At 73.0% G+C, this 50,703-nt stretch carries 44 protein-coding genes; 15 read left to right on the forward strand and 29 right to left on the reverse strand.

What is annotated here, in order from left to right:
* Window positions 1-90 precede the first annotated feature (90 nt).
* From ACZ7DL_RS37310 to ACZ7DL_RS37345, 8 genes are all read right to left on the reverse strand, one after another.
* Window positions 91-507, reverse strand: coding sequence for a VOC family protein (locus tag ACZ7DL_RS37310; protein ID WP_470781271.1), 417 nt, complete (start codon window positions 505-507; stop codon window positions 91-93).
* 171 nt (window positions 508-678) lie between these two features.
* Window positions 679-1,302 carry a DUF2238 domain-containing protein gene (locus tag ACZ7DL_RS37315; protein WP_470781344.1) on the reverse strand — a complete coding sequence of 208 codons (624 nt, stop codon included), beginning with the start codon at window positions 1,300-1,302 and terminating at the stop codon, window positions 679-681.
* 122 nt (window positions 1,303-1,424) lie between these two features.
* Window positions 1,425-1,850 carry an SsgA family sporulation/cell division regulator gene (locus ACZ7DL_RS37320; protein WP_470781273.1) on the reverse strand — a complete coding sequence of 142 codons (426 nt, stop codon included), beginning with the start codon at window positions 1,848-1,850 and terminating at the stop codon, window positions 1,425-1,427.
* Between the two features lie 115 nt (window positions 1,851-1,965).
* The gene (locus ACZ7DL_RS37325) at window positions 1,966-2,937 is read right to left on the reverse strand and encodes an LLM class F420-dependent oxidoreductase (RefSeq protein WP_470781275.1); all 972 of its coding nucleotides are present in this window, start codon (window positions 2,935-2,937) and stop codon (window positions 1,966-1,968) included.
* Window positions 2,938-2,986: 49 nt separating this feature from the next.
* Window positions 2,987-4,579 (reverse strand): serine/threonine-protein kinase, encoded by a 1,593-nt coding sequence (locus ACZ7DL_RS37330; protein ID WP_470781276.1) that lies wholly within the window; start codon window positions 4,577-4,579, stop codon window positions 2,987-2,989.
* Window positions 4,580-4,792: 213 nt separating this feature from the next.
* On the reverse strand, window positions 4,793-5,818 hold the full coding sequence (locus ACZ7DL_RS37335; RefSeq protein ID WP_470781278.1) for a polyprenyl synthetase family protein: 1,026 nt from the start codon (window positions 5,816-5,818) through the stop codon (window positions 4,793-4,795).
* Window positions 5,815-6,855: a tetratricopeptide repeat protein gene (locus ACZ7DL_RS37340; protein ID WP_470781280.1), complete on the reverse strand. Its 1,041-nt coding sequence runs from the start codon at window positions 6,853-6,855 to the stop codon at window positions 5,815-5,817. The genes ACZ7DL_RS37335 and ACZ7DL_RS37340 overlap by 4 nt, the downstream gene beginning before the upstream one ends.
* Window positions 6,856-7,007: 152 nt before the next feature.
* The gene (locus tag ACZ7DL_RS37345; RefSeq protein ID WP_470781282.1) at window positions 7,008-7,685 is read right to left on the reverse strand and encodes an AIM24 family protein; all 678 of its coding nucleotides are present in this window, start codon (window positions 7,683-7,685) and stop codon (window positions 7,008-7,010) included.
* Window positions 7,686-8,040: 355 nt separating this feature from the next.
* Between ACZ7DL_RS37345 and bdeA the strand changes: the two genes are divergently transcribed.
* From bdeA to ACZ7DL_RS37360, 3 genes are all read left to right on the forward strand, one after another.
* Complete coding sequence (bdeA, locus tag ACZ7DL_RS37350; protein ID WP_470781284.1) at window positions 8,041-8,979, forward strand: bis(hydroxyethyl) terephthalate hydrolase; 939 nt, start codon at window positions 8,041-8,043, stop codon at window positions 8,977-8,979.
* Between the two features lie 296 nt (window positions 8,980-9,275).
* On the forward strand, window positions 9,276-12,974 hold the full coding sequence (locus tag ACZ7DL_RS37355; RefSeq protein WP_470781345.1) for a helix-turn-helix transcriptional regulator: 3,699 nt from the start codon (window positions 9,276-9,278) through the stop codon (window positions 12,972-12,974).
* A 141-nt stretch (window positions 12,975-13,115) separates the two neighbouring features.
* A complete protein-coding gene (locus tag ACZ7DL_RS37360; RefSeq protein WP_470781286.1) occupies window positions 13,116-14,408 on the forward strand; it encodes an RsbRD N-terminal domain-containing protein in 1,293 nt (430 codons plus the stop codon).
* Between the two features lie 204 nt (window positions 14,409-14,612).
* Here the strand turns inward: ACZ7DL_RS37360 and ACZ7DL_RS37365 are convergent, their stop codons facing one another.
* The gene (locus ACZ7DL_RS37365) at window positions 14,613-15,782 is read right to left on the reverse strand and encodes a serine hydrolase domain-containing protein (protein ID WP_470781288.1); all 1,170 of its coding nucleotides are present in this window, start codon (window positions 15,780-15,782) and stop codon (window positions 14,613-14,615) included.
* A 311-nt stretch (window positions 15,783-16,093) separates the two neighbouring features.
* Here ACZ7DL_RS37365 and ACZ7DL_RS37370 point away from each other — a divergent pair, with 311 nt between their 5' ends.
* Together ACZ7DL_RS37370 and ACZ7DL_RS37375 are read left to right on the forward strand one after the other, a co-directional pair.
* Window positions 16,094-17,875 (forward strand): M4 family metallopeptidase, encoded by a 1,782-nt coding sequence (locus ACZ7DL_RS37370; RefSeq protein WP_470781289.1) that lies wholly within the window; start codon window positions 16,094-16,096, stop codon window positions 17,873-17,875.
* A 29-nt stretch (window positions 17,876-17,904) separates the two neighbouring features.
* Complete coding sequence (locus tag ACZ7DL_RS37375; RefSeq protein WP_470781291.1) at window positions 17,905-18,192, forward strand: hypothetical protein; 288 nt, start codon at window positions 17,905-17,907, stop codon at window positions 18,190-18,192.
* Window positions 18,193-18,251: 59 nt separating this feature from the next.
* Here the strand turns inward: ACZ7DL_RS37375 and ACZ7DL_RS37380 are convergent, their stop codons facing one another.
* From ACZ7DL_RS37380 to ACZ7DL_RS37390, 3 genes are read right to left on the reverse strand one after another with little or no spacing between them, the layout of a single operon-like run.
* Entirely contained in the window at window positions 18,252-18,602 is a 351-nt protein-coding gene (locus tag ACZ7DL_RS37380; protein WP_470781293.1) for a UBP-type zinc finger domain-containing protein, read from the reverse strand.
* A complete protein-coding gene (locus ACZ7DL_RS37385) occupies window positions 18,599-20,050 on the reverse strand; it encodes an ATP-binding protein (RefSeq protein WP_470781295.1) in 1,452 nt (483 codons plus the stop codon). The genes ACZ7DL_RS37380 and ACZ7DL_RS37385 overlap by 4 nt, the downstream gene beginning before the upstream one ends.
* Window positions 20,047-21,723: an NAD(P)/FAD-dependent oxidoreductase gene (locus ACZ7DL_RS37390; protein ID WP_470781297.1), complete on the reverse strand. Its 1,677-nt coding sequence runs from the start codon at window positions 21,721-21,723 to the stop codon at window positions 20,047-20,049. The genes ACZ7DL_RS37385 and ACZ7DL_RS37390 overlap by 4 nt, the downstream gene beginning before the upstream one ends.
* A gap of 215 nt (window positions 21,724-21,938) precedes the next feature.
* On the opposite strand from ACZ7DL_RS37390, the gene ACZ7DL_RS37395 reads away from it, so the two are divergent.
* Window positions 21,939-22,805 (forward strand): universal stress protein, encoded by an 867-nt coding sequence (locus tag ACZ7DL_RS37395; RefSeq protein WP_470781299.1) that lies wholly within the window; start codon window positions 21,939-21,941, stop codon window positions 22,803-22,805.
* A 1-nt stretch (window position 22,806) separates the two neighbouring features.
* Here ACZ7DL_RS37395 and ACZ7DL_RS37400 read toward each other — a convergent pair whose 3' ends face one another.
* From ACZ7DL_RS37400 to ACZ7DL_RS37410, 3 genes are all read right to left on the reverse strand, one after another.
* On the reverse strand, window positions 22,807-24,081 hold the full coding sequence (locus ACZ7DL_RS37400) for a DUF4032 domain-containing protein (RefSeq protein ID WP_470781301.1): 1,275 nt from the start codon (window positions 24,079-24,081) through the stop codon (window positions 22,807-22,809).
* A gap of 31 nt (window positions 24,082-24,112) precedes the next feature.
* Window positions 24,113-24,859, reverse strand: coding sequence for an MBL fold metallo-hydrolase (locus tag ACZ7DL_RS37405; RefSeq protein ID WP_470781303.1), 747 nt, complete (start codon window positions 24,857-24,859; stop codon window positions 24,113-24,115).
* 85 nt (window positions 24,860-24,944) lie between these two features.
* A complete protein-coding gene (locus ACZ7DL_RS37410; protein WP_470781305.1) occupies window positions 24,945-25,574 on the reverse strand; it encodes an alpha-ketoglutarate-dependent dioxygenase AlkB family protein in 630 nt (209 codons plus the stop codon).
* Window positions 25,575-25,693: 119 nt separating this feature from the next.
* Here ACZ7DL_RS37410 and ACZ7DL_RS37415 point away from each other — a divergent pair, with 119 nt between their 5' ends.
* Both ACZ7DL_RS37415 and ACZ7DL_RS37420 read left to right on the forward strand, forming a co-directional pair.
* Window positions 25,694-26,314, forward strand: a complete 621-nt coding sequence (locus ACZ7DL_RS37415) for a TetR/AcrR family transcriptional regulator (RefSeq protein ID WP_470781307.1) — start codon at window positions 25,694-25,696, stop codon at window positions 26,312-26,314.
* Between the two features lie 138 nt (window positions 26,315-26,452).
* On the forward strand, window positions 26,453-28,126 hold the full coding sequence (locus ACZ7DL_RS37420; RefSeq protein WP_470781347.1) for an FAD-binding dehydrogenase: 1,674 nt from the start codon (window positions 26,453-26,455) through the stop codon (window positions 28,124-28,126).
* A gap of 2 nt (window positions 28,127-28,128) precedes the next feature.
* Here ACZ7DL_RS37420 and ACZ7DL_RS37425 read toward each other — a convergent pair whose 3' ends face one another.
* Window positions 28,129-28,479, reverse strand: a complete 351-nt coding sequence (locus tag ACZ7DL_RS37425) for a DUF488 domain-containing protein (protein ID WP_470781309.1) — start codon at window positions 28,477-28,479, stop codon at window positions 28,129-28,131.
* Window positions 28,480-28,648: 169 nt separating this feature from the next.
* Between ACZ7DL_RS37425 and ACZ7DL_RS37430 the strand changes: the two genes are divergently transcribed.
* Complete coding sequence (locus ACZ7DL_RS37430; RefSeq protein ID WP_470781310.1) at window positions 28,649-30,058, forward strand: M1 family metallopeptidase; 1,410 nt, start codon at window positions 28,649-28,651, stop codon at window positions 30,056-30,058.
* Window positions 30,059-30,275: 217 nt separating this feature from the next.
* On the forward strand, window positions 30,276-30,725 hold the full coding sequence (locus tag ACZ7DL_RS37435) for a DUF6098 family protein (RefSeq protein ID WP_470781312.1): 450 nt from the start codon (window positions 30,276-30,278) through the stop codon (window positions 30,723-30,725).
* A gap of 13 nt (window positions 30,726-30,738) precedes the next feature.
* Here ACZ7DL_RS37435 and ACZ7DL_RS37440 read toward each other — a convergent pair whose 3' ends face one another.
* Window positions 30,739-30,990, reverse strand: coding sequence for a WhiB family transcriptional regulator (locus tag ACZ7DL_RS37440; RefSeq protein ID WP_470781314.1), 252 nt, complete (start codon window positions 30,988-30,990; stop codon window positions 30,739-30,741).
* A 312-nt stretch (window positions 30,991-31,302) separates the two neighbouring features.
* Window positions 31,303-32,190 (reverse strand): LysR family transcriptional regulator ArgP, encoded by an 888-nt coding sequence (locus tag ACZ7DL_RS37445; protein WP_470781316.1) that lies wholly within the window; start codon window positions 32,188-32,190, stop codon window positions 31,303-31,305.
* A gap of 66 nt (window positions 32,191-32,256) precedes the next feature.
* On the opposite strand from ACZ7DL_RS37445, the gene ACZ7DL_RS37450 reads away from it, so the two are divergent.
* On the forward strand, window positions 32,257-32,871 hold the full coding sequence (locus tag ACZ7DL_RS37450) for a LysE/ArgO family amino acid transporter (protein ID WP_470781318.1): 615 nt from the start codon (window positions 32,257-32,259) through the stop codon (window positions 32,869-32,871).
* Window positions 32,872-32,954: 83 nt separating this feature from the next.
* Window positions 32,955-34,253, forward strand: a complete 1,299-nt coding sequence (locus tag ACZ7DL_RS37455; RefSeq protein ID WP_470781320.1) for an MFS transporter — start codon at window positions 32,955-32,957, stop codon at window positions 34,251-34,253.
* Between the two features lie 4 nt (window positions 34,254-34,257).
* Here ACZ7DL_RS37455 and ACZ7DL_RS37460 read toward each other — a convergent pair whose 3' ends face one another.
* Both ACZ7DL_RS37460 and ACZ7DL_RS37465 read right to left on the reverse strand, forming a co-directional pair.
* Window positions 34,258-34,713 carry a cyclic nucleotide-binding domain-containing protein gene (locus ACZ7DL_RS37460; protein WP_470781322.1) on the reverse strand — a complete coding sequence of 152 codons (456 nt, stop codon included), beginning with the start codon at window positions 34,711-34,713 and terminating at the stop codon, window positions 34,258-34,260.
* Between the two features lie 279 nt (window positions 34,714-34,992).
* Window positions 34,993-35,235, reverse strand: a complete 243-nt coding sequence (locus ACZ7DL_RS37465) for a hypothetical protein (RefSeq protein WP_470781324.1) — start codon at window positions 35,233-35,235, stop codon at window positions 34,993-34,995.
* 127 nt (window positions 35,236-35,362) lie between these two features.
* Between ACZ7DL_RS37465 and ACZ7DL_RS37470 the strand changes: the two genes are divergently transcribed.
* Together ACZ7DL_RS37470 and ACZ7DL_RS37475 are read left to right on the forward strand one after the other, a co-directional pair.
* Window positions 35,363-35,797 (forward strand): ATP-binding protein, encoded by a 435-nt coding sequence (locus ACZ7DL_RS37470; protein WP_470781326.1) that lies wholly within the window; start codon window positions 35,363-35,365, stop codon window positions 35,795-35,797.
* Between the two features lie 233 nt (window positions 35,798-36,030).
* A complete protein-coding gene (locus tag ACZ7DL_RS37475; RefSeq protein WP_470781328.1) occupies window positions 36,031-36,903 on the forward strand; it encodes a SigB/SigF/SigG family RNA polymerase sigma factor in 873 nt (290 codons plus the stop codon).
* A 4-nt stretch (window positions 36,904-36,907) separates the two neighbouring features.
* On the opposite strand, the gene ACZ7DL_RS37480 is transcribed toward ACZ7DL_RS37475, so the two are convergent.
* The 4 genes from ACZ7DL_RS37480 to ACZ7DL_RS37495 form a co-directional block, all read right to left on the reverse strand.
* A complete protein-coding gene (locus ACZ7DL_RS37480; RefSeq protein ID WP_470781349.1) occupies window positions 36,908-39,130 on the reverse strand; it encodes an FUSC family protein in 2,223 nt (740 codons plus the stop codon).
* 177 nt (window positions 39,131-39,307) lie between these two features.
* Window positions 39,308-40,702 (reverse strand): NAD(P)/FAD-dependent oxidoreductase, encoded by a 1,395-nt coding sequence (locus tag ACZ7DL_RS37485; RefSeq protein ID WP_470781351.1) that lies wholly within the window; start codon window positions 40,700-40,702, stop codon window positions 39,308-39,310.
* Window positions 40,703-40,912: 210 nt separating this feature from the next.
* A complete protein-coding gene (locus tag ACZ7DL_RS37490; protein ID WP_470781329.1) occupies window positions 40,913-41,347 on the reverse strand; it encodes an ATP-binding protein in 435 nt (144 codons plus the stop codon).
* 145 nt (window positions 41,348-41,492) lie between these two features.
* Entirely contained in the window at window positions 41,493-43,388 is a 1,896-nt protein-coding gene (locus ACZ7DL_RS37495; RefSeq protein WP_470781331.1) for an AMP-dependent synthetase/ligase, read from the reverse strand.
* A 151-nt stretch (window positions 43,389-43,539) separates the two neighbouring features.
* Here ACZ7DL_RS37495 and ACZ7DL_RS37500 point away from each other — a divergent pair, with 151 nt between their 5' ends.
* Window positions 43,540-43,773 (forward strand): DUF6480 family protein, encoded by a 234-nt coding sequence (locus ACZ7DL_RS37500; RefSeq protein ID WP_470781332.1) that lies wholly within the window; start codon window positions 43,540-43,542, stop codon window positions 43,771-43,773.
* A gap of 8 nt (window positions 43,774-43,781) precedes the next feature.
* Here the strand turns inward: ACZ7DL_RS37500 and ACZ7DL_RS37505 are convergent, their stop codons facing one another.
* From ACZ7DL_RS37505 to ACZ7DL_RS37525, 5 genes are all read right to left on the reverse strand, one after another.
* Window positions 43,782-44,870, reverse strand: a complete 1,089-nt coding sequence (locus ACZ7DL_RS37505) for a glutamate--cysteine ligase 2 (protein ID WP_470781334.1) — start codon at window positions 44,868-44,870, stop codon at window positions 43,782-43,784.
* Between the two features lie 91 nt (window positions 44,871-44,961).
* On the reverse strand, window positions 44,962-47,163 hold the full coding sequence (gene glgB, locus ACZ7DL_RS37510; protein WP_470781336.1) for a 1,4-alpha-glucan branching enzyme: 2,202 nt from the start codon (window positions 47,161-47,163) through the stop codon (window positions 44,962-44,964).
* A 3-nt stretch (window positions 47,164-47,166) separates the two neighbouring features.
* Window positions 47,167-48,531 (reverse strand): maltokinase N-terminal cap-like domain-containing protein, encoded by a 1,365-nt coding sequence (locus tag ACZ7DL_RS37515; RefSeq protein ID WP_470781338.1) that lies wholly within the window; start codon window positions 48,529-48,531, stop codon window positions 47,167-47,169.
* A gap of 30 nt (window positions 48,532-48,561) precedes the next feature.
* Complete coding sequence (treS, locus tag ACZ7DL_RS37520) at window positions 48,562-50,280, reverse strand: maltose alpha-D-glucosyltransferase (protein ID WP_470781340.1); 1,719 nt, start codon at window positions 50,278-50,280, stop codon at window positions 48,562-48,564.
* The coding region (locus ACZ7DL_RS37525; protein WP_470781342.1) for an alpha-glucosidase C-terminal domain-containing protein at window positions 50,277-50,703 on the reverse strand (427 nt) is incomplete at its 5' end. The genes treS and ACZ7DL_RS37525, both read right to left, overlap by 4 nt.

A 50,703-nucleotide genomic window follows, 5' to 3' on the forward strand; every position in this document is an offset into this window, starting at 1 on the left:
CGAGATACGCGCCGATCTCCACCTCGGACTACTCCAACTCGCCTGCAGCATCATCTGCTTGAGACGAATCAGAACCTCATTTTGAAACGATCAGTAAGGGCGGGCGTAGGGGCGGGTCATGATCTCCATGTTGTGCCCGGACGGGTCGGTGAAGTAGGCGCCGCGGCCTCCGAAGAGACGGTTGATCCGGCCGGACTCGGTGTGGTGCGGGTCGGCGTAGTAGGTGACGTCGAGCGCCTCCAGCCGGGCGATCATGGTGTCGAAGTGTTCCTCGGGCACCAGGAACGCGTAGTGCTGCGACTGGATCGGTTCGTCGCGCTGTTCGTAGTAGTCGAGCGTCACGCCGTTGCCGAGGTCGACGGGCAGGAACGGCCCGAACGGGGCGCCGACCGTCAGGCCCAGGACGGCGGCGAGGAACTCCGCCGACAGCCGCCGGTCCCGGGCGAGGACGGCGGTGTGGTCGAGCCGGACGGCGGTCGTCGGGGCATGCTGCGGGATGGTCTGCATGAGAGGCTGTGTCTCCGTGTCGTGAGATCCGCTGGACGGGGCGCCTTCGCGGGCGCCGGGGCAGGAACTCGGGGACAGCGGCGGGCCTCTCGCCCGCCTCGGGCTCACGCCGAGGCCGGGAACCTCACTCGTGCGTGGCCCATGGCCGACCCGGCAGTCACCCGGGACAACTTACTGATCACGGTGCGCCGGGGCAACGCCGGCCGGCGTGCGCAGCTGACGGTCGTGCACCCGGCCGAGCAGCAGCAGCGCCAGCACGGCCCCGATCAGCGCGCAGAACATGTCCCACTGGGTGTCCCACACATCCCCCTGGGTGGCGAGGAACGCGTCCGCGTCGTGTCCGCCGATCTCGGCCGCCAGCCACTCCAGCAGCTCGAAGCAGGCGCTGAAGGCCAGGCAGGCGCACACGGTGACCGGAGCCAGCCAGCGGCTGCCGCGCAACGGCGAGGTGCGGCTGAGCAGTTCGCGGACCAGCACCGCCGGGACGAAGCCCTGCATCAGGTGCCCGAAGCGGTCGTACGGATTGCGGTCCAGGCCGAAGGTGTCGCGCACCCAGTCGCCCAGCGGAACCTGTGCGTAGGTGTAGTGACCGCCGACCGCGAGGACCAGCGCGTGCACGGTCAGCAGCCCGCACAGCAGCCCGGTCAGCGGGAAGCGCCGCCAGGCCAGCACCACCAGGGGAAGCCCGGCCAGCACCCACACGGTCTCCAGGAACCAGGTGGTCCGGTCGCGCGCGCCCCACGCCGACACGGCCAGGCCGACGGCCACCACGCCGGCGAAGAGGGCGGGCGGCACGCGGCGCGGCGCGCGGAGCGGGGCGGGGTGCACTGCGGTCACGGCGGGAAGCTCCTTACCTGAGGGCGTCGTCGAGCCCCATCGTGGCGCCGGACCGGGAGGCCGGGCATGAGTACGGCTACTCAGCCCGCCGAGAGGATGTCCGCCAGCAGCTCGTCCAGCGGGAGGCGTTCCCGGCCCGGCGGCACGATGCGGTGGGTCTCGCGCAGGAACGCGGCGATCGCGGGCGCCCAGGCGAACACCACCGCGTGGTGCCGGCTGCCGTCCGGCCGGGTGTCCCCGAGGAACTCCATCCGCAGCTCCTGCCAGACGCCCGTGTCGGCGGGCCGCATCCGCACGTCACCGACGCCGACCGGCCTCGCCAGACCGGCGGAGAGCATCTCCCGGTCCAGTCGCCAGCGGGCCAGGACACGGCCGTCGTGGGCGAAGACGGCGGTGACGGCGAACGGGTCGTCGGCGTCGTAGCTGAGGTGGGCAAGCACCGGACACCGGCCGGTGCCGTGCGAGAGGAGCTGCACCACCAGGGTCTTGTGCACGAAGGAGTTCACGCGGGGGCCTCCGGGAACAATGGGCGTAGGGCCCTCTAGTACCCCCGCAGCGCCCGGAATGCTCATCCGTGCGGCTGATTCCCGCAGACCCCGCGCACGGAGCGGGGACAGGGCGTCAGGCGAACGCCTCCCGGAGCGCCGGCAGCAGGGTCTTCGCCGACCAGTCCAGGTACTCCGGCTGTGTGTCACCGCCGATCTGCACGAGTGCGATCTCGTCGAAACCCGCCTCCGCGTAGGGCCGTACCGCCTCGACGAAGGCGTCCGGGTCGTCGCCGCACGGAATCGCGGAGGCGACGGCGTCCTCGTCCACGAACTGGGTCGCGGCCTCGAAGGAGTCGGGGTGCGGCAGCTCGGCGTTCACCTTCCAGCCCAGGCCGAACCAGCGGAACTGCGCGTGGGCGCGCTTGGTCGCCGTGTCCCGGTCGGTGTCGTAGCTCACCGGCAGCTGGCCGACCCGGGGCTTGCCGCTGCCGCCGTGCCGGTCGAAGGCGTCCAGCAGGCCCGCCTTCGGCTCGGTCGCGATGACCAGGTCGGCGAGGTGCCCGGCGAGCTTGCAGGACTGTTCGCCGGAGACGGCGATGCCGATCGGGGGCGCCTGTTCGGGCAGGTCCCACAGCCGGGCCGACTCCACGTCGTAGTGCTGCCCGTGATGCGTGACATGGCCGCCCCGGAAGAGCGCGCGGATGATCTCCACCGCCTCCTCCAGCATCTCGTGGCGTACGTCCACCGGGGGCCAGCCGCCGCCCACGACATGCTCGTTCAGGTTCTCGCCGGCGCCCAGTCCGAGCCGGAACCTGCCTTCGGACAGCAGCTGCACGGTGGCCGCCTTCTGCGCCACGATCGCCGGGTGATAGCGCAGGATCGGGCAGGTGACGTAGGTCATCAGCGGGATCCGCGAGGTGGCCTGGGCGGCGGCGCCCAGCACGCTCCACGCGTACGAGGAGTGGCCCTGCGAGCGCAGCCACGGAAAGTAGTGGTCGGAGATCACCGAGAAGTCGAAACCCGCCTCCTCGGCCCGCACCACGTGGTCCACCAGGTCCCGGGGACCGGTCTGCTCGGTCATCATCGTGTATCCGATTTGCACCATAAACGGAGAGTCCCCGGCTCGGCGGCCGGAAAACAGCCGAGGGGAGGGGTCAGTCCGCGGGCGCGCGAAACGTCCGCAGAAACGTGGTCAGCGCCAGCCGGCTGGCCGCGTCGTCCCAGGTTCCGGCCGGGGTGGTGAAGCGCAGCGAGAAGCCCCGCCGGTCCCCCAGCAGAAAGCCCCGCCCGAAGGTGTGCAGCCGCGCGTCGCCGGACCCCGTGAGCCATTCCAGGTCGGCGGCCTTGCGGCCCTGGTAGGTGGTGGCCCGGACGGCGCCGACGCGGTGGTAGCCGGGCAGCTTCGCGAGCTCCGGCTCGACGTCGTCGCGCCAGACGGCGACCGGGTCGGGGCCGACGCGTTCGCTGTAGGTGACGGCGAGGGTGGCGGAGGCGCCGTCCCGGCCGAAGGTGACGCGGTAGGCGAGGTCGCCCGCCCGGGATGTGGTCAGCCGCTTCCAGCCGTCGGGCAGCGCCACCGAGAAGCCCTCGGGTGCGCTGTACCGGCGGTATCCGGCCGGCAGGGCGGGCGCGGCCGAGGCGGTCGGCGTGGCGGTCGGCGTGGCGGTGGGCGTGGCGGTGGGCGTGGTGGCGCCGCCGGTGTGCCGGCCGGTGGGGGTGGCCGGGGCGGCTGCCCGGGGCGGGGCCCCGGCCGTGTCCGAGTCCTTCAGCGCGTCCGTCCCGGCCAGCACCGCGGCAACCGCGGCGGTCAGGGCGAGCGCGCCACCGGCGGCCAGGACCCCTCTGCTCCGCCCGGACCCGGCGTGGCGCACCCCCGTGTACGCGCCCCGCAACCGGGGCCGGGGTGCCGGCTCCCGGTCCGCGTCGGCGTCCTCGCTCAGCGCGCGGGTCAGGGACGCGCGGACCACCGGCCGGGTCAGCCGTTCCCGCGCGTCCTTGCGCAGCAGCCCCTGTACGGCCTGGGTGAGCGGGCCCGCGCGCAGCGGGGTGCGCAACGGCAGCCGGTCCACCGCCTGCAGTGTGGCGTCGGGCCGGCCGCGGTCCCGGAACGGCGGCCGGCCCTCGACCATCGTGTAGAGCAGCGCGCCCAGCGCCCACAGGTCGGCGGCCGGGCCGATGCGCTCGTCGCGGGCCTGCTCCGGTGAGGCGTACGACGGTGCCGTCAGCCGCGGGACGAGCGTCGCGCCCGCCAGCCCGAACCCGGTGACGACGGCCGGGCCGTCGTCCCGCACGAAGACCTGCCCGGGACTCAGCTCGCCGTGCGTGATGCCCTCGTCGTGCGCGGCCTGGAGCACGTCCAGCAGCTCCAGGCCGGTCCGCGCCGCCCGCACCGGGTGGAACGAGCCCTCCCGGGCGAGGAGTTCGCCGAGGGGCGTGCCGTCGATCCACTCGGTGACCGTCCACAGCGTGCCGGCTTCCACGACGGCGTCGACGACCGCGGCGACCTGTCCGGGGCGCAGCAGCCGCATGGTCTCCGAGGTGCGGATGACCCGGGCGGTGACGCGGCGCGCGGTGTCCTCGGCGGAGGGCTCCGGCAGGGCGGTCTGCGCCATCACGCGGGGCTGCCCGGCCGGCACGTCCTCGGCGTACCACCACACGCGGTTCGTCTCGCGGGCGAAGACCTCCAGGAGCCGGTACCGTCCGGCGACCAACTCGTGTGCGGAGACGTGCGCCTTGACCATGGTCATCCCTCGCTGAGAACCCCTGCCTCGTCTTTCCCAGAGGTACGCGGGAGACGCCCGGGTGTGTTCAAAGAATCCTCAACTCGGAGCCGCTCGCTACCTTTTATTCAATTGCTCGAAAGGGCTTGCGAGTTTGGGATGGCCGCACCGTCGGCTGTTCGACCTGTCGGTTACCGACGGTAATTCACGAGCCCGGCCCGGGCGCCGTCGCCGGCCCGGCTACAGCTCCCGGCCCACCAGGAAGTCCAGCAGCCGGTCCAGCTCCCCGGCGGTCCCCGCGGCCAGGGGCACGGAGGCGAGCAGCGCCCGGGCGGCGGCCGTGTGGGCGCGGGCCTCGGCCAGTGCCGCCGTACGGCCCCCCGCCGCCTCGATCAGCGAGGCGGCCTCCGGCGCTCGCTCCGGGGAGCCGAGCAGTGCGAGCAGCTGCCGGGCCGCCGGGGAGTCGAGTGCGGCCAGCACCGGGTACGTCTTCTTCCGCTCCCGCAGATCACCGCCCGCGGGCTTGCCGGTGACGGCCGGATCGCCCCAGATGCCGAGCACGTCGTCGACCAGCTGGAAGGCGACCCCGAGGTGCCGCCCGGCCCGGTCCAGCGCGTCGGCCGTGTCCCGGGACGCGCCGCCGAGCGTGGCGCCCAGCGCGGCGGCACAGCCCAGCAGCGCGCCGGTCTTGCCCTCCGCCATCGCCGTGTACTCCCGCGCCGTCACCCGTTCCGGCCCGGTCCAGGGCCGGGTGGCGAACAGCAGGTCGTCGGCCTGCCCGCGCACCAGATCGGCGAGGGCCGTGGAGAGCAGCCGTACCGCGCCGGGGCTCTCGGGCGCGGCGGCGAGGGTGTCCACCGCCAGCGCGAACAGGGCGTCCCCGGCCAGCACGGCCGGACCCGTGCCGTACGCCTGCCACACGGCGGGGCGGCGGCGCCGGGTCGCGTCGCCGTCCATGATGTCGTCGTGCAGCAGCGAGAAGGCGTGCACCAGCTCCACCGCGACCGCCGCGGGGACACCGTCCCGCCCGTCGGCACCGGCCGCCTCGGCACCGAGAACCGCCAGCGCCTGCCGCACGCCCTTGCCGCCCGGCGCGGCGGCGGGCGCCCCGCCGACCTCGCACCAGCCGAAGGAGTACGCGGCCATCTCCGCCACCCAGGGGTGCAGCCGCTCCACCGCTGCCCGCAGCGCGGGCCGCACCAGTTCCCGGCACCGGGCGAGGACGTGCGGTGCCGACTCCCGTACCGGCGAGGTGAGCGCGGTCACCGCACGGCCTCCGCGTCGAGGACGAACTCCCGCTGGGCACGGGCCACCATCTCCCGCGCATGCCGCAGCCCGCTGCGCTCCAGCGTCCGGGCCAGGTCGGCGAGTTCGGCGGCGGTCTCGGCGCGGTCGCGGCCGAGCCGGGCGAGGGACTTGGCGAGACCCAGCCGGGACAGCGCCTCACCGCGCGGTTCGCTCATCGTGCGGAACTCCGTCAGCGCCAGCTCGTACCGGTCCCGGGCCTCGGCGTAACGGCCCGCGCGGTACAGCACGTTGCCCTGCATCTTGTGGTTGTAGGCGAGCGCGCTGGAGAGGTTCATCTCCCGGCAGGCGGCCTCAGCCTCGGCCAGTAGCTCCAGTGCCCGCCCGGTGGCGCCGTCGCGTACGGACAGGATGTCCGCGAGTCCGCGCAGCGCCCAGGCGTGCCCGCGCCGGTCGTCGGCCCGGCCGGCTATCTCCGCCGCCTCCTCGAAGAGGGCGTAGGCCGTGTCGTAGTCACCGGTGTTGCGGTGCATCTGGGCGATGCCCTCCAGCGCCCACACCGTGTGCCGGGCCTCCCCGCGCCGGCGGGCCTCGGCCAGCAGCTGCTCGTGCAGCCGGCCGACCGCCGCGTAGTCGCCCTGGATCCGTCCGGTCTCCGCGAGGCCGGCCAGCGAGTAGCCGCGGACGACGATGTCCCCGCCACGTTCGCCCAGTTCGGCCGCGAGCCCCAGCAGTCGCCAGGCCAGCGGGAACGCCCCGCGCTGCCGGGCCAGGGTGCCGCCGCTCCACAGCGCCCAGGCCATCGCGGCGGTATCGCCGGCCTCCCGGGCGGCGCGGTAACTCGCCTTCCAGGCCCGGTCGGCGTCGCGCACATGGCCGAGGCGCCGGTGCGCCTCGGCAACGGCGAGCCCGCAGCGCGCCGCCTCGGCGGGATGCCCGGCCCGCTCGGCCTCGCGCAGCCGCTCGGTGGCCTCGGCCAGCACGTCGGCCAGCGAGGAGTTCACGGACAGGGTGGTCAGGGCGCCCTGGTACTCAGGGGCGAAAGCCTTGCCGTACATGCGTACCCTTCTATACACGGAGTGTATACATCTCGTGTATAGCATCTCGAAAACATGCCCCGGCCCGAGGGGCCGGGGCTCGGTCTGTTGCCGATCAAGACGCCGGTACGGCGACGGGGGTTGCCCGTGCGGCAGGGATCACGTGTGAAGGTTCAGTGCTCCTGCCCCTTCTGAGGCGTCAGCTCGCTCGGCCGCACCACGACGTGGCCCTCGCCCTGGAGCATCAGCTGCACCGCCTCGCCCGAACCGCCGCGCAGCATCGAGCCGATGGACTGCGAGCGGTGCAGCGAGGTCTGGAGATGCGCGGTCCAGCCCACCACCGCGTCCGTGTCGACGTACACCGGCGCCTGCGGGGAGACCGGTATGACCAGCGGGTTGCCCTCGCAGACCAGACCGAGCCGGCCCTGCCCGCTGAACACGCTGTTGAACAGGCCGCCGCCGGCGATGCCCGACCCCTTCACCGTCTTGATCTCGTACGACAGCGAGGCGTCGAAGCACAGGACGTTACGGCCGTTGACGGTGAACTGGTCACCGGGCTCGACGTCCACGATGAAGCAGTTCTGCGCCTCGTGCGCGAACCAGGCCTCGCCCTGCCCGCGCACCGCCATGAGGGGCAGTCCCTCACCGGTGACGGCACGCTTGAGCATGCCGCCGACGCCCTGCCCCTTGCGCTCGAACTTGAGGCTGCCACGGTAGGCGACCATCGCGCCCTGCCGGGCGTACATCTCGCCGTTGACCGTGTACCTGATGCACTTGGCGTTCTCGACGGACATGCCCGGCTGTACGGCCGGCTGCACCACGTGCTGACTGGAAAAGAGATCACCCTTCATGCCGGGCATGGTGTCCCGGACGAAGGCATTCCGCCAAGATCGCGGAACGTACCGGTTCGGCCACCGAAAGGCCGCGTGCCGGGTGCCGTGCCGTACCCGGTCCCGCCCGGCCCCGCCTTCACCGCCCGTGCAGCCGGCGCCGGTGTGTGTGAACTCGCGGGTGACGGCGGCCGGTACGACGAGTCCGGTCCGGTCGCGAGTGGCTTCACGAGACCGGTGACATTGCCGGTCCGGCCGTGCCCCCGCAGCGCCGACAGTGGCACCGCCAGCCCCACGGTGGCGCCCTTCGGCCATGGCACGCCCGCGCGTGCCGCTCGGGATCCGGACGGGCCCGCCACGACAGAGAGGACTCGTCGTGCAGCACCCGCGCACCAGCACCACGACACCGGCCCCCGGTCCGCGCCCGGCCCGCTCCCGCCGTCGTACCGGCCGACTCGCGACCCTCGCCGCGACGGTCACCGCCGTCGTCGGCCTGACCACACTCGGCGGGCCGGCGGCCCACGGGGCGGACAATCCCTACGAGCGCGGCCCGGCGCCGACCGTATCCAGCATCGAGGCGTTGCGCGGCCCCTACGCCGTCTCGGAGACGACCGTCTCCCGGCTCTCCGTCACCGGGTTCGGCGGAGGCACCGTCTACTATCCGACCAGCACCGCCGACGGCACCTTCGGGGCCGTGGCCGTCTCACCCGGCTACACCGGCACCCAGTCCTCGATCTCCTGGCTCGGCCCGCGTCTGGCGTCCCAGGGCTTCGTGGTGTTCACCATCGACACGCTCACCACGCTGGACCAGCCCGACTCCCGGGGGGACCAGTTGCTCGCCGCCCTGGACTACCTCACCCGGAGCAGTTCCGTCCGTGGCCGGATCGACTCCACCCGTCTCGGTGTGATGGGTCACTCGATGGGCGGCGGTGGCAGCCTGGAGGCCGCGAAGAGACGTCCCTCGCTCCAGGCGGCGATCCCGCTCACGCCGTGGAACCTGGACAAGGCCTGGCCCGAGATCACGACCCCCACCCTGATCTTCGGCGCCGACGGCGACACGATCGCCCCGGTCGCCACCCACGCCCAGCCGTTCTACACCTCGCTCCCCAGCTCTCTCGACCGGGCGTACCTGGAGCTGAACGGCGCCACCCACTTCACACCCAACACCTCGAACACGACCATCGCGAAATACAGCATTTCGTGGCTGAAGCGGTTCATCGACAACGACACCCGCTACGAGCAGTTCCTGTGCCCGGTGCCCCAGCCGAGCCTGACGATCGACGAGTACCGGGGCAACTGCCCCCACACCTCCTGACGGCGCGTCCGGCCGTGCCCTGACCGTCCGTCCGTGACCCGGCGGCGACCACCCTGGTGGTGGTCGCCGCCGGCGTTGTGCCGGTGCACCGCGCGACCGCGCGCGCGTTGTGCCACGTCACAAGCCGTGTGGGGCCGTATCGCGGGAATGCGCAGGTGGTGCGGCTGTCAACCCGGCCGGGAACCGGGACGTACGGCTTCCGCACTTACTGACGCGTCAGTAAGGTCGCGGGAATGACCGACCAGAAGACCCCGGGACTCCCCGCACCGCGGTTCCGGCCGGGTCCGCAACGTCCTGTGGTGGCGGCGCTGCTGGACCGGTTGCGCCGCGGCGGGGTGTGCGTCGTGACCGGCGAACCCGGCGGTGGACGCTCGGCCTTCCTCGCCTTCGCCGCCCGCGCCTTCACCGGCGGGGCCGTCGTCACCGTGCCCGCCCGCCCCGCCCGGTTCCGGCAGCCGCCCGCCGGGCTCCGCGCGTTGTGCCGCGCGGCCGGGGTGCCCGCCGCGTACGCCGCCGGGCCCGTGCGGGAACTCGCCGACGCTCTGGCGGCCACGGCCGCGCCGCGGACCGTCCTCCTCTGCGTGGACGACGCCCACCTGTGGGACGCCGTCTCCCGGGCCGCCCTCGGCCGGCTCGCCGCCCGCCTCCGCGACGGTGGCCGCCTCGCCCTCCTGCTCACCGTCCCCGGACACCGGCCCGTCGACCCGGAGTTCACCGGACTGCCGCTGCTGCGCCTCGAACCGCTCACCCCGGCGGACGCGGCATCCCTGCTGGACGACGCGGCGCGGGGCGCGCTCGATCCCCGGGTGCGCGAGGAGATCGTGGCCGCGGCCGAGGGCAACCCCGGACTGCTGCGGCACCTGCTCGACCGGCTGACACCGGCTCAGCTGCGCGGTCACGCGCCCCTGCCGCAGCGCCTGGCCGACGCCGAAACCCTCACCGTGCTGGCCGGCGGCCACCTCGCCGGCCTGCCTTCCGGGCAGCGGGACCTGCTGCTCGTGACCGCGGCAGCCGTCCAGGTGGCGGGGGAGCCGACCGCCGACGCCGATCTCGTCCACCGCGCGGCCGCGCGCCTCTCCGACACCGCACGGCGTCCGGCCGCACCGTGTCCCACCGCACTGTGTCCCGCCACGCCGCGTCCCGCCGGGGTGTGTTCAGCCGGGGCCCCGGAGCCGTTCGCGACCGAGGGCCGCCCTTCGGAACGCCTCGGCCACCGGGCGGAGCGGCCGGGCACTTGCGAGGGTTGGCCTTCGGGGTGCTGCAAGTGTCGGGCGGAGCCGCCGGATGCGCGCGAGGGTGGGTCGTCGGCGTGCTGCGGGGCTCGGGCGGAACGGCTGGAGGCTTGCGTGGGTGGGGCTTTGGGGTGCTGCGTGCCTCAGGCGGAGCTGCTGGAGGCTCGCGAGAGTGGGTCCTCGGGGTGTTCCGGGCCTTGGACTGAGCGGCTGGAGGCTGGTGAGGGTGGGCCATCGAGGTGTCCTGAGCACCGCCGGGCCGAGAGGCTCGACACCTTCCAGGGCCCGCGTGTCCCGCGTACTGCCTCGCAGCCCGAGACGCTCGCCGAAATGGACGGCCGGCTCGGCTTCCGCAGCGCGTTGCTGTGCCGCGCGGTGTACGCCGGCGCCTCGGCAGGCCGGCGCCGTGCCGCCCACGACGCACTGGCCCGCGCGCTGCCCGACGGGCGCGGCCTCCTGGCGCTGCTCCACCGCTCCCTCGCCGTCACGGCCCCCGCCCCGTTACTCGCGGCCGACCTCGCTGCCGCGGCGGCCGACCCGTCGTCGGCGGCCCCGCCCGCGCTGCGCTGCACGGCTCACGCGCGTGCCGCCGAACTCACGACGGACGGCACCCGGCAGACCCGCTGGTACACGGCCGCCGCCGAACAGGCGCTGCTGGCAGGGCAGTCGGCCCGAGCACTGCACCTGCTCGACAAGGCCCGCAGCCGCCCCGCGCCCTCGGCGGAACGCGCGCGGGCGGAGCTGCTGCGCGGGACGGTGCTCCGCGGGGACGGCCCGGTCGCCGACGCCTGCGAGACCCTGCTCCTCGCCGCGGCGTTGTTCGCGCCGCACGATCCCGAGCGGTCCGCCGAGGCCGCTCTGGCCGCCGCGGACGCCGCTTGGTCGGCGGGCGACCACACGGCGTGCCTGCGGGCGCTGACGGAGGATCCGGCCGGGGCCCCTCACCACTCCGGCGGACACCGTGGCGGGAACACCACAGACCCGGGACCCGCGGCCCAGCCCCCCGCGGCCCAGCCCCCCGCGGCCCAGCCTCCGCCTGCCGGCCCACGGCCGGTGACCGCGTCGACCGGTGCCGGCGTGCCGTCCGCCGTCCTGCGCGACCACCGTGCGGGGATGCGGGCCGTCCTGCACGGCCGGTTCGACCAGGCGGTCGCGCCCTTGCGGCGGGTCGTGGACCGAGCGTGGACGGCGAACGACACCGAACGCATGCCGCACACAACCGACGAAGGCGCCCCGTTGCCGGCCGTGGCGGGGGGTGGGGAACAGCTGCCGTACACGACGGATGCGGGGGGTGGGGAACAGCTGCCGTACACGACGGGTGTGGGGGAGGCGGGTGCAGGGGACCGGTTTCCGGGCGCCCCGGGTGACGATGACCGGATGCGGCATGCGGCCGGTGCCGGGACCCGGCCGACGGCCACGGCGGGCGTCGGGGACCGGCTGCCCTACGCGGCGGACGGCGGTGAACCGCTGTCGGACCTGGCGGGCGTCGGGGGCCGGCTGCCGTGCGGGGCGAGTTCCGCCGAGAGGCCGGGCACGGCAAGCCTCTCCGAGCGGCTGGCGTATCCGGCGGGCGTCGGGGGCCGGCTGCCCTACGCGGCGAGACCCGTCGAGCGGTCCGCGTACCCGGTGGACGACCCCCGGTGGTTCCTGCGGGCGGCCTCCGCGGCTTTGCTGATCGGTGATGTCGGTGCCGCCCGGCGGGCCGGTGCGCGGGCGCTCGCGGTGGCCCGTACGAGCCGGTCCGCCGTGCACGAGGCGCAAGCCCTGGAGTACCTCGCCTACGGCGAACTCCGGGCCGGCCGGCACGCGCTGGCCCGTACGCACGCCGAGGAGGGGTTGCGCAGCGCCTACCGCACCGGGCAGAGCAACACGGCCGCCCACCACCACGCCGTGCTGGCCCTGGCCGCGTCGATCGAGGGTGGGGCCGACACCGTGGCCGAGCACGTGACGGCCGCGCTGGCCACCGCCCGCCGGCACGGACTGGCGCAGGCCGCCGCCCTGGCCCAGTGGGCGACCGCCCGCGCCGATCTGGGCCACGGCCGGCCCCGCGAGGCCGCCGAGCGGCTCGGCCCGCTGGTGCGGCCCGGGCCGGGACGCGGTCACTTCGCCGTCTGGATGCTCGCCGTGCCGTGTTACGTCGAGGCGTGCGCGCTGGCCGGGCAGCCGGACCAGGCCCGGGACGCGGTCGAGGACTTCGCGCGCTGGGCGGCGTGCGACGCCGACCCCCAGGCCCCCGCCCAACTGATGCGCTGCCGCGCCCTGCTGGCCCCGCCCGAGACGGCCGACCCGCTGTACCGGCAGGCGCTGCGGCGGCACGAGGAAGCCGTCGGCGACTTCGAACGGGCCCGTACGCAACTGCTCTACGGCAAGTGGCTGCGCAGACGCCGCCGGCTGCGCGAGGCCCGCACCCATCTCCAGGCCGCCCTGCTCGGCTTCGAGCGCTGCGGCGCCCGGTCGTGGGCCCAGCAGGCGGCGGCGGAACTCCGGGCCAACGGGGTGAGCGCGGTGGCGGGCGCGGCGGGGGCCGCGGCCCGGGGCAACGACCTGCCGGACGGACTGGCCCGGCTGACCCCGCAGCAGCTGCGGATCGCCCGCGGCGTCGCCCAGGGCCTCACCAACCGGGAGGTGGCCCTGAGCCTGTCGGTCAGCACCCGCACCGTCGACTACCACCTGCGCAACGTCTTCGCCGTCCTCGGTGTCCGCTCCAGGGTGGAACTGGTCCGCCTGGTGGAGCAGGCCGAAAAGACCGCTGCACACCTCTAGGGACCGACCGGACGGTATGTCATTCTTCGGAGCACGACGAGTCGTGCGGCGCCCGCCGCGGCGGCTGCGCGGCCGGGCACCGGCCCCGCGGACCGCGGCGCGCGGGCACCGCCCGAGTGCCGACCCTGGGGGAGAACCGCGATGCACCCTGCCGTACGGCCACGCCCCGTCCTGCGTCCGGGGCCGCAGCCCGCACCCCGGTCGCGCGCCCCGCGGGCCCGGTCGCTGATCGACGCCGACGCCCTGCGGGCGCTGCACCGCGCCGCCCGCGTGCTGCTGCGCGACCTGCCCGGCCTCACCGACCGACTGCTCGCCGCCCTGCGGGAACAGGAACCGGCCTACCGGGCCGCGCTCGACGACGACCGGCCGGGCACCTGGCAGGAGGTGCACCGCTCACTGCGGCACAGCGTCTCCTCCCTGCTCGACCCGTGCGGCAGCCGCGACGCCGCGCGCCAATGCTCCTGGCGCATCGGTGTCACCCGCGCCGAACAGGGCCTGCCCCTGGACGCGGTGCTGCACGCCTTCCGGCTGGGCGGCTCCCTGGTGTGGCAGGAACTCGTCGACGTCACCTCCCGCACCGCTCCCGAGGACATGCGGCTCCTGGTACATGTCGCGGGCGACGTCTGGGACTTCGTCGACGAGCACTGCACGCTCGTCGCGGACGCCTACCGGCAGGCCGAACGGCAGCTCGCATGGCGGCGCGAGAACCGGGTGCGGCTGCTGGCCACCGCTCTGCTGGACGGCACCGGGCGCATCGCGGACCTCCCGGAGACCGCGCAGGCCCTCGGCCTGCCCGAGCGGGCGCGGTACGCCGTCGTCGCGGTGACGGGCGTACGGTCGCCCGACGCCGTCCGGGCCCTGCTGCCGGCGAGCGCTCGGGTCCACTGGCACGCCGGTCCGGAGACGTACCACGGCATCGTCCTGGCCGCGGACGGCTCGGTCCCGGCAGTGGCCGAGCCGCCGCCCGGTATGCGCGTGGGGATCGGTCTCGCCGTCGACGGGCTGGCCGCCGTCGGCGAGGCGCGCCGGACGGCGGACACCGCCCTGCGTCTGTGCGCCGACACGGGCGGCACCGTGCGGCTCTCCGGTCATCTGCCCGAGGCACTCGTGGTGACCTGCCCGGACCTCGCCGCCCGTCTGGCCGAGCGCGCGTTCGGCCCCCTCGCGCGGCTCGAACCCGCCGACGCCGAGGTGCTGCTGGACACCCTGGCCACCTGGCTGGCCTGCGACGGCTCCGCCCAGCGGGCGAGCAGGCGGCTGTACTGCCACCGCAACACCGTCCTGAACCGCCTGCGCCGCTACGAGCAGCTCACCGGCCGATCCCTGTCGCGCCCCGCCGACCTGGTCGAGACCGCCCTGGCCCTGACCGCTCGGCGGCTGCTCGCCGCGACGACGGCCCCCGGTCGCCCCTTCGGACCTACGGCCTCACCCTGACCTGCCGGAACCTCCGCCCGTCCGGGCACCTGCGACCGTCCGGGCACCTGCGACCGGAGTGTTCGGACGGACGGCCGCCGTGTCCCCGGCCCGCGTCGGCCGGCCGTTGTCGTCACGGTCGAGCACCATGGCACGCCGACCACGGCAGGCTGTTCCATCGATTCGGCCGACTCCGCCCGATCGGTCATCGCCCACCCCGAGGCCCTACCCCTTTTCCGCCTTGCCCTTCGGCTTCCCGCAGAACGCCGACTCCAGGGCCCCCGCCAGTGTGTCGAGCACCTTCCCGTTGTTCGACGTGTTGGCGGCGGCCGTGAGGCTCCGCTTGCCGTCCTCGGACGTGAACGCGTACGTGTAGTACCCCTGCACCACGCCCGTGTGCCCGTACACCGACACTCCGCAGGACAGGGCGCGCCGGCGCAGCCCGAGCCCGTACGCCGTCGTGCTGTTGACCTTGGTGAACTTCTCCATCTCGGCGAGCCGCGCGGCGGACAGCAGCTTGCCGCCGAGCAGCGCGCTGTAGAAGGCGTCGAGATCCCGGGCGCTGGAGATGATCGCCCCCGCGCTCTGCGCCCAGGAGACGGTCTGCGCGGTCGCGTCGACCAGTGCGGCGCCCGGCGTGTCAGGAGTCAGATAGCCACGGGCGTACAGCCCCGGAATGACGGTGTCCGGGTGGGCGTAGAACGTGTCGCTCAGCTTCAGCGGCTCGAAGATGCGGTTCTGGTATGCGGTCTTCACCGGCTGCCCCGTGAGCTTCTCGATGAGCAGGCCGGCGACGACGAAGTTGGTGTTGGAGTACGCGTAGGCGGCGCCGGGTGCGTTGGTGCGGGGCTCCTTCAGGGAGAGGGCGACCAGCTGCCGGTAGGTGAAGACCTTCTTCCGGACCGCCTCGAAGCCGGAGACGCTGTGGGCGAACATGTCGTTCGTGTAGTCGTACAGGCCGCTGCGGTGGTTCAGCACATGGCGGACCGTGATCCGGTCGTCCGGCAGGAGCTTCGGCAGATAGCGGTTGACCGGCGCGTCCAGCGACAGCCGGTGTTCGTCGACGAGCTGGAGCAGGACGACGGCCGAGAAGGTCTTGGTGACGCTGCCGACGCGGAACCGGTCGGCGGTGCTGATGGCCCGCCCGGTGACGCGGTCCGCGACACCCCGGGTGACCCGGTAGGTCCGCCCCTGGTCGTCGATCCGGGCCAGCGCGCCCGGCGCGCCCTGGGCCACCGCGGACCGCAGCACCGCGGCCAGGCCCGCGGTGTCGGGCGCCGGCAGTGCCGCCGCCGGGGTGTCCGGTTCCCCGGTCGCGGCCTGCGCCGGGACCGCGAGGAGCGACAGTGCGACCGCTCCGAGAACCGCTCCCCGCCCCACCGTTGCTGAGACCATCCCCTACCCACTCCCATCGGTCCGGCTTCTGATGCGATATCGGTCACATTCCGCCCTGGGAACCTAGAGGATCGAGACAACGTCTCCACAGCCGACACACAGTTGGTGCTCTCGTGATCACTCTGTGGCGCCCATTCGTAAAGGATTGCCATAGAAGTTCGCGAAATAGATCATTCCGGCTTTACGCGCACATGACTGATCCGTCAGGGTTACCCCCCGGGGCCAGACCAGCCCCCGTGGCGCCCAACTGCGCCATGCCTCAAGGCGGTTGGCGACCCCCGCCGCCTTCGAACGAAGGAACCCTGATCAGATTGCGTAGACCGCACATACGCACCGTGGCGGTCGCCGTCGCGGTGACGACGGCTGCCACTGGCCTGGCCGGCACGGCCTTCGCCGGCCCCTCCCAGGGGGTGGAGCGGTCCGCCGCCTCCGCCGCCTCGAACGCCACGGCGGTGGTGGAGGCGGCGCGCACCGCGGCCTTCGCGCACGCCTCGGCGACCGGCGTCTCGAAGGGCGACGAACTGCACGCCCAGGACGTCATGATCGACCCCGAGGGTGCCCGGCACGTCCGGTTCGTCCGCTCCCACAACGACCTTCCGGTGCTCGGTGGCGACCTGATCGTCCACCTCGACCGGAAGCTCGCCTACGCGGGCGTGACCCGCGCGGCCGACCACAGCGTCAAGTCGACCGCCACCAAGGCCAAGCTGACCGCGGAGCAGGCCGCCGCCAAGGCCGCCAAGGCAGCCAAGGGTGACGCGGGCACCGCCCAGCTCGTGCTGGACGCCCGCGGTGGCGCCTCCGCCCTCGCCTACCAGGTGTCGGTCGCCGACCAGGGCACCTCCCACACCGTCGTCGTCGACGCGGTCACCGGCAAGGTGCGCAGCAACACGCCCGACAGCGACGAGTTCCTGTCGCCGAAGCTGCTCGACACGCTCCGCGAGCGCGGCGAGAGCGCCGACCCGGCCACCGGCACGGGCTCCGCCTCCGCCACCTCCGGCCTGGTGGGCTCGGGCGCCTCGGGTGTCACCTACCCGTCGGCCGCCAAGGGCACCGGCAAGACCCTGTTCGTGGGCACCGTCGGTCTCACCACCACGCAGACCTCGCGCGGCCACTACCAGCTCAAGGACCCGAACCGGTACGGCACCGAGACCCGGGACGCCAAGGGCTCGTACACGGAGAAGTTCAGCGCCGGTTCGAAGTTCACCAACACGACCAACGTGTGGGGCAACGGCAAGACCACCAGTCGTGTCAGCGCCGCCGCCGACGCCCAGTACGGCATCACCAAGACGCTGGACTTCTACAAGTCCACGTTCAAGCGCAAGGGCATCCGCAACAACAGCAAGCCCGCGCAGGCGATGGTGCACTGGGGCAAGAAGGTCGCGAACGCCTTCTGGGACCCGACCTGCAACTGCATGCTGTACGGCGACGGCGACGGCCAGATGTTCAAGAAGCCGCTCGTCGTCCTCGACGTCACGGGTCACGAGCTGACCCACGGCGTGGTCGAGGCGACCGCCAACCTGCAGCCGACCTTCGTCGACTCCGACGGCAACCAGTACGGCGAGCCGGGCTCGCTGAACGAGTCGCTCGCGGACATCTTCGGCTCGAACGTCGAGTTCTACGCCAAGAACACGAAGGACACCCCGGACTACCTGGTCGGCGAGAAGCTGGGCCTCGCCCAGAAGTTCCTGCGCCGTCTGGACCACCCGTCGCTCGACAAGCTCGAGGGCACGATCGACTACTGGTCCGCGGACACCTACTACACCGAGGTGCACGCCGGTTCCGGTGTCTCCTCGCACGCCTACTACCTCCTCGCCGAGGGCAGCGGCAAGAAGACGATCAACGGCGTCAACTACAACTCGCCGACGTACCACAACATCACGGTCAAGGGCATCGGCCGCACCAAGGCGACCGCCATCTACTACCGTGCGCTCACCCGCTACATGGTCTCCACGACCGACTTCCACCAGGCGCGCGTCGCGACGCTGAAGGCGGCCAAGGACCTGTACGGCGCGAACAGCACCGAGTACAAGACGGTCGACAAGTCGTGGTCCGCGGTCAACGTGACCGCCGCCAACACGCCGCGCGCCCACTGACGGACGCCGGCACACACCAGCACCACCGGATGCCCCGCCTCGCGCGGGGCATCCGCATGTCCGGGGGCGTCGCCGGCCTGGAACCACGGGGCGCGGACCCCGCCGAGGTGCGCATCCGCGGCGCAGGCGGCACCACGGCCTCCGTGGGATACGCAGATACGTTCCGTACGGTCCGCGTGCCACCCGGCACGGCCGGCACGCTCCGGGAACCCGCCCGGCCGTTCTTCGACGGCGGCGACCATCTGCACCCCAACGACCGGGGCATGCGGGCCCTGGCCGACGCCGTCGCCCCGGACAGCCTGGACTGCGCCCGCTGAACCCCCGGCGGCCGGGCCGGGTCACCCGGGCCGGCAGGCCGCACGGCGTCCGCCGGGACTCAGCGCAGCGTCTGCGCCCAGTTCTCCGGCACCCGGCCCGCCGGGCCCGGGGCCGGCTGGTCGGCGGGATGGCCGGCCGGCGGGGCGAGTTCGGGCCCGGAGGCGTACAGCTCGTCGGTGGCGTAGTTCCAGAACCAGCCCTCGCCCGGCTCGAAGCTGCGGATCACCGGGTGCCCGGTCGCCCGGTAGTGGGCGGTCGCGTGCTTGGCCGGGGAGTCGTCGCAGCAGCCGATGTGCCCGCACTGCGCGCAGCGGCGCAGATGGAACCACCAGCCGCCCGCCTCCTCGCACTCCACACAGCCGGTGCCACTGGGCGGCACCCGCGGATCGATTCCCTCGACGTTGCTCATACCGGCTCCTCGTCGGGTGTCTCGGCGGTCAGGGGCAGCAGCACCTGGAAGCGGGTGTCGCCGGGCACCGACTCCACCCGCAGGGTGCCGTGGTGCTTGTTGACGACGATCCGCCAGGAGATGTCCAGACCGAGCCCGGTGCCCTCGCCGACCGGCTTGGTGGTGAAGAACGGGTCGAAGATCCGGTCCTTGATCTCCGGCGGGACGCCGGGCCCGGTGTCCCGGAACTCCACCAGCAGCCGCTCGTGGTCGAGCCCTGTCCGTACGGTCAGCGTGCCCTGGCCGCCCGCGCCGTTCATGGCCGAGACGGCGTTGTCGATCAGGTTGGTCCACACCTGGTTCAGCTCGGCCGGGTAGGCGGGCACCGGTGGCAGCGTGCGGTCGTACTCCTTGACGACCTCGATGCCCGACCCGATCTTCCCGGACAGCATCAGCAGTGTGCTGTCGAGGAGTTCGTGCACGTCCACCACCCGGTACGGCGCCCGGTCCAGCTGCGAGTACTGCTTGGCCGCGTCGACCAGATGCGAGATGCGGGTGGTGGAGTCCTGGATCTCGTTCATCAACAGCTCGGTCTCGACGGTGTAGTTGAGCCAGCCGACCGCGCCCGGCAGGATCTCCGCGTCCACGGCCGCCTCGACCTGCTCCAGCCAGTCGACGTCGAGTCCGGCCTGCACAAAGGTGGGCGCCACCTGCCAGCCGTAGTCGATGCCGTGGTCCGCCAGCCAGTCGGTGAGCGCGTCCTCCCGGTCGGCGGCCTCCAGCGGGCTGAGCACCGGCGCCTTCGCCACCCGCTCCGCGGTGCGCTCCTGGATCTCGATCAGGTTCGCCAGACAATCGGGGGAGAAGCGCCCCTCGGCGATCACGCCGAGCTTGTGGCGCATCTTCGCGACCCGCTCCCGCAGGGTCGCCGTGGCCCGGACGGCGGCCGCCGCGGGGTTGTTCAGCTCGTGCGTGAGTCCCGCCGACAACGAGCCCAGCGCCAGCAGCCGTTCCCGCTGCCCGATCATCGCCTGGCTGTTCTTCGAGCCGAAGAACAGCCCCTCCAGCAGGTGCACGGCCATCGGGAACCACTCGCGCATCACGTCCGCGAAGAGGTCCGCCGGCAGCACGAAGAACCGCGTCGGCTCCGTGACCCGCATGGAGTTGTTGTAGACCTGCGGCACCCGGTCGCCGAGGTAGGCCTGCATCGCGCCCGCGTACACCCCGGGCTGCGAGGTCCGGGTGACCTCCACGTCGTCGCCGCCGACCCGCCGGGACAGCACGACCGTGCCCTCGATCATCACGAAGAAGCAGGTCGCAGGGTCGCCCTCGCTGTACACCGGGCCGGGCTGGAACAGCTCCACCCGCCCCTGGGCGCACAGCCGGCCCAGCTGCTCGGGGCTGAGCTTCTCGAAGAGGAAGAGCGAGCCGATCTCCTGCGGGCTGCACGCGACGATCTGCCCGCTCATGACTGCTCCAGATACCGGTGGACGAGCATGACGGCCATGGCTCCCTCTCCGACGGCGGACGCGACACGCTTGGCGGACTCGGCGCGCGCGTCGCCCGCGACGAACACGCCGGGAATGCTGGTCTCCAGGTGGTACGGCGGCCGGTCCAGCTCCCAGCCCGCCGGCGGCCGCCCGTCGGCGGTCAGGTCGGGCCCGGCCAGGATGAAGCCGCGCTCGTCGCGCAGCACGGTGTCGCCGAGCCAGTCGGTCAGCGGGGCGGCGCCGATGAACACGAACATCCACCGGGCGTCGACCCGTTCGGTCTCGCCGGTCGCCACATGACGCAGCGTCAGCCGCTCCAGGCGGTCGGTGCCGTGCGCGGACTCGACCACCGTACGGCTGCGCACCGAGATGTTCGGGGCGTCGTTGATCTGCTGGATCAGGTAGTACGACATCGACGCCGACAGGTCGGGGCCGCGCACCAGCAGCGTCACCGACTTGGCGAACCGGGACAGGTACATCGCCGCCTGGCCCGCCGAGTTGGCGCCGCCGACGATGTACACGTCGTGCCCCTGGCAGGCGGCCGCCTCGGTCAGCGCCGAGCCGTAGAACACCCCGCAGCCGGTGAGATCGGCGCACCCCTGGGCCTGAAGCTGCCGGTACTGCACACCCGTCGCCAGGATGATGCTGTGCGCCCCGATCGCCGAGCCGTCCGCGAACCGGACGATGCGGGCCGCGCCGTTGATCTCCAGCCCGGTCACCTCGCGCGTGGTCAGGATCTCGGCGCCGAACTTGGCCGCCTGGCGCCGCGCCCGGTCGGTGAGCTGGGCGCCGGAGACGCCGTCCGGGAAGCCGAGGTAGTTCTCGATCCGGGAGCTCTGCCCGGCCTGCCCGCCGGTCGCGGACCGCTCCACCAGGACGGTCCTGAGCCCCTCCGAGGCCCCGTACACGGCCGCGCCGAGCCCCGCCGGGCCGCCGCCGATCACGACGAGGTCGTAGAAGTCGGCCGTCGGCGTGGTCGCCAGGCCCACCCGTGCGGCCAGCTCCGGCGCCTCGGGCTCCACCAGCACCGCCCCGTCCGGGGTGATCACCAGCGGCAGCCGCTGCCCGTCCTGACCGGCCGCCGCCAGCAGCCGCTGCCCCTCCGGTTCCTCCACCGAGTACCAGCGGTAGGGCACCTGGTTGCGGGCCAGGAACTCCCGCACGGCCGACGACTTCGCCGACCAGCGGTGACCCACCACCTTGGTGCTGGGCACGGGCTTGTAGGCGCCGGCGCGCCAGGATTCCAGCAGGTCGTCCACCACCGGATAGAGCTTCTCCTCCGGCGGGTCCCACGGTTTGAGCAGATAGTGGTCGAGATCGACGACGTTGATCGCGTCGATGGCCGCGTTGGTGTCCGCGTACGCCGTGAGCAGCACCCGCCGCGCCCCCGGGTACACGTCGAGCGCCTGCTCCAGGAAGTCGATGCCGTTCATCTGCGGCATGCGGTAGTCGGCCAGGATCACCGCCACCAGATCCCCGCGCAGCTTCAGTTCGCGCAGCGCGTCCAGCGCGGACTCGCCGGACTCCGCGCGCACGATCCGGTACGACTCGCCGTAGCGCCGCCTGAGGTCGCGGGCGACGGCGCGGGAGACCCCCGGGTCGTCGTCCACGGTCAGGATGACGGTCCGCGCGCTGTCGGCGGCCTGTCCCATACGTCTCCCACCCCGAGCGTCGGTCCCGCCGGCCGGTGTCGTGGGATCACCGCACCGGTACGAAGCCATCGTATGTTCGATCCCCCGGGTTCGCTCCGGTACCCGGCACGGGCGGCGCACGGCAGGAACGGAGGAGATCGCCGTGCCCTGCGCACCCGTGCCCGATAGTGGGCACCAGCACCACGAGGAGACGGCGACGACCAGGAGGCCCACGGATGACACGACCGATCACGGCAGGGGTGGACGGCACGGAGGAGAGTCTGGCCGCGCTGGGCTGGGCGGCCCGGGAGGCCGTCCGCCGGGGGCTGCCGCTGCGCGTGCTGCACGCCTGGGAGTACGCCGAGGCGCTCGCCACCGCCGACCGGGACACCCAGCACGGCTGGGTGTCGGAGGGCGTGTCGGAGGCCGTGCGTGACGTCCGCGAGCGGTATCCGGAGCTGACGGTGACCACCGACGTGGTGGAGGCCGGGGCCGTGGAGGCGCTGGTCGGCGCGGCGGCCGAGGCGGAGATGCTGGTGCTGGGCTCGCGCGGGCACGGACCCGTCGTCGGGTTCCTGCTGGGCTCGGTCGGGCAGCAGGTGATCGCGGAGGCGGCCCGTTCCGTGGTCCTGGTGCGCGCCGGCGCCGAGGCCACGGCGGAGGCGGCCGGCCGGGACGTGGTGGTCGGCCAGCACGGCGGCCCCGAGGACAGCGCGGCGGCGCTGCGGTTCGCGTTCGAGACCGCGGCGGCCCGGGGCGCCACCGTACGGGCCGTGCGGGCCTGGACCCTGCCGCCGGTCTTCGCCTACAGCCCCGGTTCGCTCAAGCTGCTGGACGACGCGGGCGGTCTCGAACCGTACGAGCGGCAGGCGTTGGCCGAGGCGCTTCAGCCCTGGCGCGAGCGGTTCCCCGAGGTGTCCGTCGCCGAGCACGTGGAGATGGGCAGCGCCGGGCAGGTGCTGCTGTCGGTGGCCGGCCGGGCTCAGCTGATGGTCGTCGGGCGCCGGGCCCGCCGCACGGCCGTCGGCGCCCGGATCGGCTCGGTCGCGCACGGGGTGCTGCACCACGCCGACTGTCCGGTGGCCGTCGTGCCGCACGAGTGAGCTACTCCGGGCCGGCCGGCTCCAGCGTGGCGCGGGCCCGGGGCAGGACGTTGTCGATGTAGTCCCGGACGGCGGTGTCGAGCCCGATGTCGTGCTGGGCGCGCTCGGACAGGAACCAGCGGTGTTCGAGGAGTTCGTGGTAGATCTCGGCCGGGTCCATGGAGCCGCGCAGCTCAGGCGGCACCGCCCGCACCGTCGGCCGGAACACGTCCCGCACCCAGCGGTGCGCGAGCACCTCCGGCCGGGCCGCATGGGGGTCCTTGCTGCTCGAGCGGAGCCGGGAGCTTGGGGGAGGATCGCCGGGCGCGTAGTCGTCCTGGGTGGCCATCCAGCTCTCCAGGTCGTTGAGCAGCCGCCGCGCCTGGTTCTCCTCGGCGTCCAGGCCGGTCAGCCGGAGCAGCTGGCGCTGGTGGTGGCCGGCGTCGACGACCTTCGGCACGAAGGTGACCGAGTCGCCGTTGGACGAGTGCTCGATCTGCATCTCGGCCACGTCGAAACCGAGGTCGTTGAGGCGGCGGATCCGGCGCTCGATGTAGTGGTACTTGCCCGCCGGGTACACCGAGGTGCGGGTCAGCTCCTGCCACAGCCCCTGGTAGCGGGTGCAGATCTCGTGGCCGAACTCGACAGGGTCGACGGACGGGTGCAGTGCGCCGGACGCCTCCAGGTCCAGCAGTTCGCCGCTGATGTTGACCCGGGCCAGATCGAGGTCGTACTCCCGCTGACCGGGGCTGAGCCGGGGATGCAGGTCACCGGTCTCGGCGTCGACCAGATAGGCCGCGTAGGCGCCCGCGTCCCGCCGGAACAGGGTGTTGGACAGCGAGCAGTCGCCCCAGGCGAACCCGGCCAGGTGGAGGCGGACCAGCAGCACGGCGAGGGCGTCCATCAGCCGGTGCATGGTCGCCGGGCGCATGGTCGTCTCGAACATCGAGCGGTACGGCATCGAGCCGCGCAGATGCCGGGTGACCAGCACCGGCTCCAGCGGGGCGCCGGAGGAGTCGGTGCGGCCGGTGACCACGGCCAGCGGGTCGACGGCCGGGATGCCCAGGCGGTCCAGGTCGCGCAGCAGCTGGTACTCGCGCAGCGCGGGCCGCTCGGCCAGCTCCTTGACGGCGATCACCTCGTCACCGGCGTGCGCGTACCGCACCACGTGCCGGGAGATGCCGCGGGGAAGCGGCACCAGGTACTCCGCGGGCCACTCCTCCAGCGGGGTGTCCCAGGGCAGGGCGAGCAGGAGCGTGGGGTGCTCCGGGTTCGTGGCGCTGATCTGCAAGGCCATGCCGCGAACCCTAAGGCCCCGCGCGCCTGTTCTAGGAGGCCCGGTCCCGGGCCTGTTCGGCCGCGGCCCGTACCGAGCCGCGGTGGACCGGCCCGTGTCCGGGCAGCAGCGTGTCCCCGTCGAGGGCGGCGATCAGATCCAGGGAGGCCAGCGCCCGCGGGCGCTCGTGGTGGAAGAAGTCCAGCAGCAGCTGCGGGCCCTTGACCCGGGAGGTGGCGTGCCCGCTGACCAGGGCGTCCCCGGAGATCACGATGCCCGCGTCGGGCAGGTGGTAGACGCAGTGGCCGTCCGTGTGGCCGGGGGTGTGCACGGGGACCGGCCGGCCCGGCAGGTCGAGCGGCCCCTCGGCCGGGAACGGCTCTGGCGCCGTGACCGGGTGGTTCTCGGTGCCGCCGACGCGGATCACGTGCACCGCCCAGGGCAGGACGCCGGGCCGCCAGGCGTTGCGGACCACGTCGGCGATGGTCGCCTGCTGGAGGAAGTCCCGCCGCGCGTGCGGGACTTCGGCCGGGTGCAGATAGACCGGGGTGCCATGGGTGGCACGCAGGTACTCGGCCGAGCCCAGGTGGTCGTTGTGCGCGTGGGTGATCAGGACGGCGGCGACCGCCTCCGGTGAACTGCCCACCGCCGCGAGGGACTCCAGCAGCCCCTGGCGGTCCCCGGGGTACCCGGTGTCGACCAGTGTGACGGCGTCGCCGTCCTTGAGGATGACCCAGTTGACGTGGTGGCCGTGCACCAGGTAGGTGCCGTCGGCGACTTGCTGGACGTGTGCGGTCATGATCTCCCCGGGCCCTGAGCGGCTGATCGTCGGGGACAGCCAACCAGATGCGGCACCTGCCCGCGCAAGGGGGCGGCCCGAGCCGTCAGTGCACTCCGTGGGGCCGGAACTGGATGCTGATGCGCGGGCCCGTGGCCCGGGTGGTCTTGGGCACGCAGTGCTCCCAGGTGCGCTGACAGGATCCGCCCATCACGATGAGGTCGCCGTGGCCGAGGGGCCGGCGCAGCGTGCCGCCGCCTCCGCCGGCCGGGCGCAGCAGAAGGTCGCGGGGTGCGCCGACGGACAGGATCGCGACCATGGTGTTCTCGCGGGCGCCCCGCCCGATCCGGTCCCCGTGCCAGGCCACGCTGTCCCGGCCGTCGCGGTAGAAGCACAGCCCGGCGGTGGTGAACGGCTCGCCGAGCTCCCCGGCGTAGTGCCGGGACAGGGCGGCGCGGGCCTCGTCCAGCACCGGGTGGGGGAGCGCGTCCCGCGCCCCGTACCAGGCCAGCAGGCGCGGTACGGCGACCACGTGGTCGTACATGGTGCGCTCCTCCGCCCGCCAGGGCACGTCCGCCGCCAGCTGTTCGAACAGCGCGTCGGCGCCGCTCAGCCAGCCCGGCAGGACGTCGATCCAGGCGCCGGCGCCCAGCTCGGTCCGGCGCAGCCCGTCCAGCGAGCCGAGCCGCAGCTCGTCGGTCTGGTCGAACAGGGAGCCCTGGAGGTCCGTGGCCATGAACCCAGGGTACGCCGAAATCGAAAATACGTTCCATTTGATCAAGGGATCTGTCCGGGGCCTTTTGATACATCGGTGTATCCGATACGTTCGTGTATGGAAGAGGGGGGCAGCCGCCGATGGACGACACACCCAAGCGCGTCACCCGGCGCCGGATCCGTACCCGCGCCCGGCTCCTGGACGCCGCGTTCACGGTGTTCGCGGCCAAGGGGTTCGGGCGGGTCTCCATCGAGGAGATCTGCGAGGCGGCCGGCTTCAGCCGGGGCGCCTTCTACTCGAACTTCGCCACCCTGGACGAGCTGTTCTTCGCCCTGTACCAGGAGCGCGCCGACCTCATCGCCTCCCAGGTGGCCGACGCCCTCGCCCAGGACGGGCCCGACCTGGACGTGCCCGCCTCCGTGGACCGGGTCACCGAGGTGCTGCTGCTCGACGTGGACTGGCTGCTGGTGAAGACCGACTTCCTGGTGCACGCCGCCCGCGACCCGGCCGTCGCCCGCGCCCTGCTCGACCACCGCACCCGGCTCAGGCGGGCCGTCGCCGACCGGCTCTCCCGGGCCCGGGGCCACACCGAACTGCCCGCCGTACTGGGCGACGCGGACGGCGCCGCGCACGCCGTGGTCGCCGCGTACGACGGGGTCACCACCCAGCTGCTGCTGGACAGGGACGTCGAAGCCGCCCGGGCCTGGCTGGGGCAGCTGCTCACCGCGCTGCTCACGGACGGCAGCCGCACTCCCGCATGAGCACGCTCGCACGACCACTCCCGCACGACCACTCCCGCACGAGCACCCCTGCATGAGCACCCCCGCACGAGCACGGCCGGCTGAGCACGGCCGTGGGCGCACGGCCGTATGAGCACCGTCAGGAAGGACACCTTCGCCATGGACGCGGACGTCATCGTCGTCGGAGCCGGTCTCGCCGGCCTGGTCGCGGCGCACGAACTCACCGGCAGGGGCCGCCGGGTGGCCCTGGTCGACCAGGAGAACGCCGCCAACCTCGGCGGCCAGGCGTTCTGGTCCTTCGGCGGGCTCTTCCTCGTCGACTCGCCCGAACAGCGCCGCCTCGGCATCAAGGACTCCTTCGGCCTCGCCTGGAACGACTGGCAGGGCAGCGCGCAGTTCGACCGGCTGGAGGACGAGGACTCCTGGGCGGTGCGCTGGGCCCGCGCCTACGTCGAGTTCGCGGCCGGCGAGAAGCGGTCCTGGCTCCAGGGGCACGGCATCGAGCTGCTGCCCACCGTCGGCTGGGCCGAGCGCGGCGACCTGCGGGCGGACGGGCACGGCAACTCCGTGCCCCGCTTCCACGTCGCCTGGGGTACCGGCACCGGCGTGGTCGAGCCCTTCGTCCGGTACGCCCGGCAGGCCGCCCGGGACGGGCTGCTCACCTTCCACCACCGCCACCGGGTGGACGAGCTGGTCATCGAGGGCGGCACGGCACGCGGGGTGCGCGGCACGGTCCTCGCCCCCGACGACTCCCCGCGCGGTGTCGCCTCCAGCCGCGAGCGGACCGGCGACTTCGAACTGACCGCGCAGGCCGTCGTCGTGACCACCGGCGGCATCGGCGCCGACCACGACATCGTCCGCCGCTACTGGCCCGAGCGGCTCGGCACGCCCCCCGCCGAGATGGTCACCGGCGTCCCGGCCTACGTCGACGGCCGCATGCTCGACATCAGCGCCGAGGCCGGCGTACGCCTCGTCAACCGCGACCGCATGTGGCACTACACCGAGGGCCTGGAGAACTGGGACCCCATCTGGCCCGGCCACGGCATCCGCGTCCTGCCCGGCCCGTCCTCCGTCTGGCTCGACGCCCTCGGCCGCCGGCTGCCCGACCCCTGCCTGCCCGGCTACGACACCCGGAGCACGCTCGCGTACCTGCGCACCACCGAGGACATAGCCGGGTACGACCACTCCTGGTTCATCCTCACGCGGAAGATCATCGAGAAGGAGTTCGCGCTCTCCGGGTCCGAGCAGAACCCCGACATCACTGCCAAGGACCGCAAGGCCGTGCTGCGCGACCGGCTGCTCGGCAAGGGCGCCCCCGCCCCGGTGCAGGCGTTCCTCGACCGGGGCGCCGACTTCGTCACCGCGGGCAGCCTGGAGCAGCTGGTCGAGAAGATGAACGGCCTGACGGGCAAGCCGCTGCTGGACGCGGCCGAGGTGCGCCGCCAGATCGAGGCCCGCGACCTCCAGATCGCCAACCCGTACAGCAAGGACGCCCAGGTCCAGGGCATCCGCAACGCCCGCCGCTACATCGGCGACCGGCTCGGCCGGGTCGCCACCCCGCACCGCATCCTCGATCCCGCCGCGGGCCCCCTCATCGGCGTCCGGCTGCACGTGCTGACCCGCAAGACCCTCGGCGGCATCCAGACCGACCTGGACTCCCGTGCCCTCGGCACCGACGGCACGCCGATCGAGGGGCTGTACGCGGCCGGCGAGGTGGCCGGGTTCGGCGGTGGCGGCGTCCACGGCTACAACGCCCTGGAGGGCACCTTCCTCGGCGGCTGCCTGTTCTCGGGGCGCGCGGCGGGACGCGCGGCGGCGCGGCAGACCGGCTGACCTCAGCCCTTCAGCAGCTCCGCCAGCACGGACGCGTGACTCTGCTCCGGTGTCTTCGACGCCGTCAGCAGCGTCACGCGCCCCTTGCGGGCCGATGTGCGCAGGCCGTCGAGGAGTCCGGCGGCCTCCGGAGCATCGAGTTCCGCCTCGTACCGGCGGCGGAACTCCTCGTACGAGCCCTCGCCCGCGTGGTACCACGTGCGCAGCTCGGTCGAGGGCGTGAGCCCCTTGGGCCACTCGTCGACATGCGCCGCGTCCTTGGCGAGGCCGCGCGGCCACAGCCGGTCGACCAGCACGCGCAGGCCGTCGTCGGGCTCGGGCGGTTCGTAGATCCGGCGCACACGCACGCTCACGGTGGGGCCTTCCTCGATTCGCGGACGGTTCCGCGAGCGTACTGCGGCCCGTCCCGCCCAGCAGACGGCGACGCGACCGGACTTGACCGGAAGAAGGGGGAAACAGGGTGCCCGCCGCCCCTAGTCTGGCGGCCAGTCGATCACCGGCCACCCCTCCGGAGGAGCGCACGTGACGCCATCCCGCAGACAGCCCGCCCGACGCCGTACCGCCGTCCTCGCCACCGTCCCCGTCGCCGTGACGGCGCTCCTCGGGGCCGCGGGGCCGCCGGCGACGGGCACGACCGGCGCGTCCGGCGCGGGCGACCCGTACTTCCCGCTCAGCGGCAACGGCGGCTACGACGTCCGCCACTACGATCTGACGCTCCGCTACGACACCGGCTCCCGCCGCCTGGACGCCACGGCGGTGCTCACCGCCCGCGCCACCCACCGGCTCAGCCGCTTCGACCTGGACCTGAAGGGCCTCAAGGTCACCGCCGTCACCGTCGACCGCACGCCGGCCGCTTTCCGGCGTGACGGCCAGGAACTCGTCGTGACCCCGCGCCAGACCTTGCGCGCGGGAGAGGAGTTCCGCGTCACGGTCGCCTACCACGGCACCCCGAAGCCGGTCACCGACCCCGACGGCTCGGCCGACGGCTGGATCCCCACCGACGACGGCGCGTTCGTCGCGGGGGAACCGCAGGGCGCGATGACCTGGTTCCCGGCCAACGGCCACCCCAAGGACAAGGCGTCCTACGACTTCACGATCACCGTGCCCCAGGGGCGCACCGCCGTCGCCAACGGCGTCCTGCTCGGACGGCACACCGCGCACGGGCGGACCACCTTCCGCTGGCGCGAGCCCCAGCCCATGGCCGCCTACCTGGCCACCGCCACCATCGGGAAGTTCCAGGTCGAGCGGTACACCACCCGCGACGGCATCCAGGTGTACAACGCCGTGGACGCCCGGGAGGCGCGCGCTGCCGCGCCCGTGCTGAAGAAACTGCCCTCCGTACTGGAGTGGGAGAGCAAACTGTTCGGGCCGTACCCGTTCCGGGCCGCCGGCTCGATCGTCGACCACGCCCCGGACGTCGGCTACGCCCTGGAGACCCAGACCCGGCCGGTCTACGCCTCCGCGCCCGACCTGGACACCCTCGTCCACGAGAACGCCCACCAGTGGTTCGGCGACTCCGTCTCCCTCACCGCCTGGAAGGACATCTGGCTCAACGAGGGCTTCGCCACCTACGCCGAGTGGCTCTACGCCGAGCAGCACGGCGGCCCCAGCGCCCAGCACGCCTTCGACGCCCTCTACGCCCGCCCCGCCGGCGACGGCCTGTGGGCCTACCCGCCCGGCGACCCCGGCAGCGGCGCCCGGATCTTCGGCACGCCCGTCTACGCCCGCGGCGCCATGGCCCTGCACGAACTGCGCCGGGCCGTCGGCGACCGGGACTTCTTCCGGATCCTGCGCGCATGGGCGGGCGACCACCGCGCCGCACACGGGACGACGGCCCAGTTCGTCAGGCTTGCCGAGCAGAAGTCGGGCAAGCGGCTGCAGGGACTGTTCCGCACCTGGCTGTACACGCCGGGCAAGCCGGACGGCACCTGATCCCCGACCGCTTCCGCACCAGCCCGCTGCGGGCAGGCCGTGGATCAACGACGAGCTCAGGGCCTCGCCGCGGCCGACGCCGGCACACTGCGCCTGCAGCGCGAGCCGCTGCGGGCCGGCGACGACGTCGTGCCGAGAGCGGAGGGCTGCGGTCCGATTCCCGGCGCACGCCGGGGGTACTCCGGTCGCGCGACGCGCAGCAGAGGGAGGTCATGTCATGAGCGCACCGGACGACCTGCCGGTCGTGTCCACACTCGCCGAGCTGGCCCGTCTGGTGGAACGGCACCAGGGCCTGTACGTGCGCTGGTCCAAGGGACCCGGCACCGACCTCGAGGACGTGTCCAGCACCGACGAGCTGACCGGCGTCCCCATGCCCGGTCTGTCCGCCAATCCGCTCGACGTCGAGGACTGGTGGCAGGACCGGTCCCTGGAGCTGTGGGTGGCGCGCCGGCTGTTCGACTACGCCCACCTGCCGCACGACAAGGGCCCCGGCGTACGCCCCTGGGTGCTGCGGGGCCGGGAGGCCGGCCGGGGCCCCGACAACGAGCCGCTCGTCGCCGACGTCGATCCGCTGTGCTGGATCGCCGACAAGGTGATCGACGCGGCCAGTGACGAGGTGGCCCGGCAACAGCGGGAGTGGGGGACCCTGCGGCGAGGGGGCCGCTGAGGCCGCTCGCAGCTCAGCCGGAGCGCTGCCGGGAGCGGGCGCGGCGGCGCAGCGCCCGGCGTTCCAGCTCCGTCGTACCGCCCCAGATGCCGATGCTCTGGTCCGTGTCCAGCGCCCACTCCAGGCACTGTGCGCGGACCGGGCAGTGCCCGCACACCGCCTTGGCCTGCTGGGTCTGCACCTGCGCCGGCCCGGTGGTGCCGATCGGGAAGAACAGATCGGGGTCCTCGTGGCGGCACGCGGCATGGTCACGCCAGTTTTCCATCGGAGCCTCCTGGGTCGGATCGAAGTCGTCCGGTGTCGTGTCGAATGTGTTCTGCGGGTTCGGGTGACCGATGGGGACGGCGTGAAACGGCGCAACCGCCGGGGATCGCAAGACGGTCGCGTTCCGGTCGCCCGAGGGGACGTACGACCTCGCGGGAACCGCATGCGGCCAACAGGCCGAAAAGCGGGGCGCGAAGAGCGCCGGGTTGCCCGACCAGGCACCGGCGACGGGGAGTTCGGCCTGCCCGAGAGGGCGGCCCTGTGCCGCGGCGTCCCGGTGGCCGGCGCTTCAGCGGCCCTGCGCCTCGGCTCCTCAGCGGCGCAGTGTCTCCGCCGCCGTGGCGGTCACCGCGTCGGCCAGGGTCGCCAGCGCGGGGGAGTCGAGCTTCCACTGCTGCCAGTGGAGCGCCACGTCCATCCACTCGCCGGGGGCGAGCACGACCAGCCGTCCACGGGCCAGCAGGGGGCCGGCCTGTGCCTCCGGGACCATGCCCCAGCCGAGACCCGCGGCGACGGAGTCCACGAAACCCTCCGAGGTGGGGACGGAGTGCCGGAGCCGGCCGGCGGAGCCGCGGCCCAGGCGGCGCACGAAGCCGTCCTGGAAGTCGTCCTTGCGGTCGAAGACCACGACGGGCGCCCGGGGCAGCGCCTCCGCCAGGGGCCGCCCGTCCAGGTGGGTCGCGGCGAACCCGGGGGCGGCCACCGGCAGATAGCGCATCCGGCCGAGCGGACGGACCGTGCAGCCGGGCACCGGATCGGGCGAGGAGGTGACCGCCGCCATCACCAGGCCCTCGCGCAGCAGCGCCGCCGTGTGGTCCTCGTCCTCCCGGTGCAGCTCGAAGCAGAGGCCCGCGACCCGGGTCAGGGCCGGCAGGAACCAGGTCGCCAGCGAGTCCGCGTTCACCGCGACCGACACCCGCGTCGGCTCCCCGGTGCCGCTGAGCCCCAACTCGCCCCATGCGTCCCGCTCCAGCCGGGCCAGCTGCCGGGCGAACCGGACCAGCACCGCGCCGGACTCCGTGGGCCGCACCGGTTTGGTGCGCTGGAGCAACACCCGGCCGGTGCGCTGTTCGAGGGCCTTGACCCGTTGGCTGACCGCCGACGGCGTCACATGCAGCGCGGCGGCGGCCGCGTCGAACGTGCCCTCGTCCACCACGGCCAGCAGGGTCCGCACCTGTTCCAGAGGCAGGTCTGACATCACGAGTACTAAAGGTACGTAAAAATCTTTAGCTGTACTTGAGAGCGGCGCTTTCCTAGCGTCGGAGCCATGAACCACGCCCTGACCGCCGCGGCCGCCGGATTCGGCACCGGCCTCTCCCTGATCGTCGCCATCGGCGCCCAGAACGCCTTCGTCCTGCGCCAGGGGGTGCGCCGGGACGCCGTCCTCGCCGTGGTCGGCATCTGTGCCCTGTCCGACGCGGTGCTCATCACCCTCGGTGTTGGCGGGGTCGGCGCGGTGGTCGTGGCCTGGCCGGGCGCCCTCCGCGCGATCGGCATCGTCGGCGGCGCCTTCCTTCTCTGCTACGGCGCCCTGGCCGCCCGCCGGGTCCTGCGGCCCGGAACCGGGCTGCGGGCGGAGGGCGAGGCGGCCGGCTCGCGCCGCCGGGCGGTCCTCACCTGTCTGGCGATGACCTGGCTGAACCCGCACGTCTATCTGGACACCGTGTTCCTGCTCGGCTCCATCGCCGCCGACCGGGGCCCGCTGCGCTGGACCTTCGGGCTCGGTGCCGCGCTCGCCAGCCTGTGCTGGTTCAGCGCGCTCGGCTTCGGCGCCCGGCTGCTCGGCCGCTTCCTGTCCCGGCCCGGCGCCTGGCGGGTGCTGGACGGCCTGGTCGCCGCCACCATGCTCGCCCTGGGCGCGACCCTGGTCGCGGGTGCCTGAGCAATTCGTTCGAGAGAGCCCGGGTGTTGCTGCGATAGTGAGGCTCTCGAAGTAAAAAGGTGTAACGAGCAACCAGGACATCCGTGAACACGAGCGAGAGCAGCACCGAGACCGTCGCCGACGCGCCGGCGGCCGAGCCCCCGCCCCGGCGCGGCTGGCGCCGCTGGGCGATGGACACCCGGCCCCTGCGCATCCCCGCCTACCGGCGCCTGTGGTCGTCGACCATCGTCACCGCCGTCGGCAGCCAGCTCACCGCCGTCGCCGTACCCAAGCAGATCTACGACCTCACCCACTCCTCGGCCTGGGTCGGCTACGCGAGCCTGGCGGGCCTGCTGCCCATGGTGGCCTTCGCGCTGTGGGGCGGGGCGGTCGCCGACACCGTGGACCGCCGCAAGCTGCTGCTGGTGACCAACGGCGGCATCGCGGTGACCTCGCTGCTGTTCTGGGTCCAAGCCGTCACCGGTGTGGAGTCGGTCGTCGTCCTCATGGTCCTGCTCGCGCTCCAGCAGGCGTTCTTCGGGCTCAACGCGCCCGTCCGCAACGCGTCCATCGCCCGCCTGGTCCCGGCCGAGCAGCTGGCCGCCGCGGGTGCGCTCGGCTCGACGGTGATGCAGACCGGTCTGGTGGCGGGCCCGCTGCTCGCCGGTGCTCTCATTCCGGTCATCGGGCTGCCGGAGCTGTACCTGATCGACGCCGTGGCGCTGTGCGTGACCGTGTGGGCCGTCGTCCGGCTGCCCGCGCTGCCGCCGCTCGGCGAGGCCGCCGCCCGCCGGGCCGGGGTGCGCGAGATAGCCGCCGGGTTCCGGTACATCTCCGGGCGCAAGGTGCTGCTGCTGTCCTTCCTCGCCGACATCGTGGCCATGGTGTTCGGCATGCCCCGCGCCCTGTTCCCGCAGCTGGCCGCGCAGACGTACGGCTCCTACGGCGAGGGGCTCGCGCTCGGCGTGCTGTTCGCCGGCATCCCGGTCGGTGCCGTGCTCGGCGGGCTGTTCTCCGGCGTGTTCTCGCGGGCCCGCCGGCACGGCTGGATGGTCGTCGGGGCGGTGGTCGGCTGGGGTGTGGCCATCGCCGGGTTCGGGCTGAGCGGCAACCTCTGGGTCGCCGTCGCCTTCCTCGCCGCGGCCGGGGTCGCGGACATGGTCTCGATGGTGTTCCGTAGCGCGATCCTGTTGTCGGCGGCGACCGACGAGATGCGCGGCCGGATGCAGGGGGTGTTCACGGTGGTCGTCGCGGGCGGCCCGCGGCTGGCCGACGTGTTGCACGGCACCGCCGGCTCGGCCTTCGGCCCGCGGGCCGCGGTCGCGGGCGGCGGCGCGCTGGTCGTCGTGGTGATGCTGGCCCTGGCCTTCGCCGTCCCGGCACTGCGCCGCTACCGGATCTGACGGCCTAGAGCGGGCCCCGCCTGCGGGACGTGTACTGGTCCATCAGCTTCCCTCGGGTCGTCTCCAGACGGTGGGCGAGGATCTCGGCCACCGTCCGCACCACCGAGAGCCCGAGCAGCGGGTCCTCCACGCACAGCGCGAGCACCGAGGGCCCGTCGAACTCGTAGGCCCGCACGTTGCTGAAGGCGACCGCGCCGAAGTCCCACTGGTACGGCGGGAACAGCCAGGACCAGCCGAGCATGTCGCCCGCGCCGAGGGTGGCCACGGTCACCCGCTGCCGGGAGGTGACCTCCTGGTCCAGGTGGACCGCGCCCGAGCGGATGACCCAGAACCGGTCGGCCGTGCCGCCGGCCTCGAAGATCCGGGTGTCCTCCGGGAAGGACACCTCCTCGGCCAGCTCCATCAGGCGTTCACGTTGCGCCTGGGGCAGGGCGGTGAGCAGTTTGATCGCTTTGGTCATGGCGCGGGGCTCCTCGCCGGCGGCGGTTCACGTGCGGTGCTTAAGCCCATTTCAGCCGCTGCCGCCGGACCGAGCACCTCGAAGGAAGCGCACTTCCGCCGTCCTGCCGCTGGTCCCGTCGCTCTCCGGGCAGCAAAAAGCCCTGGCTGGACGGGGGAGACCAGCCAGGGCCGTATGCGGTGACGCGGGGAGGGGGGAAGGACGGTTCCGCGCCGCTCCGGCGTCACGTATGGATGAACCGTAAACCACCTGCCGGACTTTTGGGTAACCAGAAGCGGGTCAGGTGACCTGTTTCACTCCCTCCGTCCGCGCCGGATCACCGCCCGGGCAGACGATCTCCTCCAGCGCCAGCAGGACCGCCTCGAACGACCGCGCCCGCTGCGCCGCCTCCCGGGCGCCCTCGGGATCCGTCGCCGTCAGGCTCTGCGCCCGCTCCCGCCAGGCCCGCTCCTCCTCGGCCGCGCGGTCCCGGCCTCGCCGGATCCGCCGCAACAACTCGTCCGCGTCCACGACATCCGTCATGCCGCTCGGGTACCCGCGAGATGCGCGGTGATGGCACCGGCACCGAGGGTGTTTGACCCTGCTCTCCGGGGAGAGCCGAAAGAGGAGGGATTCTGGCGATACGGGCACCGTTCCAGGGAGGAAAGGGATGCGCCAAAAGCACCGGACCAGCTCCTCCGCGATCCTGCCGGAGCCGCCCCGCAGGGTGCCGTGCCGGCCGGCCGAGGCCCGCAGAACGGTCCAGCGCGTGATGACGGAACGGTGCCGCGCCTGCGCGCTCCCGTGCCCGCCCGAGGCGGTGGAGGACGCCCTGCTGGTCACCTCGGAACTCACCACCAACGCACTGCTGCACGGCGGGGGCATCACCGGCTTCGACGTCGACGTCGACTCCGGCGGGGTGCACGTCTCGGTGAGCGACCGCAGCGACGAACTCCCGGTGGCCGCCCCGGACGGCGACGGTCACGGCCGCACCCTGCCCGGCGGCCGTGGCTGGCCCATCATCTGCCGGCTGGCCCGCGACATACGGGTGGCGGAGCTGCCCTTCGGCGGCAAGTGCATCACGGCCGTCGTCCCGCTGTACTGAAGCGGTTTTCGAAGTTCCGCTCACCGGCGTTTGCGCGCGGGGCCGAGGGGCAGACGGAATCTCGTGCTTCGGACCGGAGGCGCGCGCCCGATGGGGAGCAGTACAGCCGCCTGGGCCCCCTCCTGGCGGGCCCGGTGGCGCTCCCCGCGGCGACCCTGACACCACCGTTCGGGCCAGGACCCGGAACCCCTGTTCCGGCCGTGCCCTGAAACCACGTTCAGGAGCGATTCCGCATGCTGACCGACATGTCGACAAGCCGTCCCGGCACGTCCGCCCCGACCGGCGGTACGACAGCCCCCACCGCCGCCGCGGCGCCCGCCCGGCGCAGCCACGACGACGCTCCCGACACCGCGGAACTGTTCGCCCGGCTGGCGGAACTGGACGACGGCCCCGAGCGGGACGCCGTGCGCGACGAACTCGTCACCGCATGGCTGCCCATGGCCCACCGGATCGCCGGGCGGTTCCGCGACCGCGGCGAGTCCGTCGAGGATCTGCGCCAGGTCGCCGCGCTCGGGCTGGTGAAGGCCATCGACCGTTTCGACCCGTCCCGCGGAGCCTTCGAGAGCTACGCCGTGCCGACCATCACCGGAGAGGTCAAGCGGCACTTCCGCGACCGGATGTGGGCCCTGCGGGTGCCGCGCCGGGTGCAGGAGCTGCGCAACCGGGTGCGAGTGGCCCGGCGGGACCTCACCCAGAACCCCGGCAGCCCCGAACCCACCGTCGCCGACATCGCCGCCCACACCGGACTCACCGAGGAAGAGGTGTCCGCCGGCATGGAGGCGCTGGAGAGCTTCAGCACCCTGTCGCTGGACGCCGAGCTGTCCGCCGGTGACGACGGCTACAGCCTCGCCGACACCCTCGGCGCGGCGGACACCTCCTACGACGTCGTGGTCGACCGCGAGGCCGCCAAGGAAGGGCTGCGCCGGCTGCCCGAGCGGGAACGCGCCATTCTCTACATGCGCTTCTTCGAGGACATGACCCAGAGCCGTATCGCCGACCGGCTCGGCATCTCCCAGATGCACGTCTCGCGGCTGATCAGCCGCAGCTGCGCCCGCGTCCGCGACGAGGCGCTCGGCAGCCGCCGCCCCGGTAGCGAGCCGCGGTGAGCGCTCACCCGCCAGGTCGCGCCGGACCGCCGGCGAGGCCCAGCGGGCGCGCCAGGCCGGAGACCGCCTCGTCCAGCCGCTGGAGGTGGCGCAGCACGCGGTCGGTCACCCGCCCGTAGCGCGGGGTGCGCGGGGTGCCCGGCTCCAGCATCGACGCGATGCTGGGGCCGGTCTCGATCCCGGCCTTCACGCGCGGGTCGGCGACATGCGCGGCGATCGCCTCGATGTTGTGAACGATCCGCCCGCACGCCCCGCGCAGCCGCGGATCCGCCGCGATCGACGGATGCGTCGGCAGCAGCTCCGCCGTCGCCGCCAGCGAACGCCCGTGGTAGGCGCAGGTCTCCAGCAAGGCCACCACATAGCGCGCGGTGTCCCGGCGCGAGCGCAGCGGCGTGATCGGATGCGTCAGCGGCTGGGTGGCCGCCCGCAGGTCCGCCAGCGCCTGGTCCAGGTCCCGCGCCTGCTCCACCAGGTCGCCGCCCGCCCCGCCGCTCAGCTGGTCGACGGCGCCCCGGGTGACGTCGGTGAGCCGGTCCAGGACCGCCACGAGAAGGTCGTTGGTCCGGCGGTCCGTGTGAATCGGGAGCACCACCGCCGCCGCGATCACCCCGCAGGCCGCGCCGAGCGCCGTCTCCTCGATCCGCAGCACCAGCACCGCCATGCTGTACGTGTTCAGCAGGGTGTACAGCAGCCCCAGCATCGCCGTGACGAAGAACGACATCAGCGTGTACGACAGGGGCGCGGTGTAGAACATCGCGAAGATGAGCAGCAGCACCAGCGCGAACGCCGTCCAGGTGTGATGCCCGACCAGTCCGGCGAGCCCGATGCCGGCCACCACCCCGAGCACCGTGCCCAGCAGTCGCCGGTAGCCCTTCACCAGGATCTCGCCGGTGGAGGCGGTGTTGATGAACACGATCCAGCAGGTCAGCACCGCCCAGTACCAGCGCTGGCTGGACAGCAGCTCACCGCCGGCGATGGCCAGCGAGGAGCCGACGGCCACCTGGACCGCGGCCCGGGTGGTGGGCCGCTTCAGGCCGGCCGGCTCCGGCTCCTCCGGCTCGCTCTCCTCGCTGATCTCGATCGCGGCGTCCTCGGCGTCCAGTTCCTCGCGCGAGCGGGCGGTCGCCGGGGAGTCGTCGGACTCGTCCTGCGGCCCGTCCAGGGCCAGCCGCAGGCCGAGCGAAGCGCGGGCGGCCTCGCCGAGGCCCCGGAAGACGTCCTGCACGGCCGGGGACGCCTCGGGCAGATTCTCCTCCTCGCGGTAGCCGAGCAGCCGGTTGCGCACCTGTGCGAGTGCGGTCCCCGCGGCCTCGCCGGCCGGCCGCAGCATCAGCAGCCGCAGCGCCTCCAGGTCCCGGCGCAGCGCGGCCGTCGCCTCGTCCCGCACCGGCAGCTCGCCCCCGGAGGGCAGCGAGGCGCCCGGCAGATGCAGGGTGAGGGTGTCGGTCCGCTCGGCGGTGCGCGCCGTGAGCAGCAGCAGACCGAGCCGCTCGGCGGCGATCTCGGCGTCCGCGATCCGGCGCTGCAGCAGCCGGGCCACTGCCGGGTCCGAGGTGCCGTCCTCCAGCCGGCCCTGGATCATCAGTGCCGTCTCGTGCAGCCGCGCGGTGCGGGTGCGCAGGTCCGCCAGCACCTTCTCGGCCTCCTCGGGCCCCGCGTCCAGCAACTCCGCCTGGCTGGCGAGCAACTGGGCGAGCCGGGCGCGGAAGGCCCGCCGCAGCCGGTCCAGCGTGCCCGCGGGGGTCTGCGGCAGCAGCACGAACCGGGCGGCGGCACTGCACGCGAACGCCACGCAGACCACCCCGTACAGCGCGGGCAGCACAGCGGGCGTGGCGCCCACGAACAGGGAGAGGAAGTAGATCTGGAAGCCGATCAGCCCCAGCGCCGTGCCCCGGTCGCCGAACCGGCGGCCGTAGACGGCGCAGAAGATGAGGACGACGAAGAACAGGTCCCCGGCGACCACCCGTTGGCTGAGCAGCGTGCCCAGCGACACCGACGCCAGCGCGACCGGCAGGCCGAGCGCGAGTGTCACCGCCTGCCCGGAGCGCTGCTTCTCCCGGATGGCGAAGGTGGCGGCCATCGCCGCCATGGCGCCGGCGACCAACTGGGGCACCGGGACGCGCAGGACGGCGAGGACGGCGAGGGCGAGCGCGATGGCGGTGACCGTGCGCAGTCCCGCGGTGAGCCGGAGCAGCCCCGGATCCGAAGCCGCGAGCCGGTCCCACATCCGTACCCGTCCCGACCGTCCCGCTGCCCTCACGCCGCCGCGCTCTCTCCCGTGCCAGACATCGATCTTCGACCCAGCATCGCACGCCCGCCCGGGGCTTCCTGCCCCGGGCGGGCGTGGCGGCCACCAGGGCCTGGCTCGGACGTCAGCCGACCGACCTACGACGGCCCGGTCACCTCACGGCTGGTCGCCGGCCGGGCCCTCCACCCGGGCCCGCACCTGCTCCGGCGTCAGATACGCGTCGGTGAACTCGAAGTCCTTCAGCCGGGCCGGCTTGCGTGCCTGGAAGCCGGTGCGGACGAAATCGTCGCCCGCGACCGCGTTCAGCAGCCAGTTGGTCATCACCCGGGCCTTGGCGACGTTGGTGCGCAGCGCCGACCAGTGGTAGCCGCGGGCCACGGCCTGCGCGGGCACCCCGCGCAGCTCGATGCCCAGCGGCTTGGACACCGCGTCCTTGCCGCCGAGGTCGACGACGAGCCCCAGGTCCTTGTGCACGTACGGCTGCATCGGCCGGCCCCGCAGCGTCGCGATGACGTTGTCGGCGACCTTCTTCCCCTGCCGCATGGCGTGCTGCGCGGTGGGCGGGCAGACCGCGCCCTCCTGGCCCTTGGCCAGATCCGGCACGGCCGCCGAGTCGCCGAGTGCGAACACCCCGTCCTGGCCCGGCAGGCACATCTCCGCGGTGACCGCCAGCCGGCCCTTGACCGTCTCCGCGCCGAGCGTGGCGATCAGCGGGCTGGCGACCACACCGGCCGTCCAGATCAGGGTGTGCGTCGGCACCACCCGGCCGTCGGTGAAGGTGACCTCCTCCGCGCCTGCCTTGTCGATCGACACGCCCAGCGAGACCTCGATGCCGCGCCGCTTGAGGATCTCCTGGGCGCTGCGGCCGAGCTTGTCGCCCAGCTCGGGCATGAGCTTGGGCGCGATGTCGATCAGGTGCCAGCGGATCAGGCCCGGGTCCAGGCGCGGGTAGCGCTGGACGGCCGCGTGCGTGAGCCGCTGGAGGCAGGCCGCGGTCTCGGTGCCCGCGTATCCGCCGCCGACCACCACGAACTGGAGCCGCGCGGCCCGCTCGGCCGGGTCGTCGCTGGCGTCCGCGAGGTCGAGCTGCGAGATGACGTGGTCGCGGATGTAGGCGGCCTCGGCGAGGGTCTTCATCCCGAAGGCGTGGTCGGTCAGGCCCGGGATGTCGAAGGTGCGGGTCACGCTGCCCGGCGCCAGCACGATGTAGTCGTAGGGCTCGTTGACGATCTTGTCGGTGATGGTGCGGACGACGCACACCTTCGCCTTCAGGTCCACGCCGATCGCGCCGCCGGGGATGATCCGGGTGCGGTACCTCTTGCTGCGGCGCAGGGACAGCGCGATCGACTGGGGCGTGAGCACGCCGGAGGCGACCTGGGGCAGCAGGGGCAGATAGAGCTGGTAGGAGGAGGGCGTCACCAGCGTGACGTCGGCCTCGTCGGGGGCGAGTTTCCGCTCCAGGCGGCGGACGCACTCGACTCCGGCGAAGCCTGCGCCAACCACCAGGATCCTGGGTCGTGTCACGGTATATGTCCCTTTCTGCGGCTCCAGGCGGTCCGACTCGACGCCGTTCGTGTGCCCTGGATCGCTGCGCACCGACTCCGATCCCACCGTGGTGCCGACCGTTCCGTCAGCCGGCTGCGGCAGGCAACGAACGCGTGGAGGGCAACATGCCCCCACACGGGGAGGGAGTAACCGGTTGGCGCACACCTACACGTCGAACACCCGCCACCCCCGTCACCCCTACACGTCGAACACCCGTCACCAGGGCAGGAACACGTGGATGTCCTTGCCCCGGTCGTGCACGACCACGCTGACCTGGGTGCACAGCGTGTGCACCAGGTGCCAGCCGATCCCGCCACCGCCCGTACGCGGGTGGAACGGCCGCGGCTCCGGCCTGGTCCGGCTCGTGTCCCGCATCGTCACGTGCACCCCGTCGAAGGTGCGGCGCATCCGCAGGTCGAACGGACCGGGCGCGTACTGGATCGCGTTCGCGGCCAACTCCGTCACGACCAGCAGGATGTCGTCCCAGTACTCGTGTGCGCCCGGCGGCGCCTCCACGGCGAGCGCGCCCAGGAACTCCTCCGCGGCGAGCCGCGCTCCCGTGACGTTGCGCAGCTCACCGGGGAAGGAGAACGTACGCTCGTACCTCTCCTCCGAGGGGGGCGTGTCGTCCCAGCGCGGCTCCGTCACCATCTCGCATTCCCCGGTCCCGGCCCGGAGGGGCCCGGTGCGGACCCTTGCGGCCAGGACGGTCGTCGTCGTTGATCTCTTGCTGCGCTGCGGGTTCCCACACCCGCGCAGGCTATCCGTCTCCCCTCGGCCCGCACGGTGCACCTCCTCAGCGGAAGACGTCGTCCGGCTCGTCCCACTCCACCGGCTCCTGCGGACCCCGCGACCGGGAGCGCGCCTGGTACATCGCCTCGATCTCGGCCGCGTAGTGCCGCACGACGGCGTCCCGGCGCAGCTTCATGGACGGCGTGAGCAGCCCGTTGTCCGGTGCGAAGGGTTCCTGGAGGACACGGTAGACCCTGACGGACTCCGCGCGGGACACCGCGCTGTTGGCGGAGGCGACGGCCCGCGCGATCTCCTCGCGGAGCGCGTTGTCCTCCCGGGCCTCCCGGACCGCGGAGTCGCCCTGCAGCGCCAGGGCGGCCCGCCAGTGCGCGAGGAACTCCGGGTCCAGGGTGATCAGGGCACCCACGCACGGCCGGTCGTCGCCGATCACCACCGCCTGGTGGACCAGCGGATGCATGCGCAGCCGCTGCTCCAGCAGGGCCGGCGCCACGCTCTTGCCGCTGCTGGTGACGATGATGTCCTTCTTGCGCCCGGTGATCGTCAGATAGCCCTCGGAGTCCAGCCGCCCGATGTCGCCGGTGGCCAGCCAGCCGCGGCGCAGCGCGGCCCGGGTCGCCGTCTCGTCGCTGATGTAGCCCTGGAACACCGAGGGACCGCGCACCAGGATCTCCCCGTCGTCGGCCACCTGGACCTCGGTGCCCGGCAGCGGCCGGCCCACGGTCCCGGACTTCTCCCGGCCGAGCGGCTGCATGGTGATCCCGCCGGATGCCTCGGTCAGCCCGTACCCGTCGTGGAGGAACACGCCGATGCCCTCGTAGAACAGGCACAGTTCGCGGCTCAGCGCGGACCCGCCGGAGGTGCCGCGCACCACCCGTCCGCCCAGCGCGGCCCGCAGCCTGCGGTACACCGTCCGCTCGTACAGGGCGTGCTGCACTTTCAGTTCGAGGCCGGGACCCGGCCCGGTGCCCAGCCGCTGGCGCTCCTCGGCCGCGGCGAACTCCCGCGCGGTCTCCGCGGCCCGCTCGAACAGAGCACCGCGGCCCGCCTGTTGGGCGGTGCGCAGGAACGTCTTGTAGAGCTTCTCGAACACCGACGGCACACCGTACAGATACGTCGGCCGGAACGTGCTCAGCGCCGACGCCAGGGTCGCCTCGGTCAGCTCCGGCTCGTGCGCCATCAGGACCCCGCCCCGCACACACATCAGCATGATCATGAGGCCGTAGACATGGGAGAACGGCAGGAAGGCCAGCACGGACGGCTGCTCGCCCGGGGGCGCCGCGGTGTGCGCCCAGCCGGCCAGCAGGGTGTCGCAGGGATAGGCCAGGCCGCGGTGGCTGAGCGCACAGCCCAGCGGGCGCCCCGAGGTGCCGGAGGTGTAGACGACGGCCGCCGTCGAGTCCGGCAGCACGATCCGGCGCAGCGACTCCACGGTGGTGTACGGCACGACCGTGCCCCGCCCGACCAGCTCGGGCAGGGCGCCCGCGTCCAGCTGCCACACGTGCCGCAGCCGGGGCAGCCGGGTGCACACGGTGCCGACCGTCATGACACCCTGCTCGTCCTCCACGACCACGGCCACACAGCCGGCGTCCCGCAACATCCACTCGACCTGGTCCCGCGAGGCGGCCGGATGGATCGGTACCACCTCGGCGCCCACGGCCCACAGCGCATGGGCGAGCACGGTCCACTCGTACCGGGTGCGGGCCATCAGCGCCACCCGGTGGCCGGGCGAGATCCCGGCGGCGATCAGGCCCTTGGCCAGGTCGACCACCTCGTCCCGCAGCTCGACCGCGGTCACCTCCTCCCAGCCGGTCGCGGCGGGACCCGCGCGGCGCGCGAGCATCGGCAGCGTCGGATTCCGGTCCGCCGTCGCGAACACACTGTCGGCGAGGCCGCCGGTGAGCGGCGGGGCAACGGCTGGAGCGAGGGCGACGTTCCGCATGCGCTGCTCCTGGTGGTACGGAGGGTCACTCCGCCGACCGGCTCGGTGTCGGCGGTGCTCGAATGTAGCCCAGGCAAGCGCATTCGGTGACCGGAACCGGGGAAGTCGTGATCGGTTGATGATGTGGCCGTGTCCTGGGGACTCGGGGGGCATGAGTCATGTGAACCCCGATCCGGAGCCTGAACGCAGCACCGGGCTGGAGCCCGGCGGCGGAGTCCCGCCCGGCGAGACCCCGCCCGCCGAGAGCAGCATGCCCGAGGCCGGGCCCCGGGAGACGCACAATCCGACGAAGGGCTGGGCGAAGGCGCCGCTGGCGCTGATCCTGGCCCTCGTGATCCTGATCGCGGCGTTCTTCCTGGTCTACGCCCTGATCCTGATCCTCTGACCGAACGCTCAGGCCTGCGTACGCCGCACGCACTCGGTGACCATGTCCCGCAGGCTGCCGGTGCGCTCCAGCAGTCGGCGCTGCTCGCGCGCGCCGTTGCCGGTCCGCAGCAGTTCCGCCACGGCCCGCTCGGCGCGGGCCGCGTCACCGCTGTCGGTGAGCGCGTCCCCGACGTGCTCCAGCAGGGAGTGCAGCACCCGCCCGGCGGGCCGGGGCCGCAGGGTCACCGGGTCGAGCAGGTCCTCCTCCAGGCCGAACCGGGCGGCCTGCCAGTCGGCCAGCCGGAGCATGCTCACGCCGGGATCCGGCGCCGGCCGGCCCGCCCGCCACTCCCGTGCGGCCGTCTCCACCAGGGCGCGGGCGAGCGTCGCGATCAGCACGGCGGTCTCCGCGCCCAGGCACACGTCCGCCACCCGGAGCTCCACCGTCGGATAGCGGGCGGACAGGCGTGCGTCGAAGTAGGCCATCGCCTCGTCCAGGATGACCCCGGTGGCCACCATGTCGGTCACCCGCCGGTGGTACCGCTCGGCGGTCCCGAACGGCTCGGTCGGCCCGGCCGACGGCCAGCGGTTCCACACCCGGCTGCGATAGCTCGCGTAGCTGGTGTCCCGGCCCTGCCAGAACGGTGAGTTCGCGCTGGCCGCCCGCAGCACCGCCAGCCACGGGCGCAGCCGGTCGAGGACCGCGATGCCCTCCTCGTCGGACTCCACCGACACATGCACATGGCAGCCGCACACCAGCTGCTCCCAGGTCGGTATCCCGAACCGTTCGGCCAGCCACCGGTAGCGCTCGTTCACCGTCAGCGAGGGGCTGACCGGCAGTGGCGACGCCGCGAGCGCGGCGACCCCGCAGCCGATCTCCCCGGCGTGCCGGGCCGCCTCCTTGCGGCACCGCACGATCTCGTCACCGAGGTCCGCCATGTCCGACTGCGGATGCGTGGCGAACTCCAGCATCTGCCCGAACAGCTCCTTCTCGAACACGTCCTGCCCGGGATGGTCCTGGGCGGCACGGGCGAGGACGGCCGATGCCAGCGCCTTCGGCTCGCCGCTGTCCGGATCGACCAGAAGGAGTTCCTCCTCCACTCCGACGGTGCGCACGTGGTGCCGCCCTTCTGTCCGTGCCGCGAGGGGTGGTCGCGGTCTGTACGACCCCGACTGCCCCCGGCACGGCCGCCGACACCTGGGGCGGTCAGCGCTCCGGCACCAGCCAGACGGTGGCGAGCGGCGGCAGTGTCAGGTTCAGGAACCCGTCGACGGGTTTCACCGGCCCCTCGGCGCCGACCCCGCCGCCGCCGTAGCGGACGTCGTCGGTGTTGAGCTCCTCCCGCCAGGCGGGGGACTCGTCGGGGACCCACAGGCGGTAGTCGTGCCGGACGACGGGCGAGAAGTTCGACACCGCCAGCAGCGGGCCGCCGTCCGCGGCGAACCGCAGGAACGCCAGGACGTTGTCGTCCCCCGCGTCGCACAGCACCCACCGGAAGCCGCCCGGATCGGTGTCCCGCTGCCACAGCGCCGGCGTCGCCCGGTACACCGTGTTCAGGTCCCGCACGAGATCCTGGACACCCCGGTGATCACCGGCGGAGTGGTAGTCGTCGCCGAGCAGCCACCACTCCGGGCCGTGCGCCTCGGACCACTCCGCTCCCTGCGCGAACTCCTGCCCCATGAACAACAGCTGCTTGCCCGGGTGGGCCCACATGAAGCCGAGGTAGGCGCGGTGGTTGGCACGCCGCTGCCACCAGTCGCCGGGCATCTTCGACACCAGCGCCTGCTTGCCGTGGACGACCTCGTCGTGGGAGATCGGCAGGACGTAGTTCTCGCTCCAGGCGTACACCATCGAGAAGGTCATCTCGTTGTGGTGGTACTTGCGGTGCACCGGCTCCTTCTGGATGTACTCCAGCGAGTCGTGCATCCACCCCATGTTCCACTTCAGCCCGAACCCCAGCCCGCCGCTGTCCGTCGGCCGGGTCACCCCGTCCCACGCGGTGGACTCCTCGGCGATGGTCACCACGCCCGGGCAGCGGCGGTAGACCGTGGCGTTCATCTCCTGGAGGAAGGCGACGGCGTCCAGGTCCTCCCGGCCGCCGAACACATTCGGCTCCCACTGGCCGGAGTCCCGCGAGTAGTCGAGATAGAGCATCGAGGCGACGGCGTCCACCCGCAGGCCGTCGATGTGGAACTCCTCACACCAGTAGACGGCGTTGGCGACGAGGAAGTTGCGCACCTCCGTGCGACCGTAGTCGAACTCGTACGTCCCCCAGTCCGGGTGCTCGGCGCGCAGCGCGTTCCCGGGCTCGTACAGCGGATCCCCGTCGAAACGGGCCAGCGCCCAGTCGTCCTTGGGGAAGTGCGCCGGCACCCAGTCCATGATCACACCGATGCCGGCCCGGTGACAGGCGTCCACGAAGTACCGGAAGTCGTCCGGGTCACCGAGCCGGGGCGTCGGCGCGTAGTACGACGTGACCTGATAGCCCCAGGAGCCACTGAAGGGATACCCCGCCACCGGCATCAGCTCCACGTGCGTGAAGCCCATCTCCTTGACGTAGGCGGGCAGTTCGTCCGCGAGCTGCCGGTACGTCGATCCGGGCCGCCACGACGGCAGATGCACCTCGTACACCGAGAACGGCGCCTCGTGCACGGGGATGTCGCCGCGGTGCGCCATCCACTCCGCGTCCCCCCACGCGTAGTGCGAGGACGTCACGATGGACGCCGTGTCCGGCGGTACCTCCGTGCGCCGCGCCATCGGGTCGGCCTTCAGGAACCGGTGGCCGTACCGGGAGGTGATCTCGAACTTGTACCGGGTGCCCTCGCCGATCCCGGGCAGGAACAGCTCCCACACCCCGGACGCGCCGAGCGACCGCATCGGGTACTGCGTGCCGTCCCAGTAGGTGAAGTCCCCGGCGACGCGCACCCCCTGCGCGTTCGGCGCCCACACGGTGAAGCGGGTGCCGGCCACGCCCTGGTGGACCATCGGCTCGGCACCGAGCGCCCGCCACAGCTGCTCGTGCCGGCCCTCCCGGATCAGATGCAGGTCCAGCTCGCCGAGGGCGGGCAGGAAGCGGTACGGGTCGTGCACCTCCTGCTCGGCCTCGCCGTACGCCACCAGCAGCGTGTACGCCGGCACCTCCGGGCAGGGCAGGACGGTCGCGAAGAGACCGTCGCCCTCCGACCACATCTCGGTGCGCGTCCCGTCGATCAGGACGCTCACCGCCCGGGCGTTCGGCCGCAGCGCCCGGAACAGGGTGCCGCCCGGCACCGGATGGGCGCCCAGCAGGGCGTGCGGATCGTGGTGCGCGCCGGCGAGCAGCCGGCCGCGGTCGGCGGCGTCCAGGGGGACGGCCGCGGGCGGCACGGGGCCCGCGGCCTCGGGACGGGTGGTGTCGCGCAGTGCCATGCGTCAGCCTCCCCACACGGCGAGTCGCTTGATCGCCGCCATCGGAACCGGCAGCCAGTCCGGCCGGTGTCTCGCCTCGTACAGCACCTCGTAGACCGCCCTGTCCGTCTCGTGCGCGCGCAGCAGCGCGTGCTTCTTGCGTGGATCCCAGCCGGCGCGGGCCGCGTAGCCCGCGCAGAACGCCTCCCGGCAGCGGCGCGCCCACTCGGGTCGCCAGGGGCGGCGCTGCCGGGCCGCGTAGTCGAAGGAGCGCAGCATCCCGGCGACGTCCCGCACCGGGGACTGAGGGGCCCGCCGCTCGGCGAGGGGGCGGGACGGTTCGCCCTCGAAGTCGATGACGAACCAGTCGCGGCCGGCCCGCAGCACCTGCCCGAGGTGCATATCGCCGTGGATGCGCTGGGCCGGCGGCCCGGTGTCGCACGTGGCGAGCGCCCCGAACGCGGCCTTCAGGCCGGGCACGAAGGGCACCAGCCCGGGGACGGCGTGCGCGGCGGCGTCCAGCCGCGCACACATCGCCTCGGCCGTACGGCCGTTCTCGCCCGGTCCGGCCGGCGGGAACGCCTCGGCCAGCGCCAGGTGCACCTCGGCCATGGCCCGGCCCAGCGCCCGGGCCTCGGTCGTGAAGTCGTCTCCGGCGGCGAGCGCCCGCAGCGCCAGCGTCCAGCCGTCGGTGGCGGCCGGCAGGAACGGCTGGAGCACCCCGAGGGTGGCGGGGCGCGGGGCGGTCGTGGTGAACCAGGCCACCGGCGCGGGCACCCGGTCACAGCCCTGCGCGGCCAGCGCGGCCGGCACCTCCAGGTCCGGGTTGACGCCCGGCTGGATCCGCCGGAAGACCTTCAGGATGTACGCGTCGCCGTACACGATCGAGGAGTTGGACTGCTCGGCGTCCAGCAGCCGCGGCGGCAGTCCGCCCGGCACCCGGGCGGCCGGGTTCGCCTCGAAGCGCAGCGGGCCCACCGCGCCGGGCTGCCGCAGCCGCTCCAGCAGCAGATGGGCCGAGCGCGGGTCGTGCAGCGCGTCGTAGACCGCGAGCCCGGCCAGCGGGCCCTCCTCCGCGCGCCCGATGAACGCCCGCTCCAGCCGCGGGGCGAGGTGCCGGCGCAGGCCCAGCAGCAGCTGGTAGCAGTCCCCGGGCGGGGGAGTGCCGCCGGGGGTGGGCACCGGCGCGTGCGAGGCGTGCACCAGCAGGTGCACACACCCCGGGAACAGCTCGGTCATGGACAGCACCGACAGATCGGTGACGGGCCGGTCCTTGCCCGCGAACCAGCGTTGCCGCGGCAGCCATTCGCGCAGCAGCCCGCCCAGCGAGGCCAGGGGCCCGTCGAGGCCGGCCGCGGTGCGCGGTCGGGCGGTGATGGTCTTCGGCATGGTGACGCGTCCTTTCCTCGACGCCGGCGCTCAGCGGCGGCGGCCGATGCGGGATGCGACTCGGGTGAGCCGGAACCAGTAGAAGCCGTGGCCCTGGAGGGTCAGCAGGTAGGGAAGTTCACCGATGGCGGGGAAACGCACCCCGCCGATCAGCTCGACCGGATGCCGTCCGTCGTAGGTCCGCAGATCGAGTTCGGTGGGCTGGGCGAAGCGGGAGAAGTTGTTCACGCACAGCACCAGGTCGTCGCCGTACTCGCGCAGGAACGCCAGCACCGCCGGGTTGGAGGACTGGAGTTCCGTGAACGAGCCGAGTCCGAAGGCGGGGTTCTGCTTGCGGATCTCGATCATGCGGCGGGTCCAGTGCAGCAGGCTGGACGGGGAGGACATGGAGGCTTCCACGTTGGTGACCTGGTAGCCGTAGACCGGGTCCATGATGGTCGGCAGGAAGAGACGTCCCGGGTCGCAGGTCGAGAAGCCGGCGTTGCGGTCGGGGGTCCATTGCATGGGGGTGCGGACGGCGTCGCGGTCGCCGAGCCAGATGTTGTCGCCCATGCCGATCTCGTCGCCGTAGTAGAGGATCGGCGAGCCGGGCAGGGACAGCAGCAGGGCCGTGAACAGCTCGATCTGGTTGCGGTCGTTGTCGAGCAGTGGCGCCAGGCGCCGGCGGATGCCGATGTTGGCGCGCATCCGCGGGTCCTTGGCGTACTCGGCCCACATGTAGTCGCGTTCCTCGTCGGTGACCATCTCGAGGGTCAGCTCGTCGTGGTTGCGCAGGAAGATGCCCCACTGGCAGCCGGACGGGATCGCGGGGGTCTTGGACAGGATCTCCGAGACCGGATGGCGGGATTCCCGCCGTACGGCCATGAAGATGCGCGGCATGACCGGGAAGTGGAACGCCATGTGGCACTCGTCGCCGCCGGCGGTGTAGTCGCCGAAGTAGTCGACGACGTCCTCGGGCCACTGGTTGGCCTCCGCCAGCAGCACGGTGTCCGGGTACATCGCGTCGATGTCGCGGCGGACCCGCTTCAGGAACTCGTGGGTCGCCGGCAGGTTCTCGCAGTTGGTGCCCTCCTCCGCGTAGAGGTAGGGCACCGCGTCCAGGCGGTAGCCGTCGATCCCCAGGTCCAGCCAGAAGCGCAGGGCGGCCAGGATCTCCTCCTGGACGGCCGGGTTCTCGTAGTTCAGGTCCGGCTGGTGCGAGAAGAAGCGGTGGAAGTAGTACTGGCCGCGTACCGGGTCGAAGGTCCAGTTGGAGACCTCGGTGTCGACGAAGATGATCCGGGCGTCCTCGTACTGCTTGTCGTCGTCGGCCCACATGTAGTAGTCCCCGTACGGGCCGTCGGGGTTCTTGCGGGACTCCTGGAACCACGGGTGCTGGTCGCTGGTGTGGTTCATGACGAAGTCGATGATGACGCGCATGCCGCGCTGGTGGGCGGCGTCCACGAACTCCACGAAGTCGGCGAGGTCACCGAACTCCGGGAGGACGGCGGTGTAGTCGGAGACGTCGTAACCGCCGTCCCGCAGCGGGGACTGGAAGAACGGCGGCAGCCACAGACAGTCGACCCCCAGCCACTGGAGATAGTCGAGCTTGGCGGTCAGGCCCTTCAGGTCGCCGACGCCGTCGCCGTTGCTGTCGTGGAAGGAGCGGACCAGGACCTCGTAGAAGACGGCGCGTTTGAACCACTCCGGGTCCCGGTCCTTGGCGGGAGTGTCCTCGAAGGTGTCCGGTACGGGGTCGTTGACGGTCATGACGCTGCGGGCCCTCCGATCTGGGGCGTCGATCGCCCGACGTGGAGCACGTGCGCCGGCACCGAGCCGGGCGTGAGACGCACGTAGTTGGTCCTGCCCCAGTGGTACGTCTCGCCCGTCAGTTCGTCGTGTACGGACAGGTCGGCGTGCCAGTCCAGGCCGAGTTGCGGCATGTCCAACGAGACCGTGGCCTCCTGGGTGTGCTGCGGGTCGAGATTGGCGACCACGATGACCGTGTCGGTGCCCGTGCTCTTGCTGTAGGCGAGCACGGCATCGTTGTCGGTCTGATGGAAGCGGAGGTTCCGCAGGCGGTGCAGCGCCGGGTGCTGCCGTCGGACGGCGTTGAGCCGGGTGATGAGCGGTGCGATGGTCCGGCCCTCCCGCTCGGCCGCTTCCCAGTCCCTCGGCTTGAGCTGGTACTTC

The sequence above is a fragment of the Streptomyces sp. NPDC036984 genome, from assembly GCF_055607665.1.

What these genes read in the sequence shown, in the direction of transcription:
- ACZ7DL_RS37470 (WP_470781326.1), top strand. Translation starts at nt 35,363, where the DNA reads ATGCGCCAAAAGCACCGGACCAGCTCCTCCGCGATCCTGCCGGAGCCG.
- ACZ7DL_RS37450 (WP_470781318.1), top strand. Translation starts at nt 32,257, where the DNA reads ATGAACCACGCCCTGACCGCCGCGGCCGCCGGATTCGGCACCGGCCTC.
- ACZ7DL_RS37440 (WP_470781314.1), bottom strand. Translation starts at nt 30,990, where the DNA reads ATGGAAAACTGGCGTGACCATGCCGCGTGCCGCCACGAGGACCCCGAT.
- ACZ7DL_RS37325 (WP_470781275.1), bottom strand. Translation starts at nt 2,937, where the DNA reads ATGGTGCAAATCGGATACACGATGATGACCGAGCAGACCGGTCCCCGG.
- ACZ7DL_RS37395 (WP_470781299.1), top strand. Translation starts at nt 21,939, where the DNA reads ATGACACGACCGATCACGGCAGGGGTGGACGGCACGGAGGAGAGTCTG.
- glgB (WP_470781336.1), bottom strand. Translation starts at nt 47,163, where the DNA reads ATGGCACTGCGCGACACCACCCGTCCCGAGGCCGCGGGCCCCGTGCCG.
- ACZ7DL_RS37340 (WP_470781280.1), bottom strand. Translation starts at nt 6,855, where the DNA reads ATGTACGGCAAGGCTTTCGCCCCTGAGTACCAGGGCGCCCTGACCACC.
- ACZ7DL_RS37400 (WP_470781301.1), bottom strand. Translation starts at nt 24,081, where the DNA reads ATGGCCTTGCAGATCAGCGCCACGAACCCGGAGCACCCCACGCTCCTG.
- ACZ7DL_RS37410 (WP_470781305.1), bottom strand. Translation starts at nt 25,574, where the DNA reads ATGGCCACGGACCTCCAGGGCTCCCTGTTCGACCAGACCGACGAGCTG.
- ACZ7DL_RS37345 (WP_470781282.1), bottom strand. Translation starts at nt 7,685, where the DNA reads ATGAAGGGTGATCTCTTTTCCAGTCAGCACGTGGTGCAGCCGGCCGTA.
- ACZ7DL_RS37500 (WP_470781332.1), top strand. Translation starts at nt 43,540, where the DNA reads ATGAGTCATGTGAACCCCGATCCGGAGCCTGAACGCAGCACCGGGCTG.
- ACZ7DL_RS37480 (WP_470781349.1), bottom strand. Translation starts at nt 39,130, where the DNA reads ATGTGGGACCGGCTCGCGGCTTCGGATCCGGGGCTGCTCCGGCTCACC.
- ACZ7DL_RS37365 (WP_470781288.1), bottom strand. Translation starts at nt 15,782, where the DNA reads ATGGTCTCAGCAACGGTGGGGCGGGGAGCGGTTCTCGGAGCGGTCGCA.
- ACZ7DL_RS37475 (WP_470781328.1), top strand. Translation starts at nt 36,031, where the DNA reads ATGCTGACCGACATGTCGACAAGCCGTCCCGGCACGTCCGCCCCGACC.
- ACZ7DL_RS37420 (WP_470781347.1), top strand. Translation starts at nt 26,453, where the DNA reads ATGGACGCGGACGTCATCGTCGTCGGAGCCGGTCTCGCCGGCCTGGTC.
- ACZ7DL_RS37490 (WP_470781329.1), bottom strand. Translation starts at nt 41,347, where the DNA reads ATGGTGACGGAGCCGCGCTGGGACGACACGCCCCCCTCGGAGGAGAGG.
- ACZ7DL_RS37435 (WP_470781312.1), top strand. Translation starts at nt 30,276, where the DNA reads ATGAGCGCACCGGACGACCTGCCGGTCGTGTCCACACTCGCCGAGCTG.
- ACZ7DL_RS37405 (WP_470781303.1), bottom strand. Translation starts at nt 24,859, where the DNA reads ATGACCGCACACGTCCAGCAAGTCGCCGACGGCACCTACCTGGTGCAC.
- ACZ7DL_RS37390 (WP_470781297.1), bottom strand. Translation starts at nt 21,723, where the DNA reads ATGGGACAGGCCGCCGACAGCGCGCGGACCGTCATCCTGACCGTGGAC.
- ACZ7DL_RS37415 (WP_470781307.1), top strand. Translation starts at nt 25,694, where the DNA reads ATGGACGACACACCCAAGCGCGTCACCCGGCGCCGGATCCGTACCCGC.
- ACZ7DL_RS37495 (WP_470781331.1), bottom strand. Translation starts at nt 43,388, where the DNA reads ATGCGGAACGTCGCCCTCGCTCCAGCCGTTGCCCCGCCGCTCACCGGC.
- ACZ7DL_RS37515 (WP_470781338.1), bottom strand. Translation starts at nt 48,531, where the DNA reads ATGCCGAAGACCATCACCGCCCGACCGCGCACCGCGGCCGGCCTCGAC.
- ACZ7DL_RS37375 (WP_470781291.1), top strand. Translation starts at nt 17,905, where the DNA reads ATGCCCCGCCTCGCGCGGGGCATCCGCATGTCCGGGGGCGTCGCCGGC.
- treS (WP_470781340.1), bottom strand. Translation starts at nt 50,280, where the DNA reads ATGACCGTCAACGACCCCGTACCGGACACCTTCGAGGACACTCCCGCC.
- ACZ7DL_RS37385 (WP_470781295.1), bottom strand. Translation starts at nt 20,050, where the DNA reads ATGAGCGGGCAGATCGTCGCGTGCAGCCCGCAGGAGATCGGCTCGCTC.
- ACZ7DL_RS37310 (WP_470781271.1), bottom strand. Translation starts at nt 507, where the DNA reads ATGCAGACCATCCCGCAGCATGCCCCGACGACCGCCGTCCGGCTCGAC.
- ACZ7DL_RS37460 (WP_470781322.1), bottom strand. Translation starts at nt 34,713, where the DNA reads ATGACCAAAGCGATCAAACTGCTCACCGCCCTGCCCCAGGCGCAACGT.
- ACZ7DL_RS37360 (WP_470781286.1), top strand. Translation starts at nt 13,116, where the DNA reads ATGCACCCTGCCGTACGGCCACGCCCCGTCCTGCGTCCGGGGCCGCAG.
- ACZ7DL_RS37330 (WP_470781276.1), bottom strand. Translation starts at nt 4,579, where the DNA reads ATGACCATGGTCAAGGCGCACGTCTCCGCACACGAGTTGGTCGCCGGA.
- ACZ7DL_RS37465 (WP_470781324.1), bottom strand. Translation starts at nt 35,235, where the DNA reads ATGACGGATGTCGTGGACGCGGACGAGTTGTTGCGGCGGATCCGGCGA.
- ACZ7DL_RS37380 (WP_470781293.1), bottom strand. Translation starts at nt 18,602, where the DNA reads ATGAGCAACGTCGAGGGAATCGATCCGCGGGTGCCGCCCAGTGGCACC.